Origin of the sequence: Streptomyces sp. NPDC014991 (assembly GCF_043080665.1) — a bacterium.
Lineage (GTDB): Bacteria > Actinomycetota > Actinomycetes > Streptomycetales > Streptomycetaceae > Streptomyces.
The window spans coordinates 1-56,970 of sequence record NZ_JBIBVY010000003.1; the positions used below are offsets into that span (position 1 = coordinate 1).

At 72.6% G+C, this 56,970-nt stretch carries 50 protein-coding genes (1 of these 50 only partly in view); 36 read left to right on the forward strand and 14 right to left on the reverse strand.

Going from position 1 to position 56,970, the window contains the following annotated elements:
- The first annotated feature begins 33 nt into the window (after nt 1–33).
- The 10 genes from ACF1BE_RS06520 (at nt 34) to ACF1BE_RS06565 (ending at nt 16,238) form a co-directional block, all read left to right on the forward strand.
- Entirely contained in the window at nt 34–6,477 is a 6,444-nt protein-coding gene (locus tag ACF1BE_RS06520) for a type I polyketide synthase (RefSeq protein WP_392197852.1), read from the forward strand.
- Nucleotides 6,478–6,520: 43 nt separating this feature from the next.
- The gene (locus tag ACF1BE_RS06525; protein WP_392197853.1) at nt 6,521–7,318 is read left to right on the forward strand and encodes an arylamine N-acetyltransferase; all 798 of its coding nucleotides are present in this window, start codon (nt 6,521–6,523) and stop codon (nt 7,316–7,318) included.
- A 56-nt stretch (nt 7,319–7,374) separates the two neighbouring features.
- The gene (locus ACF1BE_RS06530; protein WP_392197854.1) at nt 7,375–8,718 is read left to right on the forward strand and encodes an NAD(P)/FAD-dependent oxidoreductase; all 1,344 of its coding nucleotides are present in this window, start codon (nt 7,375–7,377) and stop codon (nt 8,716–8,718) included.
- A gap of 104 nt (nt 8,719–8,822) precedes the next feature.
- Nucleotides 8,823–9,899: a 3-dehydroquinate synthase family protein gene (locus tag ACF1BE_RS06535; protein ID WP_392197855.1), complete on the forward strand. Its 1,077-nt coding sequence runs from the start codon at nt 8,823–8,825 to the stop codon at nt 9,897–9,899.
- Nucleotides 9,896–11,314, forward strand: coding sequence for a 3-deoxy-7-phosphoheptulonate synthase (locus ACF1BE_RS06540; RefSeq protein ID WP_392197856.1), 1,419 nt, complete (start codon nt 9,896–9,898; stop codon nt 11,312–11,314). Before ACF1BE_RS06535 ends, ACF1BE_RS06540 begins: the two co-directional genes overlap by 4 nt.
- Entirely contained in the window at nt 11,311–12,192 is an 882-nt protein-coding gene (locus tag ACF1BE_RS06545; protein WP_392197857.1) for a shikimate dehydrogenase family protein, read from the forward strand. The genes ACF1BE_RS06540 and ACF1BE_RS06545 overlap by 4 nt, the downstream gene beginning before the upstream one ends.
- Nucleotides 12,193–12,360: 168 nt before the next feature.
- Nucleotides 12,361–13,521, forward strand: coding sequence for a 3-amino-5-hydroxybenzoate synthase (gene rifK, locus ACF1BE_RS06550; protein ID WP_392197858.1), 1,161 nt, complete (start codon nt 12,361–12,363; stop codon nt 13,519–13,521).
- A complete protein-coding gene (locus ACF1BE_RS06555) occupies nt 13,518–14,612 on the forward strand; it encodes a Gfo/Idh/MocA family protein (RefSeq protein WP_392197859.1) in 1,095 nt (364 codons plus the stop codon). Before rifK ends, ACF1BE_RS06555 begins: the two co-directional genes overlap by 4 nt.
- 7 nt (nt 14,613–14,619) lie before the next feature.
- Nucleotides 14,620–15,315: an HAD-IA family hydrolase gene (locus ACF1BE_RS06560; protein ID WP_392197860.1), complete on the forward strand. Its 696-nt coding sequence runs from the start codon at nt 14,620–14,622 to the stop codon at nt 15,313–15,315.
- Between the two features lie 2 nt (nt 15,316–15,317).
- On the forward strand, nt 15,318–16,238 hold the full coding sequence (locus ACF1BE_RS06565) for an ROK family protein (protein ID WP_392197861.1): 921 nt from the start codon (nt 15,318–15,320) through the stop codon (nt 16,236–16,238).
- Between the two features lie 59 nt (nt 16,239–16,297).
- Here the strand turns inward: ACF1BE_RS06565 and ACF1BE_RS06570 are convergent, their stop codons facing one another.
- Complete coding sequence (locus ACF1BE_RS06570; protein ID WP_392197862.1) at nt 16,298–17,905, reverse strand: bifunctional 3-(3-hydroxy-phenyl)propionate/3-hydroxycinnamic acid hydroxylase; 1,608 nt, start codon at nt 17,903–17,905, stop codon at nt 16,298–16,300.
- Between the two features lie 327 nt (nt 17,906–18,232).
- Here ACF1BE_RS06570 and ACF1BE_RS06575 point away from each other — a divergent pair, with 327 nt between their 5' ends.
- From ACF1BE_RS06575 to ACF1BE_RS06595, 5 genes are all read left to right on the forward strand, one after another.
- Nucleotides 18,233–19,006, forward strand: a complete 774-nt coding sequence (locus ACF1BE_RS06575) for a thioesterase II family protein (RefSeq protein WP_392197863.1) — start codon at nt 18,233–18,235, stop codon at nt 19,004–19,006.
- 33 nt (nt 19,007–19,039) lie between these two features.
- Nucleotides 19,040–20,419 (forward strand): cation:proton antiporter, encoded by a 1,380-nt coding sequence (locus ACF1BE_RS06580; RefSeq protein ID WP_392197864.1) that lies wholly within the window; start codon nt 19,040–19,042, stop codon nt 20,417–20,419.
- Entirely contained in the window at nt 20,416–20,859 is a 444-nt protein-coding gene (locus ACF1BE_RS06585) for a type II 3-dehydroquinate dehydratase (RefSeq protein ID WP_392197865.1), read from the forward strand. The genes ACF1BE_RS06580 and ACF1BE_RS06585 overlap by 4 nt, the downstream gene beginning before the upstream one ends.
- A gap of 65 nt (nt 20,860–20,924) precedes the next feature.
- Entirely contained in the window at nt 20,925–21,617 is a 693-nt protein-coding gene (locus tag ACF1BE_RS06590; RefSeq protein ID WP_392197866.1) for an alpha/beta fold hydrolase, read from the forward strand.
- A 20-nt stretch (nt 21,618–21,637) separates the two neighbouring features.
- A complete protein-coding gene (locus ACF1BE_RS06595) occupies nt 21,638–22,222 on the forward strand; it encodes an SRPBCC domain-containing protein (RefSeq protein ID WP_392197867.1) in 585 nt (194 codons plus the stop codon).
- Here ACF1BE_RS06595 and ACF1BE_RS06600 read toward each other — a convergent pair.
- Both ACF1BE_RS06600 and ACF1BE_RS06605 read right to left on the reverse strand, forming a co-directional pair.
- Nucleotides 22,206–23,015 (reverse strand): restriction endonuclease, encoded by an 810-nt coding sequence (locus tag ACF1BE_RS06600; protein ID WP_392197868.1) that lies wholly within the window; start codon nt 23,013–23,015, stop codon nt 22,206–22,208. The genes ACF1BE_RS06595 and ACF1BE_RS06600 overlap by 17 nt on opposite strands.
- A 283-nt stretch (nt 23,016–23,298) precedes the next feature.
- Complete coding sequence (locus ACF1BE_RS06605) at nt 23,299–23,502, reverse strand: cold-shock protein (RefSeq protein WP_121785754.1); 204 nt, start codon at nt 23,500–23,502, stop codon at nt 23,299–23,301.
- Between the two features lie 327 nt (nt 23,503–23,829).
- On the opposite strand from ACF1BE_RS06605, the gene ACF1BE_RS06610 reads away from it, so the two are divergent.
- The 6 genes from ACF1BE_RS06610 (at nt 23,830) to ACF1BE_RS06635 (ending at nt 28,264) form a co-directional block, all read left to right on the forward strand.
- Complete coding sequence (locus ACF1BE_RS06610; protein WP_392197869.1) at nt 23,830–24,024, forward strand: DUF2795 domain-containing protein; 195 nt, start codon at nt 23,830–23,832, stop codon at nt 24,022–24,024.
- Nucleotides 24,025–24,156: 132 nt separating this feature from the next.
- A complete protein-coding gene (locus tag ACF1BE_RS06615) occupies nt 24,157–25,053 on the forward strand; it encodes a polysaccharide pyruvyl transferase family protein (protein ID WP_392198216.1) in 897 nt (298 codons plus the stop codon).
- 270 nt (nt 25,054–25,323) lie between these two features.
- Nucleotides 25,324–25,494, forward strand: coding sequence for a hypothetical protein (locus ACF1BE_RS06620; RefSeq protein ID WP_392197870.1), 171 nt, complete (start codon nt 25,324–25,326; stop codon nt 25,492–25,494).
- A gap of 20 nt (nt 25,495–25,514) precedes the next feature.
- Nucleotides 25,515–26,660, forward strand: a complete 1,146-nt coding sequence (locus ACF1BE_RS06625) for a Vms1/Ankzf1 family peptidyl-tRNA hydrolase (RefSeq protein WP_392197871.1) — start codon at nt 25,515–25,517, stop codon at nt 26,658–26,660.
- A gap of 138 nt (nt 26,661–26,798) precedes the next feature.
- Nucleotides 26,799–27,479 (forward strand): hypothetical protein, encoded by a 681-nt coding sequence (locus tag ACF1BE_RS06630; RefSeq protein ID WP_392197872.1) that lies wholly within the window; start codon nt 26,799–26,801, stop codon nt 27,477–27,479.
- Nucleotides 27,476–28,264 carry an alpha/beta fold hydrolase gene (locus ACF1BE_RS06635; RefSeq protein ID WP_392197873.1) on the forward strand — a complete coding sequence of 263 codons (789 nt, stop codon included), beginning with the start codon at nt 27,476–27,478 and terminating at the stop codon, nt 28,262–28,264. Before ACF1BE_RS06630 ends, ACF1BE_RS06635 begins: the two co-directional genes overlap by 4 nt.
- Before the next feature lie 34 nt (nt 28,265–28,298).
- On the opposite strand, the gene ACF1BE_RS06640 is transcribed toward ACF1BE_RS06635, so the two are convergent.
- On the reverse strand, nt 28,299–29,558 hold the full coding sequence (locus ACF1BE_RS06640; RefSeq protein WP_392198217.1) for a PP2C family protein-serine/threonine phosphatase: 1,260 nt from the start codon (nt 29,556–29,558) through the stop codon (nt 28,299–28,301).
- Between the two features lie 135 nt (nt 29,559–29,693).
- Entirely contained in the window at nt 29,694–30,422 is a 729-nt protein-coding gene (locus tag ACF1BE_RS06645) for a GAF and ANTAR domain-containing protein (protein ID WP_392197874.1), read from the reverse strand.
- Between the two features lie 512 nt (nt 30,423–30,934).
- Here ACF1BE_RS06645 and ACF1BE_RS06650 point away from each other — a divergent pair.
- A complete protein-coding gene (locus ACF1BE_RS06650; protein WP_392197875.1) occupies nt 30,935–32,635 on the forward strand; it encodes a RecQ family ATP-dependent DNA helicase in 1,701 nt (566 codons plus the stop codon).
- Nucleotides 32,636–32,704: 69 nt separating this feature from the next.
- Entirely contained in the window at nt 32,705–32,953 is a 249-nt protein-coding gene (locus ACF1BE_RS06655; protein WP_392197876.1) for a hypothetical protein, read from the forward strand.
- A 25-nt stretch (nt 32,954–32,978) separates the two neighbouring features.
- Here ACF1BE_RS06655 and ACF1BE_RS06660 read toward each other — a convergent pair whose 3' ends face one another.
- Nucleotides 32,979–33,677: an SDR family NAD(P)-dependent oxidoreductase gene (locus tag ACF1BE_RS06660; protein WP_392197877.1), complete on the reverse strand. Its 699-nt coding sequence runs from the start codon at nt 33,675–33,677 to the stop codon at nt 32,979–32,981.
- Nucleotides 33,678–33,782: 105 nt separating this feature from the next.
- Between ACF1BE_RS06660 and ACF1BE_RS06665 the strand changes: the two genes are divergently transcribed.
- A complete protein-coding gene (locus tag ACF1BE_RS06665; protein ID WP_392197878.1) occupies nt 33,783–34,709 on the forward strand; it encodes a helix-turn-helix domain-containing protein in 927 nt (308 codons plus the stop codon).
- On the opposite strand, the gene ACF1BE_RS06670 is transcribed toward ACF1BE_RS06665, so the two are convergent.
- Nucleotides 34,685–34,966, reverse strand: coding sequence for a hypothetical protein (locus tag ACF1BE_RS06670; protein ID WP_392197879.1), 282 nt, complete (start codon nt 34,964–34,966; stop codon nt 34,685–34,687). The two genes, ACF1BE_RS06665 and ACF1BE_RS06670, sit on opposite strands and share 25 nt — an antisense overlap.
- A gap of 187 nt (nt 34,967–35,153) precedes the next feature.
- Here ACF1BE_RS06670 and ACF1BE_RS06675 point away from each other — a divergent pair, with 187 nt between their 5' ends.
- A complete protein-coding gene (locus ACF1BE_RS06675) occupies nt 35,154–35,630 on the forward strand; it encodes an ATP-binding protein (RefSeq protein ID WP_392197880.1) in 477 nt (158 codons plus the stop codon).
- 257 nt (nt 35,631–35,887) lie between these two features.
- Here ACF1BE_RS06675 and ACF1BE_RS06680 read toward each other — a convergent pair whose 3' ends face one another.
- Nucleotides 35,888–36,088: a hypothetical protein gene (locus tag ACF1BE_RS06680; RefSeq protein ID WP_392197881.1), complete on the reverse strand. Its 201-nt coding sequence runs from the start codon at nt 36,086–36,088 to the stop codon at nt 35,888–35,890.
- 201 nt (nt 36,089–36,289) lie between these two features.
- On the opposite strand from ACF1BE_RS06680, the gene lanL reads away from it, so the two are divergent.
- The 4 genes from lanL (at nt 36,290) to ACF1BE_RS06700 (ending at nt 41,798) form a co-directional block, all read left to right on the forward strand.
- Complete coding sequence (gene lanL, locus ACF1BE_RS06685; protein ID WP_392197882.1) at nt 36,290–38,950, forward strand: class IV lanthionine synthetase LanL; 2,661 nt, start codon at nt 36,290–36,292, stop codon at nt 38,948–38,950.
- Between the two features lie 41 nt (nt 38,951–38,991).
- Nucleotides 38,992–39,144 (forward strand): VenA family class IV lanthipeptide, encoded by a 153-nt coding sequence (locus tag ACF1BE_RS06690; RefSeq protein ID WP_392197883.1) that lies wholly within the window; start codon nt 38,992–38,994, stop codon nt 39,142–39,144.
- A 738-nt stretch (nt 39,145–39,882) separates the two neighbouring features.
- On the forward strand, nt 39,883–40,950 hold the full coding sequence (locus ACF1BE_RS06695; RefSeq protein WP_392197884.1) for an ATP-binding cassette domain-containing protein: 1,068 nt from the start codon (nt 39,883–39,885) through the stop codon (nt 40,948–40,950).
- Nucleotides 40,947–41,798: an ABC transporter permease gene (locus tag ACF1BE_RS06700; RefSeq protein ID WP_392197885.1), complete on the forward strand. Its 852-nt coding sequence runs from the start codon at nt 40,947–40,949 to the stop codon at nt 41,796–41,798. Before ACF1BE_RS06695 ends, ACF1BE_RS06700 begins: the two co-directional genes overlap by 4 nt.
- Nucleotides 41,799–41,853: 55 nt before the next feature.
- Here the strand turns inward: ACF1BE_RS06700 and ACF1BE_RS06705 are convergent, their stop codons facing one another.
- Genes ACF1BE_RS06705 through ACF1BE_RS06715 form a run of 3 tightly spaced genes read right to left on the reverse strand, consistent with a single transcriptional unit; the run spans nt 41,854 to nt 45,282 of the window.
- The gene (locus ACF1BE_RS06705) at nt 41,854–42,342 is read right to left on the reverse strand and encodes a glutathione peroxidase (RefSeq protein ID WP_392197886.1); all 489 of its coding nucleotides are present in this window, start codon (nt 42,340–42,342) and stop codon (nt 41,854–41,856) included.
- A 37-nt stretch (nt 42,343–42,379) separates the two neighbouring features.
- Nucleotides 42,380–43,579: a DegT/DnrJ/EryC1/StrS family aminotransferase gene (locus tag ACF1BE_RS06710; RefSeq protein ID WP_392197887.1), complete on the reverse strand. Its 1,200-nt coding sequence runs from the start codon at nt 43,577–43,579 to the stop codon at nt 42,380–42,382.
- Nucleotides 43,576–45,282 carry a carbamoyltransferase gene (locus tag ACF1BE_RS06715; protein ID WP_392197888.1) on the reverse strand — a complete coding sequence of 569 codons (1,707 nt, stop codon included), beginning with the start codon at nt 45,280–45,282 and terminating at the stop codon, nt 43,576–43,578. The genes ACF1BE_RS06710 and ACF1BE_RS06715 overlap by 4 nt, the downstream gene beginning before the upstream one ends.
- A gap of 273 nt (nt 45,283–45,555) precedes the next feature.
- On the opposite strand from ACF1BE_RS06715, the gene ACF1BE_RS06720 reads away from it, so the two are divergent.
- A complete protein-coding gene (locus ACF1BE_RS06720; protein WP_392197889.1) occupies nt 45,556–46,674 on the forward strand; it encodes a radical SAM protein in 1,119 nt (372 codons plus the stop codon).
- Between the two features lie 67 nt (nt 46,675–46,741).
- Nucleotides 46,742–47,812 carry a methyltransferase gene (locus tag ACF1BE_RS06725; protein WP_392197890.1) on the forward strand — a complete coding sequence of 357 codons (1,071 nt, stop codon included), beginning with the start codon at nt 46,742–46,744 and terminating at the stop codon, nt 47,810–47,812.
- On the opposite strand, the gene ACF1BE_RS06730 is transcribed toward ACF1BE_RS06725, so the two are convergent.
- Genes ACF1BE_RS06730 through ACF1BE_RS06740 form a run of 3 tightly spaced genes read right to left on the reverse strand, consistent with a single transcriptional unit; the run spans nt 47,813 to nt 50,048 of the window.
- Complete coding sequence (locus tag ACF1BE_RS06730) at nt 47,813–48,340, reverse strand: hypothetical protein (protein WP_392197891.1); 528 nt, start codon at nt 48,338–48,340, stop codon at nt 47,813–47,815. It abuts the gene before it with no gap.
- Nucleotides 48,340–48,975, reverse strand: coding sequence for a hypothetical protein (locus ACF1BE_RS06735; protein WP_392197892.1), 636 nt, complete (start codon nt 48,973–48,975; stop codon nt 48,340–48,342). The genes ACF1BE_RS06730 and ACF1BE_RS06735 overlap by 1 nt, the downstream gene beginning before the upstream one ends.
- A 56-nt stretch (nt 48,976–49,031) precedes the next feature.
- The gene (locus ACF1BE_RS06740) at nt 49,032–50,048 is read right to left on the reverse strand and encodes a PIG-L deacetylase family protein (protein ID WP_392197893.1); all 1,017 of its coding nucleotides are present in this window, start codon (nt 50,046–50,048) and stop codon (nt 49,032–49,034) included.
- 495 nt (nt 50,049–50,543) lie between these two features.
- On the opposite strand from ACF1BE_RS06740, the gene ACF1BE_RS06745 reads away from it, so the two are divergent.
- The 5 genes in view from ACF1BE_RS06745 to ACF1BE_RS06765 are tightly spaced (at most 59 nt apart) and all read left to right on the forward strand, a layout consistent with a single transcriptional unit that may run on beyond the window.
- Nucleotides 50,544–52,445: a KedN5 family methylcobalamin-dependent radical SAM C-methyltransferase gene (locus ACF1BE_RS06745; RefSeq protein WP_392197894.1), complete on the forward strand. Its 1,902-nt coding sequence runs from the start codon at nt 50,544–50,546 to the stop codon at nt 52,443–52,445.
- 32 nt (nt 52,446–52,477) lie between these two features.
- Nucleotides 52,478–52,753, forward strand: coding sequence for a phosphopantetheine-binding protein (locus tag ACF1BE_RS06750; RefSeq protein ID WP_392197895.1), 276 nt, complete (start codon nt 52,478–52,480; stop codon nt 52,751–52,753).
- A 59-nt stretch (nt 52,754–52,812) separates the two neighbouring features.
- Complete coding sequence (locus tag ACF1BE_RS06755; RefSeq protein WP_392197896.1) at nt 52,813–53,715, forward strand: glycosyltransferase family 2 protein; 903 nt, start codon at nt 52,813–52,815, stop codon at nt 53,713–53,715.
- Nucleotides 53,712–55,457: a beta-ketoacyl synthase N-terminal-like domain-containing protein gene (locus ACF1BE_RS06760; RefSeq protein ID WP_392197897.1), complete on the forward strand. Its 1,746-nt coding sequence runs from the start codon at nt 53,712–53,714 to the stop codon at nt 55,455–55,457. The genes ACF1BE_RS06755 and ACF1BE_RS06760 overlap by 4 nt, the downstream gene beginning before the upstream one ends.
- Nucleotides 55,450–56,970, forward strand: the 5' portion of a protein-coding gene (locus ACF1BE_RS06765) for a B12-binding domain-containing radical SAM protein (RefSeq protein WP_392197898.1). It continues 207 nt past the right edge of the window; only the first 1,521 of its 1,728 coding nucleotides appear in the window; it begins with the start codon at nt 55,450–55,452; the stop codon falls past the right edge of the window. The genes ACF1BE_RS06760 and ACF1BE_RS06765 overlap by 8 nt, the downstream gene beginning before the upstream one ends.

Here is a 56,970-nt window from a genome sequence, read left to right on the forward strand (position 1 = left end):
GGTGAACCCCAGCTCGCCGTACGTGGTACGGCGATGTACGTGCCCCGGCTCGCCCGCGCGGTCCCGGCGCCCGCCACGGAGCCGGTGCTCGACCCGGAAGGCACGGTCCTGATCACCGGTGGCACCGGATCCCTGGCGGGTCTCCTGGCCCGGCACCTCGTGACCCGGCACGGTATCCGCCACCTCGTGCTGGTCAGCCGAAGCGGCCTGGAGGCGGACGGGGCCCCCGAGCTGGTGGCGGAACTGGAGGCATTGGGTGCGGAGTCGGTGTCGGTGCCCGCCTGTGACGTGACCGACCGGGACGCGGTGGCTGCCCTGCTCACCGGGCTGACCGGGCCCCGGCTCACCGCCGTCGTCCACGCGGCCGGTGTATTCGACGCGGGCGTGGTCGGCGAGATCGAACCCGAGCGGCTGGCCCGGGTGTTCGCGCCGAAGGTGACCGCCGTGCGGCACCTGGACGAGCTGACCCGCGAAATCGCCCCCGGCCTCGACGCGTTCGTCACCTACTCCTCTGTCTCCGGTGTCTTCCTCGGCGCCGGGACCGGCGGTTACGGCGCCGCCAACGCGTGCATGGACGGGCTCATGTCGGTCCGCCGGGCGGCCGGGTTCCCGGCGCGGTCGCTGGCCTGGGGTCTGTGGGAGCAGACCACCGGCATGGGAGCCGACCTCGACGAGCTGTCCCGCAGTCGCATGAACCGACGCGGTGGCATGCTGGCCCTCGGTGCCGAGGAGGGCATGGAGCTGTTCGACGCGGCGCTGGGCAGCGATCACACGCTGCTCGTGCCGGCCAGGCTGGACCTGCGGGGCCTGCGCGCCGACGCCACCGCCGGAGCGACCGTGCCGCCGCTGCTGCGCGGACTGGTCCGCGCGGGCCGGCGTGCCGCGCGCGGTGCCGGCCATGAGGGCCGGGACGGACTGGCCGGGCGGCTGGCCGGGCTGGCCGAGGCCGAGCGGGAGGCGCTGCTGCTGGACCTGGTCCGCACCCATGTCGCGAACGTCCTCGGGCATGCCGGGCCGGACCGGGTGAGGGCCGAAACCGCGTTCAAGGACGCCGGGTTCGACTCCCTCACCTCCGTCGAACTGCGCAACCGGCTGCGCGAGGCCACCGGCCTCAACCTGCCCGCCACCGCCGTCTTCGACTACCCGACCCCCCTCGCCCTCGCCCGGCACCTGCACGAGGAGTTCCAGGGTGTGACGCCGGCCGCGTCCGCGCCGCCGGCCGCGCCGCACGACCCTCAGGAGCCGATCGCCGTCGTGGGCATGGCCTGCCGGCTGCCGGGCGGGGTCGGCAGCCCCGAGGACCTGTGGCACCTGGTCAGCGAGGGCCGCGACGGTGTCACCGGGTTCCCGACGGACCGCGGCTGGGACCTCGACCGGGTACTCGACGACGACCCCGAGCACGCCGGGACGTCGTACGTCGGCCAGGGCGGCTTCCTGCACGAGGCGCCGCTGTTCGACCCGGTGTTCTTCGGTATCTCGCCGCGTGAGGCGGTGGCGATGGACCCGCAGCAGCGGTTGCTGCTGGAGACCTCGTGGGAGGCGCTGGAGCGGGCCGGTATCGACCCGACCGGACTCAAGGGCACGGACGTCGGGGTGTTCAGCGGCATCATGGGCGTCGACTACTACTCCGGCGGCGACGTCCCGGAGGAGGTGGGCGGCTTCGCCCTGACCGGTGCCGGGGCGAGCGTGGCCTCGGGCCGGGTGTCGTACGTCTTCGGTTTCGAGGGCCCCGCGGTGACCGTGGACACGGCGTGTTCCTCGTCGCTGGTCGCCCTGCACCTGGCCGCGCAGGCGCTGCGCAACGGTGAGTGCTCCCTGGCCCTGGCCGGCGGTTCGACCGTGATGGCCGGGCCCGGGATGTTCATGGAGTTCTCGCGGCAGCGGGCGCTGGCGACGGACGGCCGCTGCAAGTCGTACGCCGACGCGGCCGACGGCACGGGCTGGGCCGAGGGTGCGGGTGTGGTCGTGCTGGAACGGCTGTCGGAGGCGCGGCGCAGGGGGCACCGGGTGCTGGCGGTCGTGCGGGGCAGCGCCGTGAACCAGGACGGCGCGTCCAACGGGCTGACGGCCCCCAACGGTCCCTCGCAGCAGCGGGTCATCCGCAAGGCACTCGCGAACGCGGGCCTCACCCCGGCGGACGTGGACCTGGTGGAGGGCCACGGCACCGGCACGGTCCTGGGCGACCCGATCGAGGCACAGGCCCTCCTCGCCACGTACGGCAAGGAGCGCCAGGAGCCGCTGTGGCTGGGCTCGCTGAAGTCGAACATCGGCCACGCCCAGGCCGCCGCCGGAGTGGCCGGTGTCATCAAGGCCGTACAGGCGCTGCGGCACCGGGTGATGCCCGCCACCCTGCACGTCGACACGCCGTCCTCCCAGGTCGACTGGTCGGCCGGTGCGGTGGAACTGCTCACCGAGGCCCGGGAATGGGCCGACCCGGGTCGGCCCCGCCGGGCCGCCGTGTCCTCGTTCGGGCTCAGCGGCACCAACGCGCACGTGATCCTGGAGGAGGTCCCCGAGGAGCCGGAGCAACCGCCCGCGGCCGGGCCCGCCCCGGCCGGTGTGGTGCCGCTCGCGGTGTCGGCCCGCGGTACCGGCGCGCTCGCCGGCCAGGCCGCACGCCTCGCCGCCTTCCTCGACGGCACCGACACCTCCCCGTCCGATGTCGCGGCGGCCCTGGTGACCCGGCGGGCCGTCCTCCCCGAGCGGGCCGTGGTGCTGGCCGGCACCCGGGAGGAGGCTGTGGCGGGGCTGGGCGCGCTGGCCCGCGGCGAGAGCAGCCCCGGCGTCGTGACCGGCAGCCCCGCCGCCACGGCAGGCACCGGGAAGGTCGTCTTCGTCTTCCCCGGCCAAGGCGGCCAGTGGCCCGGCATGGGCCGTGAACTGCTGGACACCTCACCGGTGTTCGCGGAGAGGATCGCGGAGTGCGCCCGGGCGCTGGAACCCTGGGTGGACTGGGACCTGGAGGACGTGCTGCGCGGCGAGGCACCGGCCGAGCTGCTGCGACGCACCGACGTCGTCCAGCCGGCGAGCTTCGCCGTGATGATGGGCCTGGCCGCCGTCTGGGCCTCGGTGGGTGTCGTACCGGACGCGGTGACCGGTCACTCGCAGGGCGAGATCGCCGCGGCCTGCGTCGCCGGAGCGCTGTCACTACAGGACGCGGCGCGGCTCGTGGCGCTGCGCGCCCAGGTGATCTCCGAGCGGCTGTCCGGGCTCGGTGGCATGGTCGCCGTCGCCCTGCCCGAGGCCGAGGCGACCGCCGCCGTGGCCCGCTGGGCGGACCGCGTGCACGTCGCCGCGGTCAACTCCCCCTCGTCGGTGGTGGTGGCCGGGGACGCCGGCCTCCTGGACGAGGTCGTCGAGACCCTGTCGGCCGAGGGCGTCCGGGCACGGCGGATCGCGGCCGACTTCGCCTCGCACACCCCGCACGTGGAAGCGGTGCGCGAACTCCTCACCAAGGCGTTCGCCGACGTCCGCAGCCAGGCCCCGGTCATCCCCTTCCACTCCACCGTCACCGGCGAGCGCGTCGGCGAGGCGGGCATGCTGGACGCCGACTACTGGTACCGCAACGTGCGCCGGCAGGTCCGCTTCGCCCCCGCCGTCACCGCCCTGCTGGAGTCCGGGCACACCGTCTTCGTGGAGGTCGGCGCGCACCCGGTGCTCGCCCCGGCCATCAGCGAGACCGCCGACGGCGCCGACGTGCTCGTCACCGGCTCGCTGCGCCGCGACGACGGCGGCCCCCGGCGGCTGCTGGCCTCCATGGCCGAACTGTTCGTCAGGGGCGTCCCACTGGACTGGACGGGCGTCCTGCCGGCCGCCGCCGGACCCGTCGACCTGCCCACGTACGCCTTCGACCACCAGCACTACTGGCTCCCCGCACCCGCCGCCGCGGGCGACGCCGCCTCGCTGGGACTGGCCGGCGCCGGCCACCCGCTCATCGGCGCCGTGGTCGAGGTCCCGGACACCGGCGGCGTGCTGTGCACCTCCCGGCTGTCCCTGCGCACCCACCCGTGGCTGGCCGACCACGCCGTCGGCGACGTCGTCCTGCTGCCCGGCACCGGCCTGGTCGAACTCGCCGTCCGCGCCGGCGACGAGGCCGGCTGCTCCACCCTCGAGGAACTCGTCATCGAGGCCCCGCTGATCCTGCCGTCACAGGGCGGCGTACGCGTGCAGGTGAGCGTCGGCGGCCCCGGCGAACACGGCACCCGTACGGTCACCGTCCACTCCACGCCCGACGGCGCGGCCGGCACCGACGGCTGGACCCGCCACGCCACCGGTGTCCTCGCCCCGGCACCCCCCGCCCGCACCCCCGCCCACCCCGACCTCACCACCTGGCCGCCGGCCGGCGCCGAACGCGTCGAGGTGACCCCGCAGGACTTCTACGCCGGACTGCGCGACCACGACTACCACTACGGGCCCGTATTCCGCGGCCTGCGCGCGGTCTGGCGACGCGGCGAGGAACTCTTCGCCGAGATCGCCCTTCCGGAGCAGGAGCACAAGGCCGCCACGGAGTACGGCATCCACCCCGCCCTCCTCGACGCCGCCCTGCACATCAAGGCGTTCCTCAGCAGCGGCGAACACCGCACGATGCTGCCCTTCGCCTGGAACGGGCTCACCCTGCACGCCTCCGGGGCCACGTCGCTGCGGATCCGGGTCGCCCGGCCCGCGCCGGACGCCCTGTCCCTGGAGGCCGCCGACGACACCGGCAGTCCGGTCCTCAGTGCCGGCTCGCTGGTGTTCAGGCCCGTCGCCCCGGACCAGCTGCGCACCACCGGCGGCGGCGACATGCTCTTCGGCGTCGACTGGGTCCCGCTGCCCCGGCCGGAGGACACGCACGCCCCGTCCTGGCTCCGGCTGTCCACGGCGGAGGAGGTGGCGACCCTCGCCGAGGACGCCCCGGGCGGCGCCGAGCTGCCCCGCGCGGTCGTCCTGGAGGCCGCGGCCGCCGGCCCGTACGACACCCCGCTCGCCGTGACGGACCGCGCCCTCGAGGTCGTCCAGACCTGGCTGGCCGGCGGCGGCCTGGAGGACACCCGGCTGGTGGTGGTCACCCGGGGTGCGGTGCCGGCGGGCGGTGACGCGGAGGTCACCGACCCGGGCGGCGCGGCCGTGTGGGGTCTGGTCCGTGCCGCGCAGGCGGAGAACCCCGACCAGATCGTGCTGCTCGACACGGGCAGCGGCACGCACACCGGCCCGGACGCCGAGGAAGCGGACGGTCTCGGCTCGCTGCTCGGCGCGGTCCTCGCCACCGGTGAGCCGCAACTCGCCGTACGAGACGGGGTGTTGTACGTGCCGCGCCTGACCCGGGCGGTCCCGGCGCCCGCCACGGAGCCGGTGCTCGACCCGGAGGGCGCGGTCCTGGTCACCGGTGGCACCGGATCCCTGGCGGGTCTCCTGGCCCGGCACCTCGTGACCCGGCACGGTATCCGCCACCTCGTGCTGGTCAGCCGAAGCGGCCTGGAGGCGGACGGGGCCCGGGAACTGGTGGCGGAACTGGAGGCACTGGGCGCGCAGTCGGTGTCGGTGCCCGCCTGTGACGTGACCGACCGGGACGCGGTGGCTGCCCTGCTCACCGGGCTGACCGGGCCTCGGCTCACCGCCGTCGTCCACGCGGCCGGCCTGTACGACGCGGGCGTGGTCGGCGAGATCGAACCCGAGCGGCTGGCCCGGGTGTTCGCGCCGAAGGTGACCGCCGTGCGGCACCTGGACGAGCTGACCCGCGAACTCGTCCCCGACCTCGACGCGTTCGTCACCTACTCCTCCGTGTCCGCGGTGTTCCTCGGCGCCGGCACCGGCGGTTACGCGGCGGCCAACGCCGCCATGGACGGGCTCATGTCGGTCCGCCGGGCGGCCGGGTTCCCGGCGCGGTCGCTCGCCTGGGGCCTGTGGGAGCAGACCACCGGCATGGCGGCCCGCACCGACGAACTCACCCGCGGCCGGCTCAGCCGCCGCGGCGGCGTCCTCGCCCTCGCCCCCGAGGAGGGCATGGAGCTGTTCGACGCGGCGCTGGGCAGCGACCGGACCCTGCTCGTGCCGGCCAGGCTGGACCTGCGGGGCCTGCGCGCCGACGCCACCGCCGGCACGGCCGTACCGCCCCTGCTGCGCGGGCTCGTCCGCGCCGGCCGGCAGGCGGCGCGGGCCGCCGTCAGCGGCGACGAGCGGCGCCGGCTCGCCGAACGCCTGGCCGGGCTGCCGGCGGGGGAGCGGGCCGAGGCCCTGCTGGAGCTGGTGCGCACCCAGGTGGCCGTCGTCCTCGGCTACGCCGCCACCCACCAGGTCGACGCCGGCCAAGGCCTGTTCGAGATCGGCTTCGACTCGCTCACCGCCCTCGAACTGCGCAACCGGCTCGGTGAACTGACCGGGACCAAGCTCGGCGCGGGCCTCGTCTTCGACCATCCGACCCCCGCGATGATCGTCGCCCATCTGGCCGAGCGGCTGTACGGCGAGGACGCGCCCGGGCCCGTGGCCCTCTCCGTCTGAGGCGTCCACCCACCACCCCCCCGACAAGGGAGCAGATCACCGCATGTTCGACGTGGATGCCTACCTCCACCGCATCGGCTGGCCCGGACAGCAGCCGAAGCCGGACCTCGACACCCTGCGCACCCTGCACAAACGGCACCTGATGACCCTGCCGTACAACGTCGCCGGACAGGGCTTCGCCGACGGCGTCCACCTCGTGGACGTGGACGAGGACGAGGTGTTCCGCACCGGAGTCCTGGAGGGCCTGGGCGGCACCTGCTTCCAGCTCAACCGGCTCTTCTACCGGCTCCTGTCCGAACTGGGCTACGAGGTCACCCTGCTGGCCGCGAGCACCGCCGAGGGCCGGGAGAACTTCGGCACCGAGATCGAGCACATGTTCATCCGGGCCGTCGTCGACGGCCAGGAGTGGCTCGTCGACGTCGGCTACCCCGGACCGTCGTACCTCGAACCGCTGCGCGTCAGCGACGAGGTGCAGACCCAGTACGGCTGCCAGTACCGGCTCGTCGGCGCCGAGGACGGCGCCATCGCCGTGCAGCGGCGCGGGCGCGTGACCCGGTGGGGCACCGTCTACACGTTCCGGCCGCGGGCCCGCCGGTGGCAGGACTGGAAGGAGCTGGAGGACCGGGCCCGCGCCCACCACGCCACCGCCTCCGAGGACGACGGTCAGGGGATTCTGTGCGGCCGGACGTTCGACAACGGCCAGGCCGTCCTCAAGGGCCGCCGCTACCTCGTCGTCCGGGACGGACGCGAACGCGTCCGCACCGTCGTCGACGACACGGAACACCGCAGGCTCGTCGCCGCCCTGCTCAGCGGCGACCTCGGCTCCGGCGACCTGGCGTGACCCGGAGAAGGACCGACCCGCCCATCGGCACCAGTCAGAAGACGGAAGGACATCTCATGGGGAACAACTCGGCCGACGTGGTCGTCATCGGCGGGGGACCCGCCGGCGCGACCAGCGCCTACGTGCTGGCCAAACAGGGGCACTCCGTGGTGCTCCTGGAGCGCGAGGAGGCCTCGCGCTTCCACATCGGCGAATCACTCCTGCCCTACATGATGGGCCTGTACGACCGGATCGGCCTCCGGGACGCCATGGAGACGGGGGGCTACGTCCCCAAGTTCGGCGGCGAGTTCATCGACCCGACCGAGAAGAAGTTCTTCTCGGGCGTGTTCCGCGCCGACTTCGGCCTGCAGGGCGACGGCCGCTACGACCGGGCGTTCCAGGTCCAGCGGGCCAGGTTCGACAGCATGCTGGTCGAGCAGGCCGGCAAGGCCGGCGCCGAGGTCCACCTCGGCGCCACCGTCGGCGAACTGCTGATGGAGGGCGACCGCATGACCGGCGTCCGCTACACCAAGAACGGCGAGGAGCACGAGATCCGCTCCCGGTACGTCATCGACGCCAGCGGACGCGCCGGCCGCATCGCCCACAAGTTCGGGCTGCGCAAGACGCTGGAGAAACTGCGCATGGTCGCGGTGTTCCGGCACTACGAGGGGCTGGACGAGAAGCACAACCCCGGCGTCGAGGGAGACATCCAGGTCGGCGCGCACGGTGACGGCTGGGTGTGGGCCATCCCGCTGTCGAAGGACCTCATCAGCGTCGGCACCGTCATGCCCCGCGACGTCTTCCGCGCCTCCACCCCGGAGAAGGTGTTCGAGGAGCACCTCGCCCGGGTCCCGCGGGTCACCACCCGGCTGACCGGCACCCGCCCGGTCATGGACCTGAAGGTCGAGACCGACTACTGCTACCACACCGACACCGTCACCGGCCCCGGCTGGCTCATGGTCGGCGATGCCGGCTGCTTCGGCGACCCCATGTTCTCCGGCGGTGTCCTCGTCGCCTCGGCCACCGCCGTCCGCGCCGCCGAGACCCTCGGCGAGGCCCTGCGCAACCCGCAGGACGCCGACCGGCTGATCGACGAGTACGCCAACTTCTTCAAGACCGGCTACGACACCTACATCCGGCTCATCCACGCCTTCTACGACGGTGAACTCGTCGCGGTCGCCGCCGACGCCGGCCGCACCACCGACCGGGAGACGCTGGAGCGCTACCTGATCCGGCTCATCGGCGGCGACTTCTGGAGCGAGCACAACGCGGTCGCCCAGGAGATGCGCCGGAGGACCGAATGGGACACCTTCTCGCCGTTCCAGCGGGTCTTCGGCTGCCCGTCCTACCCGCACCTGGACGAGCAGGACCGCAAGGAACGAGCCGAGTCCCGCATCCGCCGGGTGACCGCCGGCCAGTAGCCCCCGGAGCCGGCCCCGCCCCGTGGCCCGGCCGCGGTACCACCGCGGCCGGGCCCCGGGCCACCGACCCGAATCCGTGCGCGACCGAACAAGGTGAAGCGGAAGTGACAGAACGAGTCCCGGTGCGCTTCGGCGACCGGTCCTACGAGGTACTCATCGGCGCCGGAGTACGCTCCGCGCTGCCCGCGGTCATCGAGAAGCTGGGCGCCCGGCGCGTGGCGGTGGTCTCGGCGCGCCCCGCCGCGTGGGTGCCCGACACCGGCGTGGAAACCCTGCTGCTGCCCGCCAGGGACGGTGAACGGGACAAGACCCTCGCCACCGTCGAGGCCCTGTGCGCCGCGTTCGTCCGGTTCGGGCTGACCCGCTCCGACGCCGTCGTCTCGGTAGGCGGCGGCACCACCACCGACGTCGTCGGCCTGGCCGCCGCCCTCTACCACCGGGGCGTACCCGTCGTCCACCTGCCGACCAGCCTGCTCGCCCAGGTCGACGCCAGCGTCGGCGGCAAGACCGCCGTCAACCTGCCCGAGGGCAAGAACCTGGTGGGTGCCTACTGGCAGCCCGCCGCCGTCCTGTGCGACACCGACTACCTGACCACCCTGCCGGCCCGCGAACTGCGCAACGGGCTCGGCGAGATCGCCCGCTGCCACTTCATCGGCGCCCCCGACCTGCACGGACTGCCGCTCGCCGAGCAGATAGCGGCCAGTGTGACCCTCAAGGCCGGGATCGTCTCCGCCGACGAACGCGACACCGGGCCGCGGCACCTGCTCAACTACGGCCACACCCTCGGCCACGCCCTGGAGGCGGCCACCGGCTTCGCCCTGCGGCACGGCGAGGCCGTCGCCGTCGGCACCGTCTTCGCCGGCCGGCTCGCCGGCGTCCTCGGCCGGATCACCCCCGACCGGGTCCGGGAACACCAGGCGGTGGTCGCCGCCTACGGCCTGCCCACCGCACTGCCCGACACCACCGGACCCGGCACACTGATCGGCCTGATGCGCCGGGACAAGAAGGCCCGCGCCGGACTCACCTTCGTCCTCGACGGCCCGGCCGGCGCCGAACTCGTCGCCGACGTGCCCGAGCCGGCCGTCGCCGAGGCCCTCGCCCGGATGGAACGCGCCCCCCTCGACCGGCTCCTCGCCGTCACCCCGGCCGGCAGCCCGGGAACGGAGGCGGCGGTGACATGACGTACCCACCACGCTGGCCGCCGGACACCCCGGCGCCGAGCCGGCGGCGGGCCGTCGAACGCGTTCTCGCCGACCGGCTCGACGCCGCGCTTGCCAGGCCCGCCGCACAGCAGCCCGGCTGGCCCGACCCGGCCCGGGCCCGGGCCGTGGTCCGCCGGCTGACCGCCGGCGAACCCCTCGTCACCACCGCCGAGACCCGGCGGCTCCTCGACCGGCTCGGGGCCGTCGCCCGCGGCGAGGCACTCCTGCTCCAGAGCGGCGACTGCGCGGAGACCTTCGCCGACAGCACCGAGGCCCACCTGCGGGGCAACCTCGCACTGCTGCGGCGGATGGCGCTCGTCCTCACCCACGGCGCCGGCCTGCCCGTGGTCACGGTGGCCCGAGCCGCCGGCCAGTACGCCAAGCCCCGCTCCGCCCCCGTCGACGCCCACGGACTCCCGGCGTACCGCGGCGACATCGTCAACTCCGCCGAGGCGAGCCCCACCGCCCGCACACCCGACCCCGAACGCATGGCCCGGGCCCACGCCCACGCCCGCGAGGCGATGACCGTCGTCCGCCGGCTCGCCCGCGGTGACCTCGCCGACGCGTACGCCCTGCACGCGGAGAACCGGCGTTTCGTCGACACCGCGCCGGGAGGCCACCGGCACGCCGCCCGGTCCGCGGAGATCGGCCGCGGCCTGCGCTTCATGACCGGCATCGGCGCCCCCGCCCCCCGGCTCGGCGAGATCTGGACCAGCCACGAGGCGCTGCTGCTGGACCACGAACGCACCCTGCTCTGGATCGACACCGAGGGGATCGAACCCCGACTGTCCAGCGGACTGGCCCACTTCCTGTGGATCGGGGAACGCACCCGGCAGCCCGACGGCGCACACCTCGCCTTCGCCGAGCTGCTGGCCAACCCCGTCGGCGTGAAGATCGGCCCCGGCACCACACCGGAACAGGCGGTGGAGTACGTCCGCCGGCTCGACCCGCACGGTGTCCCCGGCCGGCTCACCCTGATCAGCCGGATGGGCCACGACCGCGTCCGCGAGGTGCTCCCGCCGATCGTGGAGAAGGTCACCGCCTCCGGCCGCCAGGTCATCTGGCAGTGCGACCCCATGCACGGCAACTCCCGCACCACTGCGAACGGTTACAAGACGCGGCACTACGACCACATCCTCGACGAGATCACCGGCTTCCTCGAGGTGCACCGGACCCTGGGCACCCACCCCGGCGGCCTGCACCTGGAGGCGACCGGCGAGAACGTCACCGAGTGCGTCGGCGGCACCCGCGGACCGGCCGAGGCCGACCTGCCCACCCGCTACCGCACCGCCTGCGACCCCCGCCTCAACGCCGGACAGGCCATGGAACTCGCGTTCGAGGTGGCGGAGCTGTTCGCGGCCGGCACGACCCCCAGCCCGGAGACGCCACGATGACCGACACCCCGCAGCCGGCCGCCGACACCGCGAACGGCAGTGACACCGCCACCGACACCACCGCCGGCGCCCCCCGGCAGACCCTGGTCACCGGAAACACCCGGCTCTACGCCGTCCTCGGTGACCCGGTCGGGCAGGTCCAGTCGCCCGGACTGCTCAACCCGCTCTTCGCCCGGCTCGGCATCGACGCCGTACTGGTCCCCGTACACGTCCACCCCGGCGACCTGGAGAGCGTCGTCCGGGGACTGCAACGCGTAGGCAATCTCGACGGCCTGTTCGTCACCGTCCCGCACAAGACGGCCGCGGCCCGGCTGGCCGACCGGCGCAGCCCCACCGTCGAGATCACCGGCAGCGCCAACGCGCTGCGACGCGAGAGCGACGGTGCCTGGCTCGCCGAGAACTTCGACGGCTCCGGGTTCGTCACGGGCCTGGTCCGGGCGGGCCACCCGCCGAAGGGCGCCAGGGTGGCCCTCGTCGGCGCCGGCGGAGCGGGCAGCGCCATCGCGGCGGCCCTGCTCGACGCGGGCGTGGACCGGCTGACGGTCACCGACCCCGACACCCCGCGGCTGACCGCGCTCGTCGACCGGCTGGCCGCCCACTGGCCCGGCCGGGTCCGCGCCGGCGGCCGGCCGCCCCTCGAAGACACCGACATCGCCGTCAACGCCACCCCGCTCGGCCTGCGCCCCGACGACCCGCTGCCCTTCCCGCCGCACCGGCTGCGGCCCGGCACCGTCGTCGCGGACATCATCATGAAACCCCGCGACACCCGGCTGCTGCGCGAGGCCGCCGCACACGGACTCCCCGTGCACCACGGAAGCCACATGCTCACCGGCCAGGTCGACTCCTACCGCGCCTTCTTCGCACTGCGCACCCCCTGATTCCCCCCGCCACCGGCCGACTACCAGACCGAGGGATGGAAGCGCCCGCACACCGGGACCTAGGCTGGGAACGGCCAGCACCGCGCGAACCGTCCGGACCCGCTCTCCGCCCCTCGCCTCGCCCGCTCACCTCCCACCAGCCCGCTCCCGACGGAGATTTGGAGAACCATGAACGCGCGACCGGCACCCCAGTTCCCCAACTGGCCCCAGTACGACGACGACGAGCGGACCGGACTGATCCGCGCCCTGGAACAGGGCCAGTGGTGGCGCATGGGCGGAGAGGAAGTCAACTCCTTCGAGCGCGAGTTCGCCGACTTCCACGGCTCCCCGCACGCCCTCGCCGTCACCAACGGCACCCACGCCCTCGAACTCGCCCTCCAGTGTCTGGGTGTCGGGCCGGGCACCGAGGTCGTCGTGCCGGCCTTCACCTTCATCTCCTCCTCGCAGGCCGCCCAGCGGATCGGCGCGGTCGCCGTCCCCGTCGACGTCGACCCGGACACGTACAACATCGACGTCGCCGCGGTGGCCGCCGCGATCACCCCGCGCACCCGGGCGATCATGCCCGTGCACATGGCCGGCCTGGTCGCCGACATGGACGCCCTCGGCAAGCTCTCCGACGACACCGGCGTCCCGATCCTCCAGGACGCCGCCCACGCCCAGGGCGCGCGCTGGCAGGGCAAGCGGATCGGCGAACTCGGCTCGGTCGCCGCGTTCTCCTTCCAGAACGGCAAGCTGATGACCGCCGGCGAGGGCGGCGCCGTCCTGTTCCCCGAGAGCGACCTGTACGAGGCGGCGTTCCTGCGGCACAGCTGCGGCCGGCCGCGCACCGACCGCCGCTACATGCACCAGGTCGCCGGCACCAACATGCGGCTCAACGAGTTCTCCGCCTCCGTGCTCCGCGCCCAGCTGCGCCGCCTGCCCGCCCAGACCGAACTGCGCGACGAGCGCTGGGCGTTGCTGTCCCGGCTGCTCGGCGCCGTCGACGGCGTCGTACCGCAGGGCAGCGATGTCCGCGCCGACCAGAACACGCACTACATGGCGATGTTCCGGATCCCCGGGATCTCCGAGGAGGACCGCAACGCCCTCGTCGACCGGCTGGTGGACGCCGGGCTGCCCGCCTTCGCCGCGTTCCGCGCCGTCTACCGCACCGACGCCTTCTGGGAGACCGGCGCCCCCGACGAGAGCGTCGAGCAGATCGCCGAACGCTGCCCGCACACCGAGGCCATCAGCAGCGACTGCGTCTGGCTGCACCACCGGGTGCTCCTCGCCGACGAACCCGACCTGGAGATCACGGCCGAGATCGTCGCGGACGCCGTGGCCGCCGTATGAGCGTGCGGGCGGCCGTGGTGGGGCTCGGCTGGGCGGGGCGTGAGCTGTGGCTGCCCCGGCTGCGGTCCCACCCGGACTTCGAGCTGGTCGCCGTGGCCGACCCCGACCCGGCCGCGCGGGCGGCCGTAGGCGCGGTGACGGGCACGCCCGCCCACGCGGACCCGGACGCGCTGGACGCCCGGTCCGTCGACCTCGCCGTCGTCGCCGTACCCAACCACCTGCACACCACGGTCGCCGCCGGCCTGCTCCGCCGGGGCGTGTCCGTCTTCCTGGAGAAGCCGGTGTGCCTGTCCGGCGCCGAGGCGGACGTCCTGGCCGCGGCCGAGCGCGACGGCGGCACCCTGCTGGCCGGCAGCGCCGCCCGGCACCGCGCCGACGTACGCGAACTGGCCGGGCTCCTGCCCCGACTGGGGCGGATCCGGCACGTCGACCTGGCCTGGGTGCGGGCCCGTGGCGTGCCGCGCGCGGGCGGCTGGTTCACCCGGCGCAGCGAGGCCGGCGGCGGCGCCCTCGTCGACCTCGGCTGGCATCTCGTGGACACCCTGACCGCCCTGCTCGGCCCGTCCCCGGTCCGCCAGGCCGTCGGCGCCACCTCGGACGACTTCCTGAACACCGACGAGTGGTCCGCCGCCTGGCGCCGCGAACAGCCCGTCACCGCCCCCACCGGTGACGTCGAGGACACCGCCCGCGGACTCCTGCTCCGCGAGGACGGCATCTCCGTGTCCCTGCACGCGAGCTGGGCCTCGCACGAGGCGCGGGACCTCACCCTCGTCCGCGTCGAGGGCAGCGCCGGCACCGCCGAACTGCGCTGCACCTTCGGCTTCAGCCCCAACCGGCAGCCCGAGTCCGTCCTGACCCTCACCCGTGAGGGCACCAGCCGCCGGCTGCCGGTGCCCGCCGAACCCGTCGGCGCCGAGTACGCCCGGCAGTTGGACGGCGTTCCGGCCCTCCTCGCCGACCCGGCCGGCCGGGGCCGGGCCATCGCCGAGGCACGGACCACCGTACGGCTCGTGGAGCGGCTCTACGCCTCCGCTCGGGCCGGCCGCGACGGGCCGAGCGAGCCCGTGTACCAGCAGACCACGAGCAGATGAGGACCCCATGACACTGCCCTCGACCGACCGGCCCGTCGCGACGCCCGGCCTCCTCACGGCAACCCGGACCGCGGTCGTCTTCGACCTCGACGGGGTGATCGTGGACAGCTTCGCGGTCATGCGGGAGGCGTTCGCGGTCGCCTACGCGGAGACCGTCGGCGACGGCCCGGCCCCGTTCGAGGAGTATGTGCGCCACCAGGGACGCTACTTCCCCGACATCATGCGGATCATGGGGCTGCCCCCCGAGATGGAGGAGCCCTTCGTCCGCGAGAGCTACCGGCTCGCCCACCGCGTCGAGGTCTTCGACGGCGTCGTCGAACTCCTGCTCACCCTGCGGGTACGCGGCCTGCGGCTGGCCGTGGCCACCGGCAAGAGCGGCGAACGCGCCCGCTCCCTCCTCGACGGCCTCGGCCTGCTGCCGTTCTTCGCGCACGTCATCGGCTCCGACGAGGTGGCCAGGCCCAAGCCCGCACCCGACATCGTGCTGCGCGCTCTGGAACTGCTGGACGTGCCGCCCGAGCAGGCCATCATGGTCGGTGACGCGCCCACCGACCTGGCCAGCGCCCGCGACGCCGGTGTCGCCTCGGCCGCCGCCCTGTGGGTCGGCCCCGACGAGGCGGAGCTGCTCGCCGCCGGGCCCGACGCGGTCCTGCGCCGCCCCCTCGACCTGCTCGCCCTCTGCCCCGCCGTGCCGGGCGACTGACCGTGCCCGCTCCCCGGGACCAGCGGCCCGGCGCCGGCCCGGCGCCGGGCCGTCTCGGCGTCGACATCGGCGGCACCAAGGTCGCCTTCCGGGCCGAGACCGGTGACGGCCGCGTCGAGGAGTCCACGTTCACCTGGGGCCCGCACCGCGACGCCGACCGCGACCTGGCGGAACTCGCCGCACACCTGGAGGAGTCGCCCGCCCTCTCGGACGCACGGGCCGTCGGCGTGGCCCTGCCGGCCACCGTCGGCCCCGGCGAACGGATCACCGCCTGGCCCGGCCGGCCGGCCTGGACCGGCCTCGCCGTGGGCGCGGCGCTGCGGGAGCTGTTCCCCGGGGCGGCCGTCGCCTGGGCGGACGACGGTGACCTCGGCGCCCTCGCCGAAGCGGACGCCGCCGGCTGCCCCGACCTGCTCTACGTCGGCGTCGGTACCGGAGTCGGCGGCGGACTCGTGCTCGACGGCACCCTGTGCCCCGGGCCCGGCCGCGGCTCCTTCGAGATCGGCCACCTCGTCGTCGACCAGGACGGCCCCGAGTGCGTGTGCGGCCGCCGGGGCTGCCTCCAGGCCACCGCCTCCGGACCGGCCACCCTCGCCCACGCCGCCCGGCTGCGCGGCACGCCCGTCACCTTCGACGCACTGCGGGACGGGCTGCGCGACCACCTGCCCTGGGCCGAGGCCGCCCTGGACCGGACGGCCCGCGCCCTCGCCACGGCCGTCGCCGGTGTCGGTGAACTCCTCCATCCCGAACGCGCCCTGCTCGGCGGCGGCTTCGCCGCGGGCATCCCCGCCCTGCTCGACACGGTCGCCACCCACCTGACGGCACTCGGCCGTCCCGGCCACCCCACCCCGCCCCTCGCCCCGGCCCGGCTGGGCGGCCTGTCCTCCCTGCGCGGCGCACTGCTCCTCGCCCACCAGCTGTGACCCGCCGCCACTCCCGGGAAGCGGGGCGTCATGCTTCCCCCCCCGCCGGACCGTCTCGTTCAGTTCACGCCAGCCGCGACCGCCGGGGCCGGGGCGGTCAGAGCGGTGCGCAGGTCGTCCACCAGGGCGGCCACTCCCGCCGGGTCGGACGCCGCGCCGAAGACGTGGTAGTCGGGACGGACCAGCAGCGCGGTCGCGCCGTACCGTTCGAGGTAGGCGCGCAGCACACCGTCGGTGTCCACCGCGTCCAGCACACCGCCCGTGCCGTTCGCCGTCCCCTCGTACGAGCCCGTGGCCGGCCACAGCCGTACGACCGGGGCACCGAGGTCCCGCAGGAAGGACAGCCCGTCCGGGCCGAGGCCCGGCTCCGTGCCGGATCGGGTGAGCAGGACGAAACCGCCGCCCACGACACCGTCCAGCGGCTCCCCGCCGGACGGCCGGTGCAGCGGGCCGTGCGGCAGGACCTCACCCGCCGGAGGCACGCGGCTCTCCGCACCGGCGCCCGCCGGGCGGTGCAGCAGGCCGCGGGTGATCGGCCGCGCCGGATCCGGCCGGCCGGGCCCCCGCCCGCGCCGGTTCGCCAGCACCGTCGCGTCGCGCTCCGCGGCGGCCGCCGGGTCCGTCACACAGATCAGCCGCCCCAGCTGCACCGACGCCAGGATGGACTCGCGCACCTGCGTCCGGCGTTCCTCGGTGTAGGAGTCGAGGAGGGACTCCGGGGAGGTCCCGCGCAGCACCAGGTCCAGCCGCCAGGCGAGGTTGACCACGTCCCGTACCCCCGAGCACATCCCCTGCCCCGCGAACGGCGGCATCAGATGCGCCGCGTCCCCGGCCAGCAGCACATGCCCCGCCCGCCAGGAGTCGGCCCACCGTGCCTGGAAGATGTACGTGGTGCTGCGCAGCAGCCGCGCGCTCTCAGGGGTGACGCCGAACGGCGCCAGCAGCCGCCACGCGGTCTCCTCCCGGTTCAGGTCGGCCGCCCGTTCGCCCGGCAGCCGCATGAACTCCCAGCGCCGGTGCCCGGGTCCGCTCCCGACCAGCGTGGTGGGCCGGGCCGGATCGCAGATCTGCACGTTGGTCGGCACGAACTCCCGTGGCTCCCGCAGTTCCACGTCGCACAGCAGCCACTCGTAGGAGAAGCCGAGGTCGGTGACGGACACGCCCATCCGGTCGCGGACGAAGCTGTTGGCGCCGTCGCAGCCGACCACCCACCGTGCCGGGAACGTCTCGGCCGCCCCGTCCTCGTCCTCGGCGGTCACCGTCACCCCGTCCGGAGAGTCGGCGATGTCCACCACCTGCCGGCCGCGCAGCACCGTGATGCCGGGCAGTCGCGCGGCGCGGGCGGCGAGCAGTTCCTCCAGGGCGGGCTGGTGCATGGTGTTGGCGTCGGGCCAGCCGTACGGGCCCCGCGTGGTGAACTCGATGTCCAGCAGCGGCTCTCCGTCCGCCGTGCGCCACTGGTACCCGGTGCCCGGCTCGGTGATCCGGCCCAGCTCCCCGCCGATGCCGGTGCCGGCCAGCAGCCGTGCGGTCTCCCCGTCGAAACTCGTCGCCCGGGGCAGCATGTACGGCCGCCGGCGGCGTTCGAGGACCGTCACCCGCCAGCCGCGCCGGGCCAGCAGCAGGGACAGCACCGAGCCGACGGGCCCGTACCCGACGACGACCACGTCCGTCCCCGGCCCGCCTCCCGGTGACCCGTCGGACGCCGTGGCGCCGTCCGGTGACACGACGGGCCGTGGGGCCTCGCGCGGTGACACATCACGCGGTGACGCTCCGGACGGTGACGCATCGGACATGGGAACCCCCTCGGTGCTGCCTGGCTGACGGGCCTGCTCGGGTGACTCGTGGCGAGCGTACGGGCCCGGCGGCCGGCACCGGCCGGAATCCGCCGCGGGCTATCAGGTTGAGGGATACCGGCCCCGGCCCGCCCCGGCCTACGCTGCCGAACGTCCCGCCCGGACGCTGGTCCCCGACGTGAAAGCGAGCCCTTCGGCATGCCTGGAGCAACCGCACAGTTCGAGAAGTGGGTCAGCGTCTTCCGCCCCTCGCCGGACAGCGCGGTACGCCTCGTCTGCCTGCCGCACGCCGGCGGCTCGGCGAGCTTCTTCTTCCCGGTCGCCACGGCCCTCGCCCCCGCGGTGGAGGTCCTGGCCGTGCAGTACCCGGGCCGGCAGACGCGCCGGCAGGAACCCGGCATCGACAACATCCCCGAGTACGCCGACCAGATCTTCGCGGCGCTGCGCCACCTGGACGACCGGCCGCTCGCCCTGTTCGGGCACAGCATGGGCGCGGTGCTCGCCTACGAGGTGGCCCTGCGGATGCGGGACGCCGGACTGCCCTCCCCGGTACGGCTGTTCGCCTCCGGCCGGCGCGCCCCCTCCCGCTACCGCGACGAGCACGTGCACGAGGCCACCGACGAGCGGGTGCTGGCGGAACTGCGCGCCCTCAGCGGGCCGAACCAGGCGATCCTGGCCGACCCCGAGGTGCTGGCGATGTTCCTCCCGGCGATCCGCAGCGACTACACCGCGATCGAACGCTACCGGCACGAACCGGGCCGGCTGCTCGACTGCCCGGTGACCGTCCTCACCGGCGACAGCGACCCCAGGACGACGCTCGACGAGGCGCGCGCCTGGGAGGAGCACACCACCGGGCCGACCGACCTGCGGGTCTTCTCCGGCGGTCACTTCTTCCACGTCGAGCGGAGCGAGGAGGTCCTGGCGCTGCTGACCCGCAGCCTGAGCGGACAGGGTGCCGACACCGCTCACTGATCCCCATCGCCCCTGCCGACGAGGGACAAACCCGTGACGCTCGCCAACCCGGTGCCCACGATGGCCCCGCACTCACTCCTGGTCTTCCTCCTCCAACTCGCCTTCCTGCTGCTGTTCGCGTTCGTCCTGGGCCGGCTCGCCGAACGCCTGCGCATGCCGGCGGTCGTGGGCGAGCTGTGCGCCGGCATGCTCCTCGGCCCGTCCGTGCTGCACCATCTGCTGCCCGGCTTCTCCGACTGGCTGCTGCCCCACCAGCCCGAGCAGATGCACCTGCTGGACGCGACCGGACAGCTCGGTGTGCTGCTCCTCGTCGGAGTCACCGGCGCCGAACTGAACTTCGGCCTGGTCCGCAAGCGCGGGGCCACCGCCGTCCGGGTCAGCGTCGCCGGACTGCTGCTGCCGCTCGGACTGGGCATCGCCACCGGCTTCGCGCTGCGCGGCGTCCTCATGCCGGCCGGCGTCGACTCCACGGTCTTCGCGTTCTTCCTCGGCGTGGCGATGTGCGTCACCGCCATCCCGGTGATCGCCAAGACGCTCCTCGACATGAAACTGCTGCACCGAGACATCGGCCAGCTGATCCTGTCCGCCGGCGTCGTGGACGACATCGTCGGCTGGTTCCTGCTGTCCGTGGTCTCCGCGATGGCCACCGCCGGACTGACCGCGGGCGTCGTGACGACCTCCGTGCTCCAGCCGGTCGCCGTCGTACTGTTCGCCGTGCTGATCGGCCGGCCGCTCGTGGGAGCCGCGCTGCGCCGGGCGGGGCGCGCAGAGGGCCCCGGGCCCACCGTCATGACGGTCGTGATCCTGGTCGTCCTCGGCGCCGCGGCCACCCAGGCCATGAAGCTGGAGGCGATCTTCGGCGCCTTCGTGTGCGGCGTGCTGGTCGGCACCAGCAAGGACCTGGACCGGGAGAAACTGGAACCGCTGAAGACCACCGTGCTGGCCTTCCTCGCCCCGCTGTTCTTCGCCACCGCCGGGCTGCGGATGGACCTCACCGGCCTGCGCCACCCGGACGTCCTCGCCGCCGCCTGCGCCGTACTCGCCGTCGCCGTCCTCGGCAAGTTCTCCGGCGCCTTCCTCGGCGCCCGGTTCAGCCGCCTCAACCGCTGGGAGGCGCTCGCTCTCGGGGCCGGCATGAACGCCCGCGGCGTGGTCGAGGTCGTCGTGGCGATGACCGGGCTGCGCCTGGGCGTCCTGGACACCGACTCGTACACCATCATCGTCCTCGTCGCGATCGTGACCTCGGTGATGGCGCCGCCCATCCTCCGGGTCGCCATGGACCGCGCCGAGAAGCTCGCCGAGGCCCGACTCGCCCGCGCGGACCAGGACGCGGACGGACCCCGTCCCCCGCACGACTCCCGCCGGCCCGACGTGCCCAACAGCGACGCGCCCAACAGTGAGGTGACCCCATGAGCACCCTGCTCCTGCTGAACGGACCCAACCTGGGCATCCTGGGCCGGCGCGAACCCGAGATCTACGGCACCGACACCCTCGCCGACATCGAGAAGGCCGTCGCCGCGGAGGTGAGCGGCGCGGGCTGGGAGGTGCTCTCCCTCCAGCACGACTCGGAGGGCGACCTGGTCCGCGACATCCACCGGCACCACTCCGACACCGTCGGCGCCATCGTCAACCCCGGTGCGCTGATGATCGCCGGCTGGAGCCTGCGCGACGCGCTCGCCGCCTACCCGCGGCCCTGGATCGAGGTCCACCTCAGCAACGTGTGGGCGCGCGAACGGTTCCGGCACGAGTCCGTGATCGCCCCGCTGGCCTCCGGCGTCGTGGCCGGCCTGGGCCCGATGGGCTACCGGCTGGCCGCGGCCGCGCTGCTGGAACTGGTCGGGGAAGAGCGCTGACGACCACGGGCCGGCCCCCGCCGCGCCCGCACCTCACCGCCACCGCCCGTCGAAAGGACCCGCTCATGAAGCTCGCACTGCACGAGGCCGGCGACGGAGACCGGACGGCGCTGCTCGTCCACGGAGTGATGTCGTCGGCGGCCACCTGGCGCCGGGTGGCCCCGCTGCTCACCGCCCGTGGTTACCGCGTGATCATGCCCGACCTGCGCGGCCACGGCGACAGCCCGCACGCCGACGAGTACACGCCCGAGCTGCTCGCGGCCGACCTGGTCGAGTCCGTCCCGGCGGGCGTCGACCTCGCCCTCGCCCACTCGTTCGGCGCGCCCGTGCTCGCCCTCGCGGTGCCCGGCCTGCGCCCGGCCCGCGTCGTCTACAGCGACCCCGCGTGGCGGCTCGGCGCCCGGTCGGTGGACGAGGTGCGGGAGTTCGCGCAGGCCACCAAGTCGGCCACCGCCGAGAGCATCCGTCAGCTGTGCCCGCGCTGGCTGCCCGAGGACATCGAGGCCGAACTGACCGGCTATGCCCGCTGGGACGTCCGTGCCATCGAGTGGCTCCGGAGCGACCGGGACCTGATCCCGGCGCGCGCCGAGGTGCCCTCACTCGTCCAGGGCGCCGGCGACCACCACCTCGTACCGGACGAGATGGCCGAGCGGCTCCGCGAGCGCGGCTTCGAGGTGGTGTACGTGCCGGACACCGGTCACTGCATCCACCGGGACGACGTCGACGGCTTCCTCAAGTCGTTGGAGGGCTGGCTCTGACGGCCTGTTACATTGCTCCCATGGATGCTGCCGGTCAGGTCACACAGGCGGGAACGGGTTCTTCCTCCGCCGGTGACACACCACCACCCGCGTTACACGGCTCGTTCTCCCTCGACCTGGACTTCACGGTGGCGCGGGCCGAGGTCTTCCGGGGCTTCGCCGACCCGTCCGTGCGGCGGCGCTGGTTCCGCCTCCCCGGCCGTTCCTCCACCGCCGAGCACGAGCTGGACTTCCGGGTAGGCGGCGGCGAGAGCGCCCGGAACGTCTTCGTCAACGGCGACACCGAGGAACACCTCGCCTACCGCTCGCGGTTCCTGGACATCGTGCCGGACTCCCGCATCCTGTACGTCTACGAGGCCGAGGTCGACGGCCGCCGCCGCTGGGTCTCCCTCGTCACCGTCGAACTGGCCGACGACGCCGCCGGGTCCCGCCTGACCTGGACCGAGCAGTTCAGCTGGCTCGTCCCCACCGGCGACGGCACCCAGGACATCGCCCATCTGCGCGGCGGCACCCGGCTCCAGCTGAACGGGCTGTCCGCCGCGGTGAATCCCGACCGTCACCGCGGCCTGCGCAGGGCCACGACCTCGGTCAGCGGGGACCGCTGACCTCCACGAGCATCCACGGCGCCGGACCGGTGCCGTCGCTCCAGGCGTCCAGGGCCGCACGGTTCAGGCACAGTATCCCGCACTGCTCGGCGTACTCGACGGCCGGCGCCGTGAAGTCGCTGGTGGTGACGAGGACCGCGACATCGGCCTCGTGCACGGTGTAACAGGTACCGCCGAAGCGTTGAAGATCCTGCGAGCCGACACGGTTGGCATCGCCGTACCGCTTGCACTGGACGACCAGCCGCCGTCCGTCCGGTGCCAGGGCCAGTACGTCGGCGCCCAGGTCGCCGGCGCCGCCGACCACTTCCACGGCCGTACAGCCGTCCCGTTCGCACAGCGCGGCCACGGCCTGCTCGAACTCGTCGGCGTCGAGGCCGCCGTAGTCGACGGTGCCGGGGGCGTCCGGGGCCGCGGGGGAGGAGAGGCCGTGGTCCGCCGCCTCGGCCTGCCGGGGTACGAACACGGCCGGGACCTCGGGCGCGGGTGCCCGCAGCTCCTCCAGTGCCGTGTGTGCCGCCTCCTCCAGCGCGACGGCGGCCCGCTGAGCGGTCCGTGCGGGGGACAGCCGGCGCCGCCGGCGGCGCAGCGCCAGTACGGCGGACACGGCCGGCACGCAGAGGACGGCCACCCAGACGGGACGCCGCTCGGCGGCCGAGGCCGCTGTCCGGGCGGCGAAACCCAGCACGCACAGGGCGAGGGCGAGCACCGCGAAGAACAGGGCGGTCGCGCGCAGATCGAACGGCCGGCGAGCCCCGCCGGTGGGTCGGCTCAGGCGACGTACGGGCATGGTCACGGTGGTGACGCCCCTCTCTCCCGGCGGGATACGAAGATCACCAAGGACGTGTGCCCGCGATCCGCCGGTTCATCAACACCCTGCGCACATGAGCCCGTCAGCCCGTCAGCCCGTCGGCATCCGGGAGGCGCGACCGCCTCGTCACGGCACGCACGACCGCTTCGCCCGTGGCATGCGAGACCGGTCGGGCGGCGGGCCGCTCGACCGGTCTCGTGCCCCGCTCCGGGGGCGTCACCTGCATGCGCGAGGGGTGGGCCGGCAGCGCCGTGCCCAGCCGGCCGCGTCAGACCGGACGGATGTTCTCCGCCTGGGGACCCTTCTGGCCCTGGGTGACGTCGAACTCCACCTTCTGGCCCTCCTGAAGCTCGCGGTAACCCTGGGTGGCGATGTTCGAGTAGTGGGCGAAGACGTCGGGGCCGCCACCGTCCTGCTCGATGAAGCCGAAGCCCTTTTCGCTGTTGAACCACTTGACCGTGCCGCTGGCCATCACTATCTCCTTCGAGCGAACCGGGCCCGCTTTCTCGGGCCCCGGCAGGAGCCGCCCTGGTTCGTAAAGACGCTGAACAGCAAGAACGCCCGTGGTTTGCGATCACGGGCGAACGGGACTTCGGAACCACGACTGCTGTATTCCGACGCTACACCCGCGCCCCGCCCGCCGCCAGCGCAAAGCGCCGACGCGCGCGTTGGCGGACCGGACTGCCCCCTTCCGGGCCGACGTGCGGAGACCGACCCCCTGTGCACACGATGCACCTGTCGGCGGCCCGGCACGACGGAAGCCGAAGTCGAACACCCTCAGGACAGCAAGGAGACCACCATGGCGAGCATCAGCCCGATCGACCTCCAGAAGGCGCTGAAGGGCGCCAAGTACCCCGCCAGCCGGGACGACCTCGTCACGCTGGCCAAGGACAACGGTGCGGACGACACCCTCGTCGAGAAGCTGTCCGACGCCCCGACGGACCAGTTCGACGGTCCGAACGACGTCCAGAAAGCCGTGTTCGACAACGAGTAGCCCGCGCGGCCGTCCGGCCGGACGGGTCATGTCGCCCGCCTCGGCGATTGTCCTCCGCCCCGCCGGGAACCCGCCCGCACTGTGCGCGGACAACTGCCGGGAGCACGCCCGGACACACGCCGGAAACTGTTGCTGACCGGATGGTTCAGCTTCCTGCACGGCGAGGCCACCGCCGGGGACGTGCTGGCCCTGGACCGGGTCCGGGACGTACTGGCGCGCGCGGGCGTCGCTCATGACGTCGCCTGGAGCCCCGGCTTCCGTCCCGGGGCCCTCCATCTGGAGGACGTGCGCCCCGAGGACTACTCCCACCTCGTGTTCGTGTGCGGCCCGCTGCACGGCCGGCAGATCGAGCAACTCCACCGGCGGTTCGCGCACTGCGTGCGGATCGCCGTCGGGACGTCCGTCATCGCCCCGGACACTCCCGCCGTGACCGGCTTCCACCGGGTACTGGCCCGGGACGCCGGGAACGCCGAGCCCGGCCGGGATCTGGCGGCCCGGGCCCCCGCCCTCCGGCCGCGGCCGGTCGTCGGCGTCGTGCTCACCCACGGCCAGCACGAGTACGGGCGGCAGCGGCGGCACGGCCAGGTCGCCGACCAGGTCACCCGCTGGCTCGCGGCCAAGGACTGCGCCCGGCTGGAGATCGACACCCGGCTCGACATCCACGACTGGCGTCTGTGCGCGACGCCCGCCCAGCTGGAGGCCGTGCTCACCCGGCTGGACCTCGTCGTCACCGACCGCCTGCACGGACTGGTCCTCGCGCTGCGCGCGGGCGTACCGGCACTGGCCGTCGACCCGGTCACGGGCGGGGCCAAGGTCACCGCGCAGGCACGGGCCTGCGAATGGCCGGCCCTGGTGCCCGCGGAACGGCTGGACGAGCCCCGGCTGGAACGCTGGTGGCACTGGTGCCTGACCTCCGGGCGGGTGACCGCCGGGCAGATCGCCGCCGAGTTCCGCGAGGGCGTCGTCAGGGACGGCGCCGACCGCCTCCTGGAGGCGTTGCGGGCCCCTGTCGCCGACCGGGCCGGTTAGCCGGGCCACCGGCCGGTGGCCCGTGCGGCCCGGCCGTTTGCCCCGGGCCCCGCAGGGGACCCGGCCGGCACGGGAGGGGACCAACGTGTGATTCCGCCCCGCATCCGTGAGGCGCACCCGGCCGCGCCGGCCTGCGCCGTGCGCGCTCCCCGCACCACGGGACCGTGCGGCCAAGACCCCCGTCAGTTCGGCACAAACAGGTGTTTACGCGGCGCAAGCGAGGCAAGTCGGTCCCGTGTCGTCGTACAGAAGTACAGAGTTGGAGTCGCCATGACCGTTCCCGAGGAGAACCGGCCGAAGACCGAGTCGACCGACGAGGTCCTCAAGGACACGGACGCCACGGACGCCACCGACCAGCCCGCCGCGGGCGCGACGGGCCGGACGGTCGAGGAAGCACTCGAGGAGGCGGGGATCAGCCCCGACGACTTCGAGGAGAAGTGAGCGCCGACGGAGGAGGAAGCGTGCATGTGTCTTTCCTGCAACCGCTCTTCGACCGCCCCGGACCGTACGCCACCGTCTACTTCGGGCCCGCCCACACCGACGAGTCCGGCGCCAAGCAGCACGAGCTGTCCGTACGCGAGGCCTGCCGGTCGCTGGAGGGGGAAGGCGCGGACGCGGCGACCACGGAAGCCGTACGCGACGCCCTCGTGCGGATCGGGCCCGCGGAAGACCCCGCCGGCCGGGTGGTCTTCGCGACCGGGGGCGAGGTGGTGCTCAGCCACCGGCTCTCCCGCGCGCCGCAGCGGCCCCTCGCCTACTGGGCCCCGCTGCCCCGCCTGACGCCCCTGCTGGAACTCTCCGGTCAGGACCCGGTCTGCCTCGTGGCCTACATCGATCGCACCGGGGCCGACTTCGAACTGCGCGGCGCGACCGGCCCGCAGGACGCCGGGCAGGTCGAGGGCCGGCCGCATCCCGTGCACCGCACGGCCTCGGCCGACTGGTCCGAACGGCACTTCCAGCTCAAGGTCGAGAACACGTGGGACCACAACGCCGGCGAGATCGCCGAAGCGCTGAGCACCGCGTACGAGGAATCCGGTGCCGACCTGGTCGTGCTGGCCGGCGACCCCCGCGAGCGGCCGGCCGTCCACCACAAGCTGCCCGATGCGGTCCGGCAGGTCACCGTGGAGACCGAGCACGGCGGTCGCGCCGCGGGCTCCTCCTCGCCCGTCCTGGAAGAGGCCATCGAGGAGGCCAGGCGGCAGTACACGCATCGGCGCGTCGAGGAGGCGCTCGACCGCTTCCGCGCCGGACGCGTGGGCACCGACCGGCCCACGGACGCGGTGGAAGGCGTCCCCGCGCTCGTGGAGGCGGCCCGTGAGCATCGCATCGACACGCTGATGGTCCGCCCCGACGGGCCGGAACTCGGCCGCGAGACGTGGGTGGGCGCCCAGCCCGACCAGGTGGCGATGCGCCGGAGCGACGCCCGGACCCTGGGCGAGAGCGATCCGACCCCGGTCCGCGCCGACGACGCGCTGCTGCGCGCCGCCGCCGCCACGGCCGCCGATGTGCTGATCATCCCTCCCGAGGACGACGGGGGCGGCTCGGACATCCCGACGGGAGGCCTGGGCGCCCTGCTGCGCTGGACGTACGAGCCGGCCCCGGCGTGAGGCGGCACGGACACGAGGGGCTCGGCCACCGGCCGACACGGTGACCACGGCCGCCCGGTACGCCGGGCGGCCGTGCGTCTGAGCCGGTGAGGAAGCACGTGGACGTGCGCGGACGACGTGCGCGGAAAGGGACTGCCGATGCGAGTGCGAGATTCCGTGGCCGTGACCACCGGGGCGTCCAGCGGCATCGGGCGGACCACCGCCCTGGCCTTCGCCCGCACGGGACGCGCCGTGGTGCCGGCCGCGCGGCGGGAGGAGGCGCTGGGGAACGTCTCCTCCCTCCTCGGCGCGGTGGCCCAGCCGTACACCCCCGCGTACGGCATGCCGAAGCACGCGGTCCGCGCGCAGAGCGCCGGCCTGCGCCAGAAGCTGCCGCTCGACCGGGGCGTGTGCACGGTGCCGCCGGGCACGATCGACACGCCGCTGTTCGGACACGCGGCGGACCACACGGGACGCAAGGCCGTCGCGACGCCCACGGTCCACAGCCCCGAGCGGGTGGCCCAAACGACGGTGGGCCTGGCGCGCCGCCCTCGCCGCGGGGCCGTGGCGGGGCCGATGGGCCCGTCCACGGCCCCGCGGTCCAGGTTCATGCCGGGGACCGGGGAGCGGATGACGGCCCACCATACGGACAGGACGCACCTGTCCCGCACGGAGTCCGCGCCGGCCGGCCACGGCAACCTGCACGTACCCGTCCCCGGCGAGGGCGCCGTCCATGGCGGGTGGGGCGGACGCCGCCGTACCGCGATCCGCCGGCTGACCACCGCCGTCCTGCCGGCCCGCGCGGTGGCGGGTGTCGCGCACCGGGCCCGGATCCGTTGAGCCGCTGGCCCAGCCACGAGTTCACGGCCGCCGCCGGCACCCGCGTCCACGCCGCCGCGCTCGGCCCGTACGACGCCCCCGAGGTGGTGTGCGTCCACGGCCTCGGCTGCTCCTACCGCTACTGGCTGCCGTTCGCCCGGGCTCTTGCCCCGCGGGCCAGGACGGTCGCCGTGGACCTGCCCGGCTTCGGCCGCACCCGCGGGCCGGACGACGCCCTGGACGTGCGGCAGCTGTCGCTCGCACTGGCCGACTGGCTCCGTGCCACCGGCCGGGGCCCGACGGTCCTCGTGGCCAACTCGATCGGCTGCCAGATCGTCGTCGACCTCGCTGTCCACGCCCCCGAGCTGGTGGGGCCCGTGGTGCTCACCGGGCCTACCTTCGACCGTGGCGCCCGCTCGCTGTGGACCCAGGCGGCCCGTCTGCTGCGGGACGTCCCGTGGGAGCGACCGTCACTCGCGCCACCACTGATCACGAGCTACGTCGAGTGCGGCGTGCGCCGCGCCCTGTACACCTGCCGGTACGCGCTGCGCGACCCCGTGGAACACAAGCTGCACCGGCTGCGCACGCCCGTGGTGGTGGCCCGCGGGGCGAGGGACCCCGTCGTGCCGGAGGCGTGGGCCAGGGAGGTCACCGCACTGCTTCCCCACGGCCGCCTGGTCTCCGTCCCCGGAGCCGGGCACGCCGTGAACTTCTCGGCACCGCAGGTACTCGCCCGCATCACCCTCGACCTGCTGCACGGGGAGGGGCGGGACGAGGCGAGGGGGGACGCCGGCGCGTCGCCGTGAGGCCCGCAGCACCCGACCGAAGAGAAGGCCGGGCCTACCGGTCGCGCCCGGCGCCGGACCGGTCGGCGGTCATGCCGTCGGGCAGCCCGGCCAGCGCCGCGGTGTCGGCCGTGGCATCGGTGCGGGGGCCGAGCCACTCGCACACCACGATGGTGGCGTCGTCCCGCAGCCGGCTGTGGTCCAGATGCGTCTGGATGAGTCGGCGCAGGGTCTCCGGGACGGACAGGCCGTCGATGTGATGGCGGACCAGGATGTCGACGAAGCGGGCGAGTCCGAACTCCTCACCGCCCGGGACACGGGCTTCGGTGATGCCGTCGGTGTACAGGACGAGCCGGTCACCGGGCTGGAGCTGCTCGCGGCAGAGCGTGGTGGGCAGCCGCAGGTCGGTCCCCATGGGATGCGCCGGCGGACACTGCAGAAGGGTGGTCCAGCGTCCGTCCCGGATCAGTACAGGCGGATGGTGGCCCCGGTTGACCCAGGTCAGCACGCCGGTGGAGGTGTCGAGGTCGGCGAGGACACCGGTGACGAAACGGGACCGGCCGAACTGTTCGACCAGCACCCGCTCGATGGCGCCGCCGAGATCGCCCAGGCCCGTTCCCTGCCTGCGGTGGTTACGGCAGGCGCCCATGGCGAGGGCGGCGGTGAGACCGGCCGAGGTGTCGTGGCCCATGGCGTCGAAGATCGACAGGTGGACGACGTCGGCGGCGGTGGCGTAGTCGTAGGCGTCCCCGCTGACCTCGTACGCGGGCTCCATCACGGCACCGATGACCACGCGGCTGTCGGTGTAGGTGCGGGGCGGCATCAGCGTCCACTGCATCTCAGCGGCGACGTTCATGGGCTGGATGCGGGTCAGCCGGGCGTAGGAGTCACTGGTGTCCCGGCTGCCGACCACCAGCATCGCCACCAGGGAGGCCAGCGCCAGCATGTCCTGGCGGACGTCCTCGCCGTCCCCCGCGCAGGCCAGGTGCAGTACGCCGAGGCGTTCGGTGCCGTCCAGGAGCGGCACCCACCATCCATGGACCCCGGCCCCGGTGTCGGCGGCGGGCACGACACATCCGTACTGGAAGGCACGCCCGGCGACCGTCCCCTCCACGGACAGCACCGCCTTGCCCGCGGGCGCCCCCGCGTGGGCGTCCAGCCCCCGGCCGGTGAGCAGCCGCAGAGCGTCGCGCCGCAGGTCCCCCAGGTAGATGAGCACGTCGGAGAAACCGGCCGTCGCGGCGTGCTCCGCGACCCGCGACGGCAGGCGTTCGAACGAGAGCACATGGCTCTCGGCCAGCAGCCCCGCCAGCATGCACCGCACCGCTCGGTCCCGTTCCGTCACAGCACACCTCCCTACGTCCCATCCACCCCGACATCACCAGATTGTGCTCCGTACGTCCCCGCCACCGGCCGGCCGAGTGACTCGGCGACGCGGACGGTGGCCGGCTCAGGGCCTGGGCCGCAGCGGGCGCCCGTCCGACGGCGGGCCGCCGCCCACGGTGGTGAGCAACTCCCCGCACAGGTCACGGAGCTTGATGTTGCGGTGCTGGGAGGCCGCACGCAGCAGGCCGAACGCCTCGTCGGCCCGGCACCGCTGCCGGCCCATGATCACACCGATCGCCTGGTCGATGACGGCGCGGGACTCCATCGCGGTGTGCAGATCGTCGGCGTACTGCCGCGCGTCGGCGATGCGCTGCGCGAGCGCGACGGCTCCGGTGGCCTGCGCGGCGAGCGCGCGCAGGCCGGTCAGATCGGCGTCGGCGAAGCCGAGCACCTTGGGCGTGTACAGGTTGAGCGCACCGGCCGTGTGGGTGTGGGCGGCGATCGGCAGCGAGAGCGAAGAGCGGGTCCCGCCGGCGGCGGCGTACGCCGGATACGGACCCCAGCGCTCCTCGTCCAGCATGTCCGCCACGGCCACCTCCTCACCGGTGCGCAGCGCCTGGAGACAGGGCCCGTCGTCCTGCCCGTACTGGGTGTCGTCCAGGTCGCAGGCGCCGGCACCGGAGCTGACCACGGTCAGCGGCCGGCCCCGCCGCTCCAGGGTGATGCCGACACCCTGGGCGGCAGGCGCCAGGACCGGCGCCCGGTCCGCGAGCACCTGGAGGAACCGTTCCACGGAGTCGGTGCTCAGGAGGAGGGGGGTGACGTCAGGAAGCACAGACGGCTGTTCGGTCATGATGCTGTGTCCTTTCGGACCCGCGCCCGAGGGGGGCATCGTGCGCGTCGCCGGGACCACGAGGATCCAGCCCGGAAGGTACCTCTCCGGCGAAACCGGCCGGCCGCGCCGGAGGAACGGAAGCGACGGCCTGCCATCCCCCAGTATCCCCGCATTCGCACGAATCTTCGGGCGGGGCGCCTTTTTCCGGTCAACGGGGGGCCGCCGACGGCAGCCGCCCTGCTCGGGAGGGGGGGCGGCGGAGGCAGCCGTCCGGCGGGAACCGGCTGGGAGGGGCTCGCCTTCCGGACGGGGACCGGTCGCCGCAGGGGAAGCCGGTCGTGCCGCACCGGGGTCACCGCGGGCCGTCCGCGCCGCCGAGTGGGATACGTCCGGGGACCTGACCGCCGGCCGGATCCGGTCCGGCCGGTACACGTGCGGCCCAGGCGGTATGCGTCCGGTCCGGCGGGTACCCAGGTCGGCGCGACGGGCGCGACACAACGCGTCCGCACCGAGCAGTGAGGGAGTGGGTCATGGGACGGAAGGAGCCGCGCACGGAGCAGGACCGGGCGACGCGCCTGCGGGAGATCGCCGCCGGCGTGTTCGGCTGGGACACCCTGCTGCCCGAGCAGCTCACCGCCATGCAGTGGGTCCTGGACGGCGAGGACGCCCTCGTCGTCATGCCGACCGGTTCCGGCAAGTCCGCCGTCTACCAGGCGCCCGCCCTGATGCTGTCCGGGCCGGTCGTGGTGGTGTCGCCGCTGCTGGCACTCCAGCGGGACCAGATCGCCGGCCTGCCGGACGGCGACCGCGGCCCCGGTGCCGTGGCGCTGAACTCCGATCTCGGTGCGGCCCAGACGGAAGCGGTCTGGGAGGCGGTGCGCCGGGGCGAGGCGCGCCTGCTCTACCTGTCGCCGGAGCAACTGGCCAAGGAGGAGGTGACGGAACGGCTGGCGGAGGCGCGGCCGGCGCTGTTCGTGGTCGACGAGGCCCAGTGCGTGTCGTCGTGGGGCCACGACTTCCGCCCCGACTACCTGCGCCTGGAACAGGCGGTACGCCGGGTGGGCAGGCCACCTCTGCTCGCGCTGACCGCCACCGCCGCGCCGCCGGTGCGCAAGGAGATCGCCGAACGGCTCGGCATGTGCCGGCCGCGGCAGCTGGTGACCGGCTTCGACCGGCCGAACATCCGGCTGGAGGTCCGCCGCTTCCTCGACGACGACGACCGGCGCCGGGCCGTGGTGGAGCGGGCCGCCGCCGAGCCCAAGCCGGGCATCGTCTACGCCGCGACCCGCAAGGACAGCGAGTTCTACGCCGCGGAGCTGGCCTCCCTGGGCCTGGCCGCCGAGGCCTACCACGCCGGCCTGCGGGCCGCCGAACGCGCCCGCATCCACGACGCCTTCCTCTCCGGCGCGGCGGACGTCGTCGTGGCGACCTCGGCGTTCGGCATGGGGATCGACAAGGAGGACGTACGCTTCGTCCTCCACGCCTCGCTGCCAGGGTCCCTGGACGCCTACTACCAGGAGATCGGCCGCGGCGGCAGGGACGGGCGCCCGTCCCTCGCCGTACTGCACTACCGGCCGGAGGACACGGGCATGCAGACCTACTTCGCCGGCCGCGCCCCGAGCCACGACGTCCTGTCCGAGGTGGCCGACGCCGTCCACGACCACGGGGAGGACCCCGCCGGCCTGGACGAGCTGCGCAGGGACACCGGCCTGTCCCGGAACCGGGTGACCGCGGCGGTGAACCTCCTGGAGGAGGCCGACGCCGTCACCACGGGGGAGGACGGCGAGGTCCTCCCGGACCCGGACGTGTCTCCCGGCCAGGCGGCCGAGCGGGCCGCGCAGACCGCGCAGGCGCACCGCCTGACCGACCGCACACGGGTCGAGATGGCCCGGGCGTACGCCGAGACGACCGGTTGCAGACGGGACTTCCTGCTCGGCTACTTCGGTGAGGACTACACGGCGCCGTGCGGGAACTGCGACATCTGTGAGGAGGAGGACGCGGAGCACGGGCAGGAGCGGCCCGCCCACCCCGCGGCGGCGTCCTACCCCGTCGGAACGGAGGTACGGCACGCGCAGTGGGGCGAGGGCACGGTGCTCAGCGAGGACCAGGACCGCATCACGGTGCTGTTCGACCAGGCCGGGTACCGCACGCTGGCCCTGGAGGCGGTGGCCGGGCGCGACGATCTGCTCACGGTGGTGCGCAGGCCGGGCGAGGACCGCTCCGCCCGCTGACGCACGGCCGTTTCCGGCGTCCGCCCCAGGGGACCCGGCGGCAACCCGACGCCGAGGGGAGTGAGGACCATGACCGACCGGAACGAGCACCGCGGGGACCGCTTCGACCGGGCGCGCAGCCCAGAGGAGCCCGGAGCGCACTCGGGCTCGGAGAGCCAGGCACAGGAGCGGGTCGTACCGGGCACGGCCGGCGCGAAGGAGGGCTACCGGACGGAGCACGGCACGACGGCGGGCAAGCCCCTGGAGGGCGTCGAGGCCGAGGACCTTCCCGAGGGGGACCAGGATGCCGAGGACAGCGGGCGATCCACCGGCCTCTAGGGTTCTTCGTCCGTAGCAGGCCGGATCAGGACCAGGCGATCTCGCCGTGGCGGGAGACGAAGCGTCCGGTGCCGGCGCCGGGCCCCTCGGTGGCGAGGGCGACGATCGCGTCCGTGCCCTCGGTGACGGTCTGGGGGCCGCTGTGAGCGTTGAGGTCGGTCGCGGTGTAGCCGGGGTCGGCGGCGTTGACGCGGATGCCCTGGAGGCCCTTGGCGTACTGCGTGGTCAACATCGTCAGCGCCGCCTTCGAGGCGGTGTACAGCGGCGCGACGACCCGCGACTCGGGCCGTCCGGCGTCGTGGGTGAAGGCGAGGGAGCCCATGCCGCTGCTGACGTTGACGATCACGGGGTCGTCCGAGCGGCGCAGCAGCGGCAGGAACGCGGTCGTGGTGCGGACGACCCCGATGACGTTGACGTCGAGGACGGCGTGGGCGTCGGCGGCGGTGAGGCCGCTGGGATCGCCGACGGGGCCTGACACACCGGCGTTGTTGATCAGGACGTCGATCCTGCCCTCGTGTTCGGCGACGTCCGCGGCCGCGGCGGCCACGGACGCGTCGTCGGTCACGTCGATGGGGACGTAGCGTGCGCCGAGCGCGGCGGCGGCCTCGACGCCCCGCTCGCGGTCGCGGGCTCCGACGAGCACGGTGTGGCCGTACTCGATCAGGCGGCGGGCGGTCTCGCGGCCGAGACCCTTGTTCGCTCCGGTGATGAAGGTGATCGTCATGCCTTCGATCCTGGACCCCGCGAGGGAGGCGCACCAGGGACACGTCGACGGTGGGAAGACCAGTACCACCCTCGCGCCCGCCCGCACGACCGGGTGTGCGGGAGGATGGAGACCGTGCTGACGACATCCGGAACCGGACTGGGCGCCATGATCCGCACGTGGCGGGACCGGCTGCCCCCGTCGGCCGCCGGGCTGCCGGTGGGCCGGGGGCGCCGGGCGGCCGGGCTGCGGCGGGAAGAACTGGCTGACCTGGCCGGGGTGTCGGTCGACTACGTCGTACGCCTGGAGCAGGGGCGCGCCACGACACCCTCGGCCTCGGTGGTGGCGTCCCTGGCGCGTGCCCTGCACCTGTCCACCGCCGAACGCGATCACCTGTACCGGCTGGCCCGGCTCGTGCCACCGGGGGACGGTGCGATCTCCGACCACCTTCCGCCCGGCGTGCAGCGGGTGCTCGCCCGTCTCGGGGACGTGGCGGTCGCCGTGTTCGCGGCCGACTGGCAACTGGTGTGGTGGAACCGAGGGTGGGCCGCCCTGCTGGGCGACCCCTCCGCCTCCCCGCCACGGCTGCGCAACTTCGCCCGCGACAGGTTCCCGGTGGACACCGGCCCCGCCCGCCTCGCGCTGTGGCCGGTGACCGAGGCGGACCGCGACGCCACCGACGCCGCCGTCGTCTCCGACCTGCGCCGTGCCACCGGCCGTTTCCCTCAGGACAGCCGCCTGGCGGCGCTGATCCGCGACCTGAGCGCGGGCAACAGGAGGTTCGCCGAGCTCTGGGCGGCCGGAGAGGTGGCCGCGCACCGCGAGGACCACAAGACCGTCGACCACCCGTCGGTGGGCCCGGTCACGGTGGACTGCGACGTCCTGACCGACGGCGACTCCGAACTGAAGATCGTCATCATGACCGCCGTGCCCGGCAGCGAGCACGAGACCAGGCTCCGGCTCACCGCCGTCGCCGGCCCACCGGCCATCACCCACGACCGAGGCCGCCCCGGACTCCCGGGCGGCGGTCAGTCCGGGCCTTCGGGAAGGTAGTAGGTCTGCCTCAGGAAGGCGGCCATGTCCTGGAGCGCTTGCGTGTAGCCGGCCCGATAGCGTGCGTCGGTGTCCGTACGCCGGCTCTCGGCCTCCGCCCACGCGTCCAGACGCAGGGCGATGAGCAGATGGTTGCGGTACAGGGTGCCGTGTCTGCCGCCGAGGGCGGCCCGCGCACGCCCCTCGTCCCAGTCATCGAGGCCATGGGTGTCGAAGGCGAGCAGCTCTTCGAGCGGTTCTTCGTCGGGCTGCGGCACGGTGGTCCTCCTGCCACGGGTACCCGGAGTCGGCACGGGCGGGACGCGGGTGACCGCGCGGACGCACGTACCGATACGGTCGGTGCAACCAGCACGCGCCGGATCGCGTGAGAGGTCGGGGGACGAGTTGACGTTTTCAGGGTAGGCGGCTGGATGACGAAGGACGCTTCGGAAGTGAGGCGACTGTATGCACCTGTCTGAGGACGGTGAAGGCCGGCGGTCACGGCAGGACGGCGTCGGGTCGGTGTCCGCTGCCTTCGAAGGGAGTGAGGGCATCGCCGCGGCACGCGACCTGGCCCGTTCCTTCCTGTCCGACGTGCAGGCCGTGCACGGGCTGCCGGTGTCCGGCCGTGCGATGGGCATGGTGCAGCTGGTGGTGAGCGAGCTGGTGACCAACGCCCGCAAGTACGCCCCCGGCCCCTGCCTGCTGACACTGACGGTCGAGGACGGCGCGGTCCAGGTGAGCGTGTGGGACGGCAACCCGACGCTTCCGGCGGTCCTGGCACCCGACCCGGGCCGCATCGGACAGCACGGACTGGAGATCGTGATGGCGGTCAGCCAGAGCTTCGCCGTCCACCGCGAGCCGATGGGCAAACGCGTCACAGCGACGGTGGTACTGGCCGACGATCCGAACGGGGGCGCGGCGGGCCGCCAGATGATGTAGGGGCCCTGGACGGGAACCCCGGCACCCTACGAGCAGGACTCGACGCCGTCCGCCGGGGCGAGGGTCGGCCCGCCTCCTCTTCCGCGGGTGTCGGCCGACGACGTGGTCGATCCCGTCGACCGGGTGACGCGCTCGCGGCCCATCCTCCGTCCTCTCACGAAGAGTTAGGCCCGGACGCGCGGAACTCTGGGGTACGGATCCCGCGCCCGGTCCGCTTCTCCGCGGCCTGTCGGAGGTGAAGTTCCAGCGGCGGATGCTCACTTCACCTCCCGGGCCAGACAGGCCGCCGCCCGGCCCAGGATCTCGCGCTCCGGCCGCCGATCCTGCTCCGCCCTGAGCCACGGGGCGTTCTCGGCCCGTGGCCGGGCCCGCTCCTCTCGCGCGCTCACGCTGCCGACGAGGCCCACGGGTGCGCCCTGGGCCTCGTCCGGTACGGAGACCTGCGTCCCACCTGCCACCTGGACATCCCGGCCTGGACCGTCAAGACGCATCGTCCAGGCGGTCACTCCGGAGGATCAGCCTCACCGCAGCGTGCGCACCGCGTGCGCGCTCTACCTCGCCACACACCAGAAAGGGTGAAGTTGGGCGGGTATGCGTGGCTATTTTCATATTATCGGGCAAACCCTCGTCAGCGGTTCTCGCCGTTGAGAGGGACACGCATGACGAGTAACGCCACCGAAACCGAACTCCAGGGCCTCCTCGAGCAAGCGCTGCACGCCACGGGTACGGACGCGCGCTGGACGGCTGACACGGACGAGATGTGGTGCCGCGTCGCACCCCGGTCCGGGTCGCGACGCGAACAGGGCTGGAAGCTGCACCTGTCGGCAACGACCGCCTCCGCGCCGGCGGTCCTCGCCAAGGCCCTGGACGTACTGCTGCGGGAGGAGTCGGCGTTCAAGTTCGCCCGGTCGCTCGACCAGGTGGGCGCGCTCAACTCCCGCACCACGCCCAGAGGAAGCTCGGGGAAGTTCATCACCGTCTACCCGCGCTCCGACACCGACGCGGCACGGCTCGCGAAGGATCTGCACCGGGCCACGGCGGGGCTGGCCGGCCCCCGGATCCTGTCCGACCAACCCTATGCGGCACACAGCCTGGTGCATTACCGCTACGGCTCCTTCGTCGGCCGGCGGCGGGTGTCGGACAACGGCCTGCTGGTGTGGTTCATCGAGGACCCCGACGGCAATCCCGTGGAGGACAAGCGCACCGGCCAGTATTCTCCACCCCCTTGGGCGGTCTGCCCGTTCCCCGCCGCGGTGCCCGTCCCGCCGCCCGCTGCGGAGACGGCGAACGCCCCGGTGGTGCTCGGCGGCCGCTTCGCGGTGCGGGAGGCGATCCGGCACACGAACAAGGGCGGTGTCTACCGGGGTACCGACGTCCGCACGGGCGCCCCGGTGGTGATCAAGGAGACCCGGCCGCACGTGGAGGCCGACGCCTCCGGCCACGACGTCCGCGACTGGCTGCGCGCCGAGGCCCGGACGCTGGAGAAACTCAAGGGCCTGGGGCTGACTCCGGAGCCGCTGGCGCTGTTCGAACACGGGAGGCACCTGTTCCTGGCCCAGGACCAGGTGCCGGGGGTCCCCCTGCGTACCTGGGTCGCCGAACACTTCCGCGACGTCGGAGGCGAGCGCTACCGCGCCGACGCGTCGGCCCTGGTCGCGCGTCTGGTGGACCTGGTCGCGGCGGCCCACGCCCACGGTTGCGTCCTGCGGGACCTCACACCCGGCAACGTCATGGTCCGCCCGGACGGTGAACTGCGCCTGATCGACCTGGAACTCGCCGTCCTGGAGGACGACTCCCCCCTTCCGACACGCCTGGGGACGGCGGGTTTCAGCGCGCCCGAACGGCTGACCGACGCACCCGTCTCCCCGACGGCCGACTACTACAGCCTCGGCGCCACCGCGTGCTTCGTCCTGACCGGGAAGGTTCCCAACCTGCTGCCCGAGGAGCCTGCCACCAGGGCCGCGGAGGAGCGGCTCGCCACCTGGCTGGGTGCCTGCACCGGGCCGCTGCGCCTGTCGGACGGCCTGGCGGAAATGGTCCTCGGACTCATGAAGGACGACCCCGCCGAGCGCTGGGACCCGCCCAGGGCCCGCGAGGCTCTCCGGAAGGCGGCCCCGGCTCGACCGGTGTGCGACACCGCCCGCCCGGCACAGGACGAAGCCCCTGACGACCTGGTGGCCGGGCTTGTCGACCACCTCGTCGACTCGATGACCCCGCAGGACGACCGACGGCTGTGGCCCGTGTCCACCACGGCCGGGGAGACCGACCCCTGCACCGTGCAGCAGGGCGCGGCAGGCGTCCTGGCAGTACTGACGAGGTACTTCGAACTCACCGGCGACCCCCGCCTGCCCGAGCTGGTCTCCACCGCGGGCCACTGGATCGCCCACCGCACCGACACCGGCTCCACGCGCCCCGGCCTGCACTTCGGCGGCCGCGGTACTGCCTGGGCCCTGTACGACGCCGGACGCGCCGTCGACGACCGCCGGCTCATCGACCACGCGACGGCCCTGGCGCTGGCGCCGCAACAAGGCACGCCCAGCCACGACATCACCCACGGCACCGCGGGCAGCGGACTCGCCGCCCTCCACCTGTGGCACCGCACGGGCGACCCGCGCTTCGCGGAACGTGCCGTCGAGGCCGCCGATCGACTGGTCGCCGCCGCGCAGCACGAGTCATCCGGAGTCAGCTGGGCGGTTCCCGCCGAAACCGTCTCCCAGACGGCCGGCAAACGCTACCTCGGCTTCGCCCACGGAACGGCCGGCATCGGCTGCTTCCTCCTCGCCGCCGCACTCGTCTCACAAGACCCCAAGCACATGGAGCTGGCCGTGGAGGCCGGCGAGCACCTGCTCGCCCACGCCGTACCCACCGGCGCGGCGGCACACTGGCCCGCCCAGGCCACGGACGCCCCCACCGCCCCGTACTGGTGCCACGGCGCCGCGGGCATCGGCACCTTCCTCCTCCCGCTGTGGCAGGTCACCGGAGACGACCGGTTCGGCGACCTCGCCCGCCGCGCCACGCACGCCGTCGCGGAACACGCCACCCGCGCCGCCCTCACCCAGTGCCACGGACTGGCGGGCAACGGTGACTTCCTCCTCGACATGGCCGACGCCACGGGCGACCCCGCCTACCGCGCCATGGCCGGGGAGCTGGCCCGCCTCATCCTCTCCGAACGGGCCCACCGTCACGGCCACGTGGTCTTCCCCAACGAGTACGGGGACGTCTCGACCAGTTGGAGCGACGGGTCCGCCGGAATCCTGGCCTTCCTTCTCCGCCTCCACCACTCAGACCCCCGGCACTGGATGGTCCAGCTGCCGGCCTAGCGGCAGAAATCCTGCCGCTATCCCGCAGAAAAGGAGAAACCGTGGAAAATCAGGAGCTCGAACTGCTGGCCCGGCTTCACGCCCTTCCTGAGACCGACCCCGTCAGCATCGACGGATCGCCGTCCTTCGCGACCTGTGCATGCGTCGGCCTGCTGACCGCCCTGAACACCATCTGTATCGGCATCACCTGCTAGGCCCTCTCGTTCGGATCATGCCGGGCTGGCGGGCCTGATCCGGCCTGATCCGAACGAAAGACCCTAGGTGACCCGACCGGTCACGGCATCCGGTCGGCGGCTGTTCCGGACAACCGCCGACCGGAGCGCCGGCCGGACCCGGACGCGGCCGTCCGGGGCTTCGCATCGCCCTCCGGCCACACGGCTTGCCGCCCGCCGGCAGCACCGTCGCCCGACGGCCGGTCACCGCCTCCACGGACAGCTTCCATGACCTGTAAGGCCAACGAGACGACATGAGCCCCCCGGCCCCGCGCCCGTACACCCGCACCGCTTCGACCGCCGAGGCAATGGTCGTGCTCAACCAGCGCACCGGTACCCACCGGCAGCCGAACCCCACCGCGCGCCCGACTTCCTGGACGGCGCGAACAACAACGAGGCCGCCGGCCCGGGGCCAGAACCCACGCGAGGAGGCCACATGGTGATCCACCAGATGGCTCCGCACCCACACTCACGGCTGCTGCCACACCGCCCTCCCGGCACCCTGCCGGCCCTCGTCGCCGCCAGGCTTGCGGCCGTCCTGCCCCGCTGCCGCATCGCCCAGGCACCGCGGCGGCTGCGCCGGGGGGCCGTCCCGGCAACCCTCGCGCACACGCGCGACGCCCGCACCGCCGTCATCGCCGGCCGCCGCCGCGCCGGACCGCGAGGCTGCCTGCGACGGTCACCGGCCACGGACCTGCCGCGCCCCCTGTGCGGGCCCTCATGACAACCCCCCTCACCAGCCCGCCCGCCACACACCACCCTCACGAGCCCGCGCACGCCATCAGCACGCGCGGTCTGGCCAAGAGCTACCCGGGACCCGAGGGCACGGTCACCCACGCCGTACGCGACCTGGACCTCGACGTGCCACAAGGCGAGACCTTCGCCTTCCTCGGCCCCAACGGCGCCGGGAAGTCCACCACCATCGCCCTGCTGTGCGCCCTGGCCCGCCCCACCGCCGGTCACGCCACGGTGGCCGGCGCCGACGTGCTCACCCAACCCCACCAGGTACGGCGACAGGTCGGCATGATCTTCCAGCACAGCGCCCTGGACCCGGACCTGACAGCGGAACAGAACCTGTTCATCCACGCACGCCTCTACGGGCTGCGCCGCCGCCACGCCCGCCGGCGCACCACCGAGGTACTGGAGATGGTCGGTCTGGCCGACCGGCGGCGCTCCCCGGTCCGCACCCTGTCCGGCGGCATGCGGCGTCGTCTGGAGATCGTCCGCGGTCTGCTGCACGCCCCGCAGGTGCTGTTCCTGGACGAACCGACCACCGGACTCGACCCCCACGCCCGCGCCCAGGTCTGGGAGCACCTGCGCGCACTGCGCGACCGGCACGGCAGCACGCTCTTCGTCACCACCCACTACCTGGAGGAGGCGGAGAACTGTGATCGCCTCGCCATCATCGACCGCGGCCGCCTGGTGGCACACGGCACGCCCCGCGCTCTCAAGACCGCGATCGGGGACGACCGGGTGGTGCTGCACACCAGCGACGACGTGACAGCACGACACGTCGTGAGCCGGATCGCGCCGTCGAACCGCGTCGTCACCGTGGACACCGACGGGGTCTGCCTGCGGATGCCCGACGGCAGCGCCTGGATTCCCCGCCTGTGCGCGGCACTGGAAGGCCACGGCATCGCCGTGCACGCCGCTTCCGCAACGCCGCCCACGCTCGACGATGTCTTCTTCCACCACGCCGGCCGCAGCCTGCACACCACGGGACCCGGCCGGACACCGACCAACCCCACGCCGTGCGCAGTCACGGCAGAAGCTGACGGCGGCCGATGACCACACTCACCCTCCGGACCTCGCGCACCCGCGGCGTCGAACGGCCGGCCCGCCTGCGGCAGGAGCTGCGCGCGGTCCACGCCCTGGTCCACCGCGATCTGCTGCGCCTGGCAGGCCAGCGCACCCACACCGCACTGATGCTGCTCCACCCCGCGCTCTACCTCCTCATCCTGGGAGGCGGACTGGCCGCCCTGATCCCCAGCACCTCATTGGGTGTCGGCTACCAGACCTACCTCTTCCCCGGGATGCTGATGATGACGGTGCAGATGCCGGCCATCACTGTGGGCGTCCGGCTGATCACCGACCGGGAAAGGGGCTACCTGCGCGAACTCCTGATGGCCCCGGTCAGCCGCTCCACCCTGTTGTCGGGAAGCTGCGCCGGCGGCACTCTGGTCGCCACGGCCCAGGGCGCTGTACTGCTCAGCCTGGCCGGTGCCGTCGGCCTGCCCTACGACCCGCTCCTCCTGGCGCTGCTCCTCGCCGGCATGATCCTGGCCTCCTTCACCATCACCGCCCTGGCCTTGGCCCTGGCCGTAGGCCTGCGCAGAGCCGAGACGTTCCACATGCTGCTCGGCCTGGTGATGATGCCGCTGCTGTTCCTCTCCGGCGCCTTCTTCCCGCTGCACGCCATGCCCGGCTGGGCCCGCACACTGGCCTCTGCCGATCCGCTCGCCTACGGAGTGGACCTGCTCCGCCGCTGCATCGCCCTACGGGTACCGGACCAGGCCGTCGGCGGCATCGAATGGGCCGGCCGGCAACCTCCCCTGCCCCTCGAAGCCGCCCTCCTGCTGATCAGCGGTGCGACGGCCCTGCTGTGGGCCGCCCGCCGCTTCAGCCGCTCGGAATGACAAGCCGCCCCGCACGAGCGGGGGACCGGGCGCAGATGCCGGGGGCGGCCGGGGATCAGGTCGGCAGCAGTGCTTCGATCCTGTCGATGACGTCGGGGGCGTCCGGCTTCACGCGTGAACCGATGCGGTGCGCCACCAGACCGTCGGGCGAGACGAGGAACTTCTCGAAGTTCCACTCGACGTCTCCGGCCACCCCGTGCTCGTCGGGGGCTGCGGTGAGGATCTCGTAGATCGGGTGCCTTCGCGCGCCGTTGACGTCCACCTTCTCGAAGAGGGGGAAGGTGACGTCGTAGGTGGTCGAGCAGAACTCCCGGATCTCCTCGGGGGTGCCCGGTTCCTGTTCCCCGAACTGGTTGCAGGGGAAGCCCAGGACGGCGAACCCGCGGGGCCCGTAGCGCCGGTGCAGTTCTTCCAGCGCCGCGTACTGCGGTGTCCGCCCGCACCGCGAGGCGACGTTGACCACGAGCAGTGCCTTCCCCCGGTAGGGGCTCAGGTCACCGGGCTCCCCGGCGAGCGTGCGGACGGGAATGTCGTACAGGGTCATGTCGGCGTGTCGCTCCGCTCCTGTCAGGGGTGCTCGTTCAGTCGGTTCGGGTGATGCCCGGGTAGGACTTGCGGAAGGCGGTGACGACGGCCTCGACGTCCTCGTCGGTCATGGCGGCACCCAGACCGATGGTGACGGAGCGGCCGAGGAGCCCCTCGCTGACCCGGTAGCGCGGGGGACGGTCCCACTCCACGCCCCAGGGCGTACGCCCTTCCCGCACGGCGCGGTTGGCCGTGACCGGCTGCCCCTGGTACATGGTGTGCGCCGGGATGCCGGCGGCGTTCAGGTCGGCGACGAAGCCGCGCGCCTCCAGGCGTGAGTCCAGGAACAGTGTGAGGTCGCCGCCCGATCCGTCCTCGTCCGGAAGCCGCCGCCAGCGCACCGGCAGATCGGCCGTCTCGGCGCGCACATGGCGTGCCACGTCGCGCAGGCGCCGGCACATGGGGGCCAGCCGGGGGAGCTGCGCGGACAGGATGGCCGCGGTCAGCTCGGTCATGCGCTGGTTGGCGCCGATGAACGGCGGGCTGTCGGCGGTTCCCCGCGTCGCGCCCTTGGAGGTGGTGAACTGGCCGCCCTGGTCCTGGTACCGGGCCACCCGGTCGTACACGTCGGCATCGGCCATGGTGACCGCGCCGCCCTCGCCGGCGGTGATGTTCTTGTCGAGCTGGAAGCTGAAGGCGCCCGCGTCGCCGAGGCTGCCGACGGGCCGTCCCCCGTAGCTGACGCCGGCGGCCTGGGCCGCGTCCTCGATCACCCGCAGTCCGTGCCGGCGCGCGACCTCCGTGATCGGCCCCATGTCGGCGGCGACGTTGTTGAGGTGGACCGGCATCACGCCCCAGGTGCGCTCGGTGATCCGCTCCTCCAGCTTCGCGGGGTCCAGGGTCAGCGAGTCGTCGACCTCTGCGAAGACGGGAACGCCGCGGGCGGCGACGACGGCGCCGACACTGCCGACGAAGGTCACGGCGGGCACGATCACCTCCGCCCCGGGCGGGATCGCCAGGCCGATCATCGCGGCGGTGAGCGCGGCGGTGCCGGATGACACGGCCACCGTGTGCGGGACCCCCGCCACCTCGGAGAACGCGGCCTCGAACGTGTCGGTCCGGTGGCGCAGGTCCGGCCCGTAATAGCGAAACAGCGACCGGGACCGGATCACCTCCATGGCGGCGGCCGCCTCCTCCTCCCCCCACAGGGCGAGGGCCCGCCAGGTCTCGTACCGCATCCCCGGGCCGCCGGTCACGCGGCCGCCTCCGTCACCGTGTCGAGGTCCGTCGTGCTGTGGGCCACCACGAAGTCCTCCAGGAAGAGATAGTCGAGCCGGCTCGGCCCGAAGAAGGCCAGCGCCTGTTCGGGGGTCTCCACGATCGGCTCACCGCGGTCGTTGAAGGAGGTGTTGAGCACGACGGGTACGGAGGTGAGCTCGCCGAACCGTTCCACCAGTTCGTAGAAGGCGCCGTTCGCCTCCGGGGTCAGCGTCTGGACCCGTGCCGTCCCGTCGACGTGGGTGATGGCCGGCACCTCCTGGCGCTTGTCCTCCCGCACCGGTGCGACGAGCAGCATGTACGGGGACTCGATGTCGAGGTCGAAGTACTCGGGGGCCCTGTGGGCGAGGACGGCGGGGGCGAACGGCCGGAACGCCTCACGGTGCTTGACCTTGCGGTTGAGGATGTCCTTCATCTCCGCGCGGCGCGGGTCGGCGAGGATGCTGCGGTGGCCGAGGGCGCGCGGCCCGAACTCCGAGCCACCGGTGAACCAGCCTATGAGCGCGCCCTGCGGGAGGAGTCCGGCCGCCAGCCGGGCGGGCCGCGCCACGCGCCGGTAGGGCAGGCCGGAGGCGTCGAGCGCGGTCCGGATCTCCTCGGTGCTGTACGAACGGCCGAGGTAGGTGTGGCGCTGGGGCCGCGGGGCCGTCTTCGGCGCCTTAGGGCCGCGCGGCCGCGGCTGCTCGCCGAGGACGTGACAGCCGTAGTACGCGCAGCCGACCGCGCAGCCGTTGTCGCCCGCGGCGGGCTGGGCGAAGACATCGGTGAACGGTGTGTTCCGCAGGATCTTGCCGTTCGCCACCGAGTTGAGGACGACACCGCCGGCCAGGCAGAGGCGGGAGAGTCCGGTCTCCCGGTGCAGCCAGTCGGCGGCGTGCAGGACGGCCGTCTCCAGGAGGTCCTGAGCCGCCCAGGCGAGGTCGGCGCCCCGCGCGAAGCGCTCGTCCCCTTCGAGTCCGTCCAGGGCGTGCTCGACGAAGTGCAGCAGTCCGCCGCTCTTCAGGTGCAGTGCGAACCGGCCCTCCGGCAGGAGGTCGAGGTAGCGGTGGAACTCCGCCCGGTAGCGGTCGGTCCCGTAGGGCGCGAGGCCCATGGTCTTGCCGTCCTCGGTCAGGTACCAGCTGCCCTCCTCGTAGAGGGTGAAGCCGATGGCCCTGCTGACCGCCTTGTACATGAACCCGAGCGAGTGGTCGCTGTCACCGGCCTGGTAGACCTTGGCCTCCCGCAGGCCGTCGGTGCTCCAGTTGGTCCCGTACACCTTGGAGATCTCGGTGATCTCCGTGCCGTTGCCGACCGACATGGTCATGGTCTCGACGCCATGCCCCTCGAAGAGGCTGCCGGCGCCGTCGACCACGAGGATCGCGGCCTCCGGGAAGGGCGAGGGATAAAAAGCGCTGGCGGCGTGCGCCATGTGATGCCGGATGAGGGTCATCCGACTGCGGAACGGGAAGTAGCAACTGGGCAGGAGGGTGTCGTCCGCGACGATCGCCTCCACCTCGCCGAGCCGGACTCCCCGGGTTGTCAGGCAGTACCGCCAGCACTGGTTCGCCAGGGAATTCACATTGACGGCATATTTGCGGCGCGTCAGCCGCTCTTCTTCTATGCCGACGACGATCTCACCGTTCTCGACCAGACAAGCCGAGAAGTCATGGTTGGAACCACCGAGCCCGAGAGCCAGCATACTGCCGTCCTTACTGCCAGTTCAGCCTACTGATTTGGCGAGCACGTGGGACGTAACGCTACCTCGTTACAACTGGTCAGTCGTCAGGCGCATATGAGCCATCCTCCGGCCAGATCGAGTCGCCTTCCAGCCGAACGACAGCGCCGCCGGACGCGCGCATTGACCCTGTGTTCAGGGTGAACTTAGACTCGTCGGTCAACGGAGCGTCATGCGTGAAAACGACCCTGGGTTCGGTGATAAGGCATGGCCCTGAAAAGTGATTTCCGTGAAGCGATGTTCGCACATCGTGACGGGCAGGACCGTCTCAAACTCCTCATGAACGACATGGTCATCGAGGAGCAGTTGTGCCAGATGCGATGCTCCTACTGCCTCACCGAGGACTTCAACCTGCTCATGCAGGTCCCGGACGCGAGGCTGCGCCTGACCACCGACCGGCGTGCGGACTGGCATGAGATCCTCGACGCCTATCACCGTCATGTGGACAGCCCCATCATGCGTCTCAGCGGTGGCGAGTTCTTCTGGCTGAAGGGCTCCACCGAGTTCGTCGCGGAGTGCAGCGAGAAGTACGAGGTCGTGCAGGTCATCACCAACGGCGCCTTCCTCACGCCACACCGGCTGGAAACCCTCGCCGAGCTGGGCAACGTCCAGCTGTGCCTCTCCCTGGACGGCCATACGCTGGAGCTGAACGGCCACCGGCTGCCGCCCAAGCAGCACAAGCTCTTCGACGTCATCATGCGACACCTGGACCACGCGGTGGAGCTGGGCATCCCCATCGAGATCCAGTCGGTGCTCAGCGACCTGAACGCCGGCAGCCAGGCGGACTTCGCCGAGTTCCTGCTCGAACGGTACGGGCGTGGCGTGATGCTCTACTTCTTCCCCGTACGCGGAGAGACCAGGACCACCCACGCGCCCCCGCTCGGCGACCATTTCGCGCCACTCCTGGATCGCTACGACGAACTGTCCGCGGTCCTTCCGCCGCGCGCCTTCGTGGAACACATAGGGAACCAACTGCGCACCGGCGTCCGCACCCTGAGGTGTTATGCGACGGCCACCATGGTCCAGCTCTTCGGCCAGGGAGACGTCTCCTGCTGCCCGTATGCCTGGCTCAAGCCCATGGGGAACATAAAGGAGAGCCCCGAACTGATCCACGAACAGTTCGGAAAGCACCAGCACTACGATATGTTCATGCAGTCCCGGCCCCGCTTTCCGTACTGCAAGAGCTGCACCGGACCGATCGACGTGGTCAACCTCTATCTGTTCGGCGGCATCTCCGAGGAGGAAATCGCGCGCTGTGCACCGTACGCCGGACCCCGCGCTCTGGACCGGCTACGGGAGCTGAAGTCGGCGTTCACGCCGATCTTCGAGCCGGCCGGGGAACCGTCCGCCCACTGATCCCCCCGGGCGGCGGAATGCCGGAGAACCAGAGCATACCGAGGCCTGGAGGAGAGCAATGATTTCCGTGGATGGGATTACCGGCGACGATTTCGCGGGTGCCGGGCTGCAGAGGCTTCTCACGCTCCCGCAGCACGATCTGCTCACGCTCGCCGGGGATTGGCTCGGCGAACTGGCACCGTGGCGGAACCCCGAGACCCTGGCGGCGATCTCCACCACCATGGGCGCCGAGTCCGTCCTCTCCTCCCTGTTCGTCTTCGGGGAACAGGTGGCGGAGTCCGACGTCCGCTCGGAGGTCCCCGGTCCGCTGCTCGATCTCCTGCTCCGCGCCCGGGTGCTCTCCGAGGACTCCGGAAAGGTCTCGGCCGACTACTGCCTGGTCCGCGGGGACGGCATGTCGCTGCTGGCCGCCTGGCGGGCGGCCGGACGGGACACCGGGTCGTACGCGCCCTGGGTCGGCACCGACTCGATGACGCTCTCCCGCCTCGTGGCGGCGCGCCGCGGTGTGCGGTCGGCCCTGGACCTCGGGTGCGGCACCGGCATCCTCGGCCTGTCGGCGGCCAGGAACGGCGCCGAGGTGCTGTCGGTCGACGTCAACCCGGAATGTACGGCGGCTGCGACGGTCAACGCCCAGATCAACGGGCTGGGGGACCGGCTGACCGCCACCGAGGGGGACATCATGTCCCTCTCCCTCGACTCCCGGTTCGATCTCCTCGTCTCCAACCCCCCATGCCTCCCGCTGCGTCGGGGCTCCCTCGGCTGGCTGGCCGGCGAGGCCGGGCTGGACGGCCTGGAGTTCTTCTGGGAACTCCTGCGCCGGGCCCCCCGGCTGCTCACCGAGGACGGCGAGGCACTGCTCCAGGCCGCGGCCTACGGGGACGACCGAGGGCCGTTCTTCGTCTCGGAGCTGGAGGCCGAACTGCGGCGTCTGAAAGTCTCCGGGCGGCTGCTGCTGCGGCCCTCGACGCCCCCGCGCTGGCCGGCCTTCGCGCCGCGTGACGAACACCAGCAGCTCACGGGCCCGCTCGGCGACGAGGTCCGGGAGTACGTCACTCGGATCGGTGCCACGCACTACTACGGCTTCGTCCTCTCGGTGCGACTCGGCGGCCAAGGCCTGGAGGTGGGCCGCTTCCAGTGATCACCCGGGCGCGCCGAGCCACTTCGACCCCAGCTCGGCGCGTTCCAGGGCCGCGACCGCGTCGGTCGCCTCGATCAGGGACAGGCGCGTGGTGTCGACCAGCCGGACGCCGGGCACATCGGGCACCTCCGCGTCGAGGTGACGCTCGGCCAGCCGGCCCGCGATGAAGTGCCGGCCGCCCGCGTCCCTCTCGATCCGGGTGGCCAGCGCCTCCGCATCGGCCCGCAGTCCGTAGTGGACCGGGTCCACGCCCAGTTCCTCGAACACCTTCTGGAAGCGTTCGTAGACCCGGCCCACCAGGACCACCCCGGTGATGATCACGACGCGCGCCCCCCACTCCCGGTAGACCGGCAGGGTGGCGCGCACGGTCGCGGCCATCAGGTCGTACACCTCCTCGCCGCCGTTCCACGGATGCACGATGGGATCGCAGTCCATCGCGGCGGCCGGGACGCTGTACCGGGTCACCAACTGGTGGCCCAGCCTCGTCTTGCCCACGCCCGGAGCGCCGGTGATCACCACGGCGCGCATCAGTTCGCGCCCTCGCGGACGGTCCCGACCAGGCGGAAGCCCAGGTGAGGGACCTTGAGCAGCTTCGCACCGGACTCCAGGTCCAGGAACTTCTGCTTCAGGACCGAGGTCACCTTGTTCACGTCCTCCCCACCCGTGGCCTCGGTGAGTTCCTCACGGGAGACGATCTGGCCCGACCGGTCGGACAGCAGGCGCAGCAGCCCCGCCTCGGCGTCGGTCACGGGCAGAGACTTCGAGGGGGAGCTCAGTGAGCCCTTCCCGTCGAGGCTGAGCACCTGGGTGTTCTCGGACGGCGTGACGTTCTTGAGGTAGCTGAGGGTCTCCACGAGCCGGGACCGCCGCAGGGGGCTGGCCAGCGTGAAGCTGAAGCCGCGGGAGACCGCGGCCAGGACCTCGGTGGCGGAGATGCCGTCCAGTACGGCCACGGGGTAACCGCCCCTGCGCTTCAGCTCCTCCATGGACAGGTCGTCCGGCCGGGCGGCGGCGACCCGGTGGAAGGAGACCAGCAGCGCGCCGGGCGGCGGGGTGTGTCCCGCTTCGGAGTCCGTCACATGCAGGGTGAGGCCCACCTCCGCGCATGCCTCCGTGAGGACCTCCAGGTCCGCCGGTGTCAGGGACTGAGCCAGTGCATACATGGAAAACCCTTCACAGAGCGGCGGGGCCGCGGTTGCCTGTCGTGTGGGGGAGACGGTCAGCTGCGCATCAGCCAGATCCGTTCGGCGGCCGGGGATGCCGGCGCCGCCGCGCCCTCCGCGCTCTGCGCCAGGCGCATGTCATGCCGGCGGATGCGCTGGATGATGCCCTTGCGTACCTGGATGCGGTACGCGCCCAGCGCCTCGCACTTGGTCAGCGCCGCCGTCTCGTCCACGGGCAGCAGCTGCGGGTGCAGTTCACCGAGTCCCGCCTCGGCCAGGCGCGCACCGAGCTGCTTCGCGGTCTCCTCCGCGGAGGAGAACAGGGAGTACGGCTGGTCCTCGTAGAACGCGACCTGCGCACCGCCGAGTCCGCCGCCGCGCGCCAGTTCCAGCACCGCCTCCCGGCAGGCGAGGTGGTCGACGTGACCGCCGACGCCCAGGGGCACGTGGACGAGGCCGGCGCCGTCCAGCAGGGCGGCCAGCCGTTCGGTGACGGCGTCGAAGAGCTCCGGCTCCTCCCGTGCGAACCCGCCGGGTCGGGCCGGGTCGGCGAAGAAGCGGTCCCGTCTGAGGTCGCGGTCGGCGGCGTCGACGAAGCCCAGCAGCTCCACCCTGGCGCCCAGCACGCGGGCGGCGACCGCTTCCTCGGCCAGCAGGAGACGTCGGGTCGTCGCCGGGCGTCGGCCGTAGTACGGATCCCTGGTCCAGGTCTCGACGCTGAAGACGTCGAGGAACCGGCCTCCCTGCCGGGCCACGGTCCCGCCGAGGGCCAGGGCGGCGTCGTCCGGGTGCGGGGACACGATCACGGGCGGCTCCGCGACCGCGTGGCCGGCTGTGAGCGGGGGTGCCATGAGCAGCAGCCCGAGCCGCCGCCAGAGGCCGATGGTCCCGCGGTCCGCCGCCGTGAAACCGTCGAGGGGCCGACTGCCGTCGCAGTGGGACAGCAGGACGGCGTCACGGTCCGACACAGGGCCGGGGACATCGACCTGACGCCCCATGAAACGGAGCCGGCCGTCGACTGTCTCCACATGCGGCAGGGCGGTCGGGCACCATGTGTCAGGAATCTCTGTCATGTAACTCCCGAGCCCGAGCGGTGACGAATGACAGACGCGATATGGCCGGAGCATACCGATCGCCACCACGTGCGCACAGAGGGCCTTCCAGAGCGGCAGAAAATGAGGGACGGGTGGCCGAAAATATCCTGCCGGGGTTGCTCTGATCTTTCGTCGCGGACCATCGGAAGGCTGAATGGTTTCCGGTCATTCATACCGTCCCGGAGGCTGCTTCCGGCGACGTCCTCCGGCCCGCACCGGCCGCCGGGAACGGGCCGCGCGGCCTCTGTGGAATTCGCACGTCAGCCGTCCTGCAGCGGAGGAGTTGTGGGCCGCCTGCTCGCACCCGGACGGTGACCGCCACCAGTGCGCCGGCATGGCCGAACAGGTGCCGAACGCAGGGAATTGGCCACGCCTACGGCCCGGTTTCGGCGGCCCCATTGCGCCGGGGATCTTCTCCTGTAGCCTCAAAGTTGCGATTTGGCCTGTCGGAGCGATTAGAGGACGAGGCAGTGAATGGAGACTCGCGTACTGCTTGTTCAGCAAGGAGTCTGGGGGAATTCTGCGGCCTCCATGCCGCTGGCCATCGGCTACCTGAAGGCCTACGCCGACGCCGATGAGCGCATTCGGCGGCGCATGGACATCTCCATCCGGAACTATCCCGGCGACGTCGCCCTGAACGCCATGGCCCGGGACCTCATCCGGGACGGGTGTCCCGACATCCTCTGCTTCTCCGTCCTCGGCTGGAACTACCGCTCCTTCGGTACCCTCGCGGAGACGTTCAAGCAGATGAACCCGCAGGGCTGGGTCATCTTCGGCGGCAACCACGTCGCCCACCAGGCCGAGCGGGTCCTCCGTATGTTCCCGCAGGTCGACGTGGTGGTGAACGGTGAGGGAGAGCTGATCTTCCGGGACCTGATGAACGGCTACCTCGACGGCGCCCGCCGCACCGAACTCCATGAGATCAGTGGCATCTCCTTCCGGGAGGCCGACGGAAACCTGGTCACGACTCCCGAGCGCGCACGTATCGAGGATCTCGAGATCCTGCCGTCCCCGATCCTGACCGGAGCGGTACCGCTCGTCGACGAAAAGGGCCGTTTCCTCTACGACTACGCGCTCATGGAGACGAACCGCGGCTGCCCGTACAAGTGCGCCTTCTGTTATTGGGGAGGCGCCACCGGGCAGAAGATGCGGGCGTTCTCCCGGGAGCGACTGCGCGAAGAGCTCGAGGTGCTGGGGCGGCACGGCGCGGAAATCCTCATGCTCGCCGATTCCAATTTCGGACTCCTGCGCCAGGACGAAGAATTCCTCGAAGATCTGCTCCGGGTGCGCAGTACATACGGGTTCCCGAGGAGACTCGAGACCTCCTGGGCCAAGAACAAGTCTCCCGGCTTCTACCGCATCATGGAGAAGATGAAGCAGTCCGGGATGCACAGCGCCTTCATCCTCGCCCTGCAGACGATGGATGATTCCGTGCTGGATCTCATGCGCCGGCGGAACATGAAGCTGAACGACTGGGAAAGCCTCGTCGCCTGGCTGACCGAACACGGCATCACACCGTATCTGGAACTGATCTGGGGAGCGCCGGGCGAGACGATCGCCTCGTTCCTGGACGGTTACGACCGGGCGGCACGGCATACGCCGTTCATTGCCGTCCATCCGCTGATGCTGCTGCCGAACACCGAGTACCACGACAAGCGGGAGCAGCACGGACTGGTGACCGTGCGCGGTGAGCAGGACGACTTCGACTACGTGCTCGCCCACAGGACCATGACGCTCGCCGACAACGAGCGCATGCTCCGCTTCATCTGCTGGAACCGGGTACTGGCCCGGAGCCTGTTGCTGCACAACATCTGGGTCGCCCTGCGCGAGCTGGCCGGCATCCCCCAGTCACGCGTCATCCTCAGCTTCTCCGACTGGATCGAGGAGAGCGAGGACCCCGAGGCCCGACAGCTGCACGCGGTCGCCAAGCCGGCGAGTTCCGCCAGCGAACTCGTCGACCCCAACGTCTGGCGACTGCTCACCAAGCGGCTGTTGCAGCAGTGGTGGGAGGAGGCCATGCGCCCCGACGTGCCCGAGCACCTGCTGCCGGTCCTGGACGAGGTGTTCCGGTACGACCTGATGTGCCAGCCCGTCCGCCCGCTGCCCGACGGTTCGGGTCCCGAGGAGGACCTCCCGGTCGTCACGAAGTACGGGGAACGCTGGTACCTGCGCAGTGACACGGAGTTCACCCACCGGGTGCCCCGGTTGATCGCCGCGCTCCGGCGCGGAGAGACGGTGAGCACGGAGCCGGAGCGCCACACCGCGGACTTCTACTACCGCACCGAGTTCGGTGGTGACCTCCAGCACTACTTCCGCATGGACCGCTTCCGCGGGATGACCGAGCAGCAGCTGCACGAACAGTTCACCAAGGTCTGACCGAGATGCCTCACAACGGGAGACGAGAGACGATGGACCGTGCCGGACTCATACGGGAACTCCACGAGATCGCGGCGGGCATGACCAAGGGCGATCACCGGCAGGCGCCCGAGGAGGGCGATGCCAGCCTCGTGGAGCAGTACGGATTCAGCTCCCTCGACGCTCTGGAGTACCTGCTGATCCTCGAGGAGAAGTTCGATGTCGTCTTCGAGGACGAGGAACTGACGGAGGAGACGCTCTTCTCCATCGAGGGCCTCGCCACCTACATCATCGAGCAGAGGGCCGGCGAGAGCCGCTCCCTGACGTGACGGCCATGACGCCGCCGGCCGCGCGGCCGGGTGGAACGGCCGGCCAGGTGTCGGTCAGTGTGGTCGTTCCGACCCGTGACCGGACCACTCGACTACTGCTCACGCTGACGGCCCTGGCACATCAGACCATGGACCGTGAGCGCTTCGAGGTCATCCTGGTCGACGACGCACCCGACCGCAGTGCCGTGGAGCAGGTGCTGTCGGCCGCACCGGAAGGGCTGCCGATCCGGCTGACCGCCACGGGCGGGCGTGGTGCGGCCTGCGCGCGCAACAGCGGGGCACGACTGGCCCGCGGGGACGTTCTGCTCTTCCTCGACGACGACACGCTCGCCACACCGGGGTTGCTGGAGGCGCACGCCGCGGCCCACCAGGGCACCGATGCCGCCGTGGTGCACGGCGGCATCACCGATCTGTCCGCGTTCGCGCTGACACCCGATCCCCAGCCGTTACAGGCGGCCCTGATTGGGGCCCGGGGGCGGATGATCGAGGCCGGCACCGTCGCCGACCTCGGCTCCTGCGTCCCTCTCCTCGGGCCGCGCCTCTCGTTCATCGAGAGAACCGCCCGCAAGGTGACGCGGTCGCCCGACTACGCGCCGCTGCGCTGGCTGACCTGCATCGGGACGAGCACCAGCATCCGGCGCACGGTCTTCGAACGGGTCGGCGGCTTCGACGAGCACTACGGAGAGCTGTGGGGCGGCGAGGACCTGGAACTCGGGCTGCGGCTCTCCGCCTCGGGCACCACGTTCGAACTGCTCGACGCGACCGCGTACCACCTGCCGACGGCGCGCCGGGCCACCGGCGACCTCCTGCCGAAGTTCTGGCGGCGGGTCGCCGACCGGCACGGCGACCCGCGCCTCGGGGACGTGGGCGTCTTTCTCGCCGGCCGGCTCTCCCTCGACGAGCTGGCCGCGCGGCTCGTTCGCGTGGACGACGCCGTGGCGCCCGGAACGGCGGTGTCATGACGAACCCGAAGGCAGCCACCGTGATCGTGGGCGGTACGGCCCCACAGATGCTGGACGGCCTCCGCTCCCGGCGGGACCTGTCCGTCCGCGCCGCGGGTGAGACCCTGGGCGCCGCCTTCGTCGACGTGCTGTCCGCGGCCCTGGATCGCCTGCCCGCCTCCCTGCGGACGGACGCCCCCGTGGTCATGGCGGCCACGGACTACTGCGTCTCGGCCACCTCCCAGTACGTCAGCCGGTGCGCGGAGGCGGAGGCGGGGGGCCGCAGGCTGCGGCCGTCCGAGGCCATGACCCCGGAGCCGGCGCAGCTGATCCAGGAGCTGGCGGAGGCCGGCGGCTGGAACGGGCCGGGTTACGTGCTGATCAGCCCGCGTGCGGCCACCCTGCAGGCGGTGCGCTGGGCATGGGGCACGATCTCCGCGGGGCTGCACGAGGCGATGGTCGTGTGCGAGCTCGTGCGCGACCCGCACAGCGACGGCTACCGGGTCGCGGCCGCTCCCGTGACCGCTGCCGACAGCGCCAACTCCTCACCCGCCGGCGGCATCGGCGGCACCGGCCGGACGGCGGCGCGGCGCCCGCGGCGGCCGGCGGGATCGTCGGTGGTCCTCTCCGGCACCGGCCTGGTCACCGCCTTCGGTGACGGAGGGACCGCGTTCTGGCGGAACCTGCTGGACGGCAGGCGAGGACTCTCCGAGCTGACCCGGTTCGACGCGTCCCGCTTCCGCAGCAGAACCGTGTGCCAGACGGAGGTGGAGGCGGAGCCCGGACAGCCGGCGCGGCGTGCGCTGGTCGGCCGTGCGCGCTCCGAGGCGCTGCGGGAGGCCGGAATCGATGAGCTGCCGGACCGGACCCTGCTGGTGCACGCCGGGGTGGTTCCGCACCTGCCGCAGGTCAGCGACGCTCCGCGGATCGACGAGATATCCCTGGAGCCCGACTGGGACGGGGACGACTCAGGCATCGCCCCACGGGACGCGGTGCTGATGGCACACGCCTGCGCGTCGGGCGCCTTCGGGCTGGCCATGGCGCGCGAGTGGCTGCTGTGCGGGCTGGCCGACACGGCGGTCGTCAGCGGGGTGTCGGCCCTCAACGCGTACGACTACGCCTGCCTCGACGTGCTGCGCGCGACGAGTACGACCGCCGCCCGCCCGTTCGACGAGGGCCGCTCCGGCGTGACCATCGGGGAAGGCGCCGGGGTGATCGTGCTGGAGACCGCCGAGCGCGCGGCGGCCCGTGGGCACGCCCCCCTGGCGACGCTCGGCGGGATCTCCTGCCGCGTGGCGGGCCAGGGCATCAGCCGGCTCGACGCGCACGTCGGCGCCACGTGCATGCGGGAGGCGCTTGCCATGGCCGGACTCACCACCGTCGACTACGTCCACGGTCACGCCCCCGGCACCCGGCAGGGCGACGAGGCCGAACTGCTGGCTCTGGACCAGATCGGCGCCGAGCACGACTGGCGGGGCGTCCCGGTCAGTTCGTACAAGGGGGCGGCCGGCCATCTGCTGCACGCCTCGGTGTTCCCCGGCGTCGTGGCGGCGGTCCGGGCCCTGCGTCATGAGGTCCTCCCGGGCACACCCGGGCTGCGCGAGCCCCTCGACGCGCGGCACGTGCGGGTGCTGCGCGATCCGGAGCCCTGTGCAGGGATCCGTTCCGTGATGGTCAACAACTTCGGGTTCGGCGGCAACAACGCCGCGTTCCTCCTCACGAAGGGCGTGGCCGGGCACATGGAGTGGAGTAGGGATGGCTGACGCGGTGCTGATGACACCACGGGAGATCCTCACCGGATTCTCCAGTGTCAACAATCAGAACGTCCTGATCAACGATGACGAGTACCTTCGCCTGGACCCGGCGATGCGCCTCTTCTACGAGAAGGTCCGGGAGAACCTGGGCGTGGCCTGTATCGCCGGTCACCTGAGGTCCTGCGGGTATACGGTCCGGGCACTGAACCTGCACGGGCGCAACCCCAGCGACGAGGCGATCACCGATCTGATCCGGCGTGAGCGGCCCCAGTTCGTCGGCATCAGCATCATGTACGACCTGCACATCATCGACGCGGTCCGGCTGCTGCGCTGCGTCCGCAAGGCCGACCCCTCGGTCTTCGTCGCCATCGGCGGGGCGTTCTGCACGTACAACGCCAAACTCATCGCCGAGCGCATCCCGGAAGCCGACTGCGTGGCCTTCGGCGAGGGCGAGCTCACCGTGGAAGGCGTCATGGAGTGCCTGGCCGCGGGCCGGGACTGGCGCGGTGTGCCCGGGCTGTGGTTCTGGCAGGACGGCCGGGTCCGCAGCAGCGGCGTGCCCAGGCTTCCCGACCTCGCCGAGGAGCCGTGGCCCGCCCGCGACCTGCTCGTCCACCACCGCAAAAACGGCATCCCCACGCCCGTGGCATCGACGTACACCAGCCGCGGCTGCCACGCCAAGTGCACCTTCTGCTATGTGCCCCGGGCGCCGGGTGTCGTGGCGGGCGAAGCCTGGCGGGTCCGCTCGCCGGTCGATGTCGTGGACGAGATCGAGTTCCTCCAGCGGGAGTTCGGCACCCGGTTCCTCTGGTTCAACGACGACAACTTCGGTGGTGCTTTCCAGGACGGCTACAACCACGCCGTCGGCTTCGCCGAGGAGATCCTCCGCCGCAACCTGGAGATCTCCTTCCACAGCGAGTTCCGCGTCGACACCGGTCTCATCGACCGGGAGGCCCTGCGCACCCTGCGCAGGGCGGGAATGGCCTCCGCGCTGCTCGGCATGGAGACCGGAGCTCCGGCGATGGCCAAGAGGTTCCGCAAGGGAACCATGGTGGAGTACAACTTCGACGCCGCCCGCATCTTCAAACAGGAGGGCATCGAGCTCGAACCCGGCTGGATCATGGTCGAACCGGGTACGACCCTCGACGAACTCTGGGAGAACCTGAAGTTCATCGTGGCCGCCGGCATCGCCCTGAGTGAGAACCCGTTCTCCTTCATCAGCCGCGCCATCGCGTTGCGCGGCACGGAGATGTACGACAAGATCACCGACCCCGCTCCCCCCGAACTCCCGGACGTCGAGGGGCCGGCCAAGGACGTCCTGCTGGAGGCCCGCCGGGAGTACCGCATCCCGGACCAGCGGGTCGAGGACGTGTGGGCGGCCTGGAGCAAGGTCAGCGCGGAGATCGCCGACCACAAGGAAGAACTGCCGTTCGTCGCCCAGCTCATCGTCGATGCGACCAGGGCGCGCAGGTCCCGGGGTGAGCAAGGCCTGCGCCCGCTGCTGAGCCGGCTGCGCGGCTGG

Excerpts from the sequence above, each read along its gene's own strand:
- ACF1BE_RS06520 (WP_392197852.1), top strand. The coding sequence starts at position 34 with ATGTACGTGCCCCGGCTCGCCCGCGCGGTCCCGGCGCCCGCCACGGAG.
- ACF1BE_RS06525 (WP_392197853.1), top strand. The coding sequence starts at position 6,521 with ATGTTCGACGTGGATGCCTACCTCCACCGCATCGGCTGGCCCGGACAG.
- ACF1BE_RS06530 (WP_392197854.1), top strand. The coding sequence starts at position 7,375 with ATGGGGAACAACTCGGCCGACGTGGTCGTCATCGGCGGGGGACCCGCC.
- ACF1BE_RS06540 (WP_392197856.1), top strand. The coding sequence starts at position 9,896 with ATGACGTACCCACCACGCTGGCCGCCGGACACCCCGGCGCCGAGCCGG.
- ACF1BE_RS06545 (WP_392197857.1), top strand. The coding sequence starts at position 11,311 with ATGACCGACACCCCGCAGCCGGCCGCCGACACCGCGAACGGCAGTGAC.
- rifK (WP_392197858.1), top strand. The coding sequence starts at position 12,361 with ATGAACGCGCGACCGGCACCCCAGTTCCCCAACTGGCCCCAGTACGAC.
- ACF1BE_RS06555 (WP_392197859.1), top strand. The coding sequence starts at position 13,518 with ATGAGCGTGCGGGCGGCCGTGGTGGGGCTCGGCTGGGCGGGGCGTGAG.
- ACF1BE_RS06560 (WP_392197860.1), top strand. The coding sequence starts at position 14,620 with ATGACACTGCCCTCGACCGACCGGCCCGTCGCGACGCCCGGCCTCCTC.
- ACF1BE_RS06575 (WP_392197863.1), top strand. The coding sequence starts at position 18,233 with ATGCCTGGAGCAACCGCACAGTTCGAGAAGTGGGTCAGCGTCTTCCGC.
- ACF1BE_RS06585 (WP_392197865.1), top strand. The coding sequence starts at position 20,416 with ATGAGCACCCTGCTCCTGCTGAACGGACCCAACCTGGGCATCCTGGGC.
- ACF1BE_RS06590 (WP_392197866.1), top strand. The coding sequence starts at position 20,925 with ATGAAGCTCGCACTGCACGAGGCCGGCGACGGAGACCGGACGGCGCTG.
- ACF1BE_RS06595 (WP_392197867.1), top strand. The coding sequence starts at position 21,638 with ATGGATGCTGCCGGTCAGGTCACACAGGCGGGAACGGGTTCTTCCTCC.
- ACF1BE_RS06605 (WP_121785754.1), bottom strand. The coding sequence starts at position 23,502 with ATGGCCAGCGGCACGGTCAAGTGGTTCAACAGCGAAAAGGGCTTCGGC.
- ACF1BE_RS06610 (WP_392197869.1), top strand. The coding sequence starts at position 23,830 with ATGGCGAGCATCAGCCCGATCGACCTCCAGAAGGCGCTGAAGGGCGCC.
- ACF1BE_RS06620 (WP_392197870.1), top strand. The coding sequence starts at position 25,324 with ATGACCGTTCCCGAGGAGAACCGGCCGAAGACCGAGTCGACCGACGAG.
- ACF1BE_RS06630 (WP_392197872.1), top strand. The coding sequence starts at position 26,799 with ATGCGAGTGCGAGATTCCGTGGCCGTGACCACCGGGGCGTCCAGCGGC.
- ACF1BE_RS06640 (WP_392198217.1), bottom strand. The coding sequence starts at position 29,558 with ATGCTGGCGGGGCTGCTGGCCGAGAGCCATGTGCTCTCGTTCGAACGC.
- ACF1BE_RS06645 (WP_392197874.1), bottom strand. The coding sequence starts at position 30,422 with ATGACCGAACAGCCGTCTGTGCTTCCTGACGTCACCCCCCTCCTCCTG.
- ACF1BE_RS06650 (WP_392197875.1), top strand. The coding sequence starts at position 30,935 with ATGGGACGGAAGGAGCCGCGCACGGAGCAGGACCGGGCGACGCGCCTG.
- ACF1BE_RS06655 (WP_392197876.1), top strand. The coding sequence starts at position 32,705 with ATGACCGACCGGAACGAGCACCGCGGGGACCGCTTCGACCGGGCGCGC.
- ACF1BE_RS06660 (WP_392197877.1), bottom strand. The coding sequence starts at position 33,677 with ATGACGATCACCTTCATCACCGGAGCGAACAAGGGTCTCGGCCGCGAG.
- ACF1BE_RS06665 (WP_392197878.1), top strand. The coding sequence starts at position 33,783 with ATGGAGACCGTGCTGACGACATCCGGAACCGGACTGGGCGCCATGATC.
- ACF1BE_RS06675 (WP_392197880.1), top strand. The coding sequence starts at position 35,154 with ATGCACCTGTCTGAGGACGGTGAAGGCCGGCGGTCACGGCAGGACGGC.
- lanL (WP_392197882.1), top strand. The coding sequence starts at position 36,290 with ATGACGAGTAACGCCACCGAAACCGAACTCCAGGGCCTCCTCGAGCAA.
- ACF1BE_RS06695 (WP_392197884.1), top strand. The coding sequence starts at position 39,883 with ATGACAACCCCCCTCACCAGCCCGCCCGCCACACACCACCCTCACGAG.
- ACF1BE_RS06700 (WP_392197885.1), top strand. The coding sequence starts at position 40,947 with ATGACCACACTCACCCTCCGGACCTCGCGCACCCGCGGCGTCGAACGG.
- ACF1BE_RS06705 (WP_392197886.1), bottom strand. The coding sequence starts at position 42,342 with ATGACCCTGTACGACATTCCCGTCCGCACGCTCGCCGGGGAGCCCGGT.
- ACF1BE_RS06715 (WP_392197888.1), bottom strand. The coding sequence starts at position 45,282 with ATGCTGGCTCTCGGGCTCGGTGGTTCCAACCATGACTTCTCGGCTTGT.
- ACF1BE_RS06720 (WP_392197889.1), top strand. The coding sequence starts at position 45,556 with ATGTTCGCACATCGTGACGGGCAGGACCGTCTCAAACTCCTCATGAAC.
- ACF1BE_RS06730 (WP_392197891.1), bottom strand. The coding sequence starts at position 48,340 with ATGCGCGCCGTGGTGATCACCGGCGCTCCGGGCGTGGGCAAGACGAGG.
- ACF1BE_RS06735 (WP_392197892.1), bottom strand. The coding sequence starts at position 48,975 with ATGTATGCACTGGCTCAGTCCCTGACACCGGCGGACCTGGAGGTCCTC.
- ACF1BE_RS06740 (WP_392197893.1), bottom strand. The coding sequence starts at position 50,048 with ATGACAGAGATTCCTGACACATGGTGCCCGACCGCCCTGCCGCATGTG.
- ACF1BE_RS06745 (WP_392197894.1), top strand. The coding sequence starts at position 50,544 with ATGGAGACTCGCGTACTGCTTGTTCAGCAAGGAGTCTGGGGGAATTCT.
- ACF1BE_RS06750 (WP_392197895.1), top strand. The coding sequence starts at position 52,478 with ATGGACCGTGCCGGACTCATACGGGAACTCCACGAGATCGCGGCGGGC.
- ACF1BE_RS06760 (WP_392197897.1), top strand. The coding sequence starts at position 53,712 with ATGACGAACCCGAAGGCAGCCACCGTGATCGTGGGCGGTACGGCCCCA.